The sequence below is a fragment of the Streptomyces sp. MMG1533 genome (assembly GCF_001279775.1).
Taxonomy (GTDB): Bacteria; Actinomycetota; Actinomycetes; order Streptomycetales; family Streptomycetaceae; genus Streptomyces.
On sequence record NZ_LGDG01000200.1, the window covers coordinates 1 to 57,671 of the forward strand.

Annotated in this window: 38 protein-coding genes and 1 pseudogene (1 of these 39 running past the window's edge); 33 read left to right on the plus strand and 6 right to left on the minus strand. The window is 69.6% G+C overall.

Features of this window, described 5'->3' with window-relative positions; genetic code table 11:
* Positions 1-214 precede the first annotated feature (214 nt).
* The 11 genes from ADK57_RS19345 (at position 215) to ADK57_RS19395 (ending at position 15,909) form a co-directional block, all read left to right on the plus strand.
* The gene (locus ADK57_RS19345) at positions 215-2,839 is read left to right on the plus strand and encodes a valine--tRNA ligase (protein WP_053750728.1); all 2,625 of its coding nucleotides are present in this window, start codon (positions 215-217) and stop codon (positions 2,837-2,839) included.
* Positions 2,840-3,292: 453 nt separating this feature from the next.
* On the plus strand, positions 3,293-4,747 hold the full coding sequence (gene folC, locus ADK57_RS19350) for a bifunctional tetrahydrofolate synthase/dihydrofolate synthase (RefSeq protein WP_053750810.1): 1,455 nt from the start codon (positions 3,293-3,295) through the stop codon (positions 4,745-4,747).
* 8 nt (positions 4,748-4,755) lie between these two features.
* Positions 4,756-5,112 (plus strand): DUF4233 domain-containing protein, encoded by a 357-nt coding sequence (locus ADK57_RS19355; protein WP_053750729.1) that lies wholly within the window; start codon positions 4,756-4,758, stop codon positions 5,110-5,112.
* 107 nt (positions 5,113-5,219) lie between these two features.
* Positions 5,220-5,633, plus strand: coding sequence for a nucleoside-diphosphate kinase (gene ndk, locus ADK57_RS19360; protein WP_053750730.1), 414 nt, complete (start codon positions 5,220-5,222; stop codon positions 5,631-5,633).
* A gap of 267 nt (positions 5,634-5,900) precedes the next feature.
* Positions 5,901-6,920 (plus strand): rod shape-determining protein, encoded by a 1,020-nt coding sequence (locus ADK57_RS19365; RefSeq protein ID WP_030601536.1) that lies wholly within the window; start codon positions 5,901-5,903, stop codon positions 6,918-6,920.
* 140 nt (positions 6,921-7,060) lie between these two features.
* Positions 7,061-8,008, plus strand: coding sequence for a rod shape-determining protein MreC (mreC, locus tag ADK57_RS19370; protein WP_053750731.1), 948 nt, complete (start codon positions 7,061-7,063; stop codon positions 8,006-8,008).
* Between the two features lie 12 nt (positions 8,009-8,020).
* Positions 8,021-8,701 (plus strand): rod shape-determining protein MreD, encoded by a 681-nt coding sequence (gene mreD, locus ADK57_RS19375; protein WP_053750732.1) that lies wholly within the window; start codon positions 8,021-8,023, stop codon positions 8,699-8,701.
* Between the two features lie 145 nt (positions 8,702-8,846).
* Positions 8,847-11,093 carry a penicillin-binding protein 2 gene (mrdA, locus tag ADK57_RS19380; RefSeq protein WP_053750733.1) on the plus strand — a complete coding sequence of 749 codons (2,247 nt, stop codon included), beginning with the start codon at positions 8,847-8,849 and terminating at the stop codon, positions 11,091-11,093.
* A complete protein-coding gene (rodA, locus tag ADK57_RS19385; RefSeq protein ID WP_053750734.1) occupies positions 11,090-12,289 on the plus strand; it encodes a rod shape-determining protein RodA in 1,200 nt (399 codons plus the stop codon). Before mrdA ends, rodA begins: the two co-directional genes overlap by 4 nt.
* Positions 12,290-12,341: 52 nt before the next feature.
* The gene (locus ADK57_RS19390; protein WP_053750735.1) at positions 12,342-13,850 is read left to right on the plus strand and encodes a CYTH and CHAD domain-containing protein; all 1,509 of its coding nucleotides are present in this window, start codon (positions 12,342-12,344) and stop codon (positions 13,848-13,850) included.
* 88 nt (positions 13,851-13,938) lie between these two features.
* Positions 13,939-15,909 (plus strand): TIGR03960 family B12-binding radical SAM protein, encoded by a 1,971-nt coding sequence (locus tag ADK57_RS19395; protein ID WP_053750736.1) that lies wholly within the window; start codon positions 13,939-13,941, stop codon positions 15,907-15,909.
* A gap of 192 nt (positions 15,910-16,101) precedes the next feature.
* Here ADK57_RS19395 and ADK57_RS19400 read toward each other — a convergent pair whose 3' ends face one another.
* A complete protein-coding gene (locus ADK57_RS19400) occupies positions 16,102-16,686 on the minus strand; it encodes a TerD family protein (RefSeq protein ID WP_053750737.1) in 585 nt (194 codons plus the stop codon).
* On the minus strand, positions 16,683-17,159 hold the full coding sequence (locus ADK57_RS19405; RefSeq protein WP_199830627.1) for a hypothetical protein: 477 nt from the start codon (positions 17,157-17,159) through the stop codon (positions 16,683-16,685). Before ADK57_RS19405 ends, ADK57_RS19400 begins: the two co-directional genes overlap by 4 nt.
* 38 nt (positions 17,160-17,197) lie before the next feature.
* Between ADK57_RS19405 and ADK57_RS19410 the strand changes: the two are divergent.
* From ADK57_RS19410 to ADK57_RS19505, 20 genes and pseudogenes are all read left to right on the plus strand, one after another.
* Positions 17,198-17,782, plus strand: a pseudogene (locus tag ADK57_RS19410) (M20/M25/M40 family metallo-hydrolase); the annotation flags it as partial.
* Between the two features lie 92 nt (positions 17,783-17,874).
* Positions 17,875-18,408: a GNAT family N-acetyltransferase gene (locus ADK57_RS19415; protein WP_053750811.1), complete on the plus strand. Its 534-nt coding sequence runs from the start codon at positions 17,875-17,877 to the stop codon at positions 18,406-18,408.
* A 15-nt stretch (positions 18,409-18,423) separates the two neighbouring features.
* Complete coding sequence (locus ADK57_RS19420) at positions 18,424-19,536, plus strand: hypothetical protein (RefSeq protein WP_053750739.1); 1,113 nt, start codon at positions 18,424-18,426, stop codon at positions 19,534-19,536.
* 48 nt (positions 19,537-19,584) lie between these two features.
* Positions 19,585-20,364, plus strand: coding sequence for a TIGR03936 family radical SAM-associated protein (locus ADK57_RS19425; RefSeq protein WP_053750740.1), 780 nt, complete (start codon positions 19,585-19,587; stop codon positions 20,362-20,364).
* A 247-nt stretch (positions 20,365-20,611) separates the two neighbouring features.
* Positions 20,612-24,658 carry an Rne/Rng family ribonuclease gene (locus ADK57_RS19430; RefSeq protein ID WP_053750741.1) on the plus strand — a complete coding sequence of 1,349 codons (4,047 nt, stop codon included), beginning with the start codon at positions 20,612-20,614 and terminating at the stop codon, positions 24,656-24,658.
* A gap of 214 nt (positions 24,659-24,872) precedes the next feature.
* Positions 24,873-25,940: a glucose-1-phosphate thymidylyltransferase gene (locus ADK57_RS19435; protein ID WP_053750742.1), complete on the plus strand. Its 1,068-nt coding sequence runs from the start codon at positions 24,873-24,875 to the stop codon at positions 25,938-25,940.
* Entirely contained in the window at positions 25,937-26,950 is a 1,014-nt protein-coding gene (gene rfbB / locus ADK57_RS19440) for a dTDP-glucose 4,6-dehydratase (RefSeq protein ID WP_053750743.1), read from the plus strand. Before ADK57_RS19435 ends, rfbB begins: the two co-directional genes overlap by 4 nt.
* On the plus strand, positions 26,947-27,825 hold the full coding sequence (rfbD, locus tag ADK57_RS19445; protein WP_053750744.1) for a dTDP-4-dehydrorhamnose reductase: 879 nt from the start codon (positions 26,947-26,949) through the stop codon (positions 27,823-27,825). The genes rfbB and rfbD overlap by 4 nt, the downstream gene beginning before the upstream one ends.
* Before the next feature lie 100 nt (positions 27,826-27,925).
* Positions 27,926-29,359 (plus strand): VCBS repeat-containing protein, encoded by a 1,434-nt coding sequence (locus ADK57_RS19450; RefSeq protein ID WP_053750745.1) that lies wholly within the window; start codon positions 27,926-27,928, stop codon positions 29,357-29,359.
* A 434-nt stretch (positions 29,360-29,793) separates the two neighbouring features.
* Positions 29,794-31,803, plus strand: coding sequence for a glycosyltransferase family 2 protein (locus ADK57_RS19455; RefSeq protein WP_053750746.1), 2,010 nt, complete (start codon positions 29,794-29,796; stop codon positions 31,801-31,803).
* 11 nt (positions 31,804-31,814) lie between these two features.
* Positions 31,815-32,408, plus strand: a complete 594-nt coding sequence (gene rfbC, locus ADK57_RS19460) for a dTDP-4-dehydrorhamnose 3,5-epimerase (RefSeq protein ID WP_053750747.1) — start codon at positions 31,815-31,817, stop codon at positions 32,406-32,408.
* A gap of 178 nt (positions 32,409-32,586) precedes the next feature.
* A complete protein-coding gene (gene rplU / locus ADK57_RS19465) occupies positions 32,587-32,907 on the plus strand; it encodes a 50S ribosomal protein L21 (RefSeq protein WP_007381993.1) in 321 nt (106 codons plus the stop codon).
* A 14-nt stretch (positions 32,908-32,921) separates the two neighbouring features.
* Positions 32,922-33,176: a 50S ribosomal protein L27 gene (gene rpmA, locus ADK57_RS19470; protein ID WP_020940020.1), complete on the plus strand. Its 255-nt coding sequence runs from the start codon at positions 32,922-32,924 to the stop codon at positions 33,174-33,176.
* Positions 33,177-33,279: 103 nt separating this feature from the next.
* Positions 33,280-34,716 (plus strand): GTPase ObgE, encoded by a 1,437-nt coding sequence (gene obgE, locus ADK57_RS19475; RefSeq protein WP_053750748.1) that lies wholly within the window; start codon positions 33,280-33,282, stop codon positions 34,714-34,716.
* 644 nt (positions 34,717-35,360) lie between these two features.
* Positions 35,361-36,845 (plus strand): FG-GAP-like repeat-containing protein, encoded by a 1,485-nt coding sequence (locus ADK57_RS19480; protein WP_053750749.1) that lies wholly within the window; start codon positions 35,361-35,363, stop codon positions 36,843-36,845.
* 196 nt (positions 36,846-37,041) lie between these two features.
* Positions 37,042-38,592, plus strand: coding sequence for an alkaline phosphatase D family protein (locus ADK57_RS19485; protein WP_053750750.1), 1,551 nt, complete (start codon positions 37,042-37,044; stop codon positions 38,590-38,592).
* Between the two features lie 112 nt (positions 38,593-38,704).
* Entirely contained in the window at positions 38,705-39,895 is a 1,191-nt protein-coding gene (locus tag ADK57_RS19490; RefSeq protein WP_053750751.1) for a hypothetical protein, read from the plus strand.
* 183 nt (positions 39,896-40,078) lie between these two features.
* Positions 40,079-41,578 (plus strand): bifunctional cytidylyltransferase/SDR family oxidoreductase, encoded by a 1,500-nt coding sequence (locus tag ADK57_RS19495; protein ID WP_053750752.1) that lies wholly within the window; start codon positions 40,079-40,081, stop codon positions 41,576-41,578.
* Positions 41,579-41,769: 191 nt separating this feature from the next.
* Positions 41,770-43,860, plus strand: coding sequence for a hypothetical protein (locus tag ADK57_RS19500; RefSeq protein ID WP_053750753.1), 2,091 nt, complete (start codon positions 41,770-41,772; stop codon positions 43,858-43,860).
* Positions 43,861-44,111: 251 nt separating this feature from the next.
* Positions 44,112-45,335, plus strand: a complete 1,224-nt coding sequence (locus tag ADK57_RS19505; RefSeq protein ID WP_053750754.1) for a glycosyltransferase family 2 protein — start codon at positions 44,112-44,114, stop codon at positions 45,333-45,335.
* Positions 45,336-45,382: 47 nt separating this feature from the next.
* Here the strand turns inward: ADK57_RS19505 and ADK57_RS52010 are convergent, their stop codons facing one another.
* Positions 45,383-45,508 carry a hypothetical protein gene (locus tag ADK57_RS52010; protein WP_267890771.1) on the minus strand — a complete coding sequence of 42 codons (126 nt, stop codon included), beginning with the start codon at positions 45,506-45,508 and terminating at the stop codon, positions 45,383-45,385.
* Between the two features lie 192 nt (positions 45,509-45,700).
* Positions 45,701-46,912 carry a phospholipase D-like domain-containing protein gene (locus ADK57_RS19510; RefSeq protein WP_053750755.1) on the minus strand — a complete coding sequence of 404 codons (1,212 nt, stop codon included), beginning with the start codon at positions 46,910-46,912 and terminating at the stop codon, positions 45,701-45,703.
* A gap of 536 nt (positions 46,913-47,448) precedes the next feature.
* Here ADK57_RS19510 and ADK57_RS19515 point away from each other — a divergent pair.
* The gene (locus tag ADK57_RS19515) at positions 47,449-53,823 is read left to right on the plus strand and encodes an RHS repeat-associated core domain-containing protein (RefSeq protein ID WP_053750756.1); all 6,375 of its coding nucleotides are present in this window, start codon (positions 47,449-47,451) and stop codon (positions 53,821-53,823) included.
* 77 nt (positions 53,824-53,900) lie between these two features.
* Entirely contained in the window at positions 53,901-54,335 is a 435-nt protein-coding gene (locus tag ADK57_RS19520) for a hypothetical protein (RefSeq protein ID WP_159050102.1), read from the plus strand.
* A gap of 6 nt (positions 54,336-54,341) precedes the next feature.
* Here ADK57_RS19520 and ADK57_RS19525 read toward each other — a convergent pair whose 3' ends face one another.
* Together ADK57_RS19525 and ADK57_RS19530 are read right to left on the minus strand one after the other, a co-directional pair.
* The gene (locus ADK57_RS19525; RefSeq protein ID WP_420711869.1) at positions 54,342-56,450 is read right to left on the minus strand and encodes a hypothetical protein; all 2,109 of its coding nucleotides are present in this window, start codon (positions 56,448-56,450) and stop codon (positions 54,342-54,344) included.
* Between the two features lie 112 nt (positions 56,451-56,562).
* Positions 56,563-57,671, minus strand: partial view of a polysaccharide pyruvyl transferase family protein gene (locus ADK57_RS19530; protein ID WP_053750758.1) — the 3' portion only. It continues 298 nt past the right edge of the window; only the last 1,109 of its 1,407 coding nucleotides appear in the window; its start codon lies beyond the right edge, outside the window — the gene reads right to left on this strand; its stop codon occupies positions 56,563-56,565.

Here is a 57,671-nt window from a genome sequence, read left to right on the forward strand (position 1 = left end):
GCCGTAGGGACCCGGCTGACCGTACGGTCCAGGCTGCTGGGGCTGCCCGCCGTACGGGCCCGGCTGGTTGTAGCTCATTTCTGGGTTCCCCTCCAGATACTTATGTGTTCCTGACATCCTGGCGCAGCCACAGGCAACGCAAGGCATCGGGGGCCCCACCGTTACAGAACAAACGCGTTTCGGGACTGCCCGGTGACACCCCTAAACTGAGCCCGTGACCGAGAACGCTCAGCAGCAGCCACCAGCGCCCAACTCCGAACTGCCGACCCAGTACGCGCCGGCCGATGTAGAGGGGCCGCTGTACGAGCGCTGGGTGGAGCGGGGTTACTTCGAGGCGGACGCGAAGAGCGACAAGCCTCCGTACACCATCGTCATTCCGCCACCGAACGTCACGGGCTCGCTCCACCTGGGGCACGCCTTCGAGCACACGCTCATCGACACCCTCACCCGCCGCAAGCGGATGCAGGGTTACGAGACGCTGTGGCAGCCCGGCATGGACCACGCCGGTATCGCCACGCAGAACGTCGTCGAGCGCGAGCTGGGCAAGGAGGGCAAGTCCCGCCACGACCTGGGCCGGGAGGCGTTCGTCGAGCGTGTCTGGCAGTGGAAGGCCGAGTCCGGCGGTCAGATCAGCGGGCAGATGCGTCGCCTCGGTGACGGTGTCGCGTGGTCGCGTGAGCGGTTCACCATGGACGAGGGACTCTCCCAGGCCGTCCAGACCATCTTCAAGCGGCTCTACGACGAAGAGCTGATCTACCGCGCCGAGCGCATCATCAACTGGTGCCCGCGCTGTCTGACCGCCATCTCGGACATCGAGGTCGAGTACCAGGACGACGACGGCGAGCTCGTCTCCATGAAGTACGGCGACGGTGACGAGACGATCGTCGTCGCCACCACCCGTGCCGAGACCATGCTCGGTGACACGGCCGTCGCCGTTCACCCCGAGGACGAACGGTACAAGCACCTGGTCGGCAAGCTCATCAAGCTGCCGCTGACCGACCGCTCCATCCCGGTCGTCGCCGACGAGCACGTCGACCCCGAGTTCGGCACGGGTGCCGTCAAGGTCACCCCGGCCCACGACCCGAACGACTTCGAGATCGGCCAGCGCCACGACCTGCCGGCCATCACGATCATGGACGAGCACGCCGTCATCACCGCCCACGGCCCCTTCCAGGGCCAGGACCGGCTCGAGGCCCGTTCCGCCATCGTCGCCGCGCTGCGCGCCGAGGGCCGGATCGTCGCCGAGAAGCGGCCCTACGTCCACTCGGTCGGTCACTGCTCGCGCTGCAAGACCACCATTGAGCCCCGCCTCTCGATGCAGTGGTGGGTCAAGGTCGGCCCGCTGGCGAAGGCAGCCGGTGACGCGGTCCGCGACGGCAAGGTCAAGATCCACCCGCAGGAGATGGAGAAGCGGTACTTCGACTGGGTCGACAACCTCCACGACTGGTGCATCTCACGGCAGTTGTGGTGGGGCCACCGGATCCCGGTCTGGTACGGCCCGAACGGCGAGGTCGTCTGCGTCGGCCCCGACGACGAGGCCCCCACCGGTGAGGGATGGCGTCAGGACACCGACGTCCTCGACACCTGGTTCTCCTCCGGCCTGTGGCCCTTCTCCACGCTCGGCTGGCCCGAACAGACCGAATCGCTCGCGAAGTTCTACCCGAACTCCGTCCTGGTCACCGGCTACGACATCCTCTTCTTCTGGGTCGCCCGGATGATGATGTTCGGCCTCTACGCGATGGACGGCACCCCGCCGTTCCACACCATCGCCCTGCACGGCATGGTCCGTGACCAGAACGGCAAGAAGATGTCGAAGTCCTTCGGGAACGTCGTCAACCCGCTGGACTGGATGGACAAGTACGGCAGCGACGCGCTCCGGTTCACCCTGGCCCGTGGCGCGAACCCCGGTGTCGACGTGCCGATCGGCGAGGACTGGGTCCAGGGCTCCCGCAACTTCGCCAACAAGATCTGGAACGCGACGCGCTTCGCGCTGATGAACGGCGCGACGGTGGACGGGCCGCTGCCGGAGCCTTCGGCGATGTCGGCGACCGATCGGTGGATCCTGTCCCGGCTCAACTCCGTTGTCTCCGAAGTCGACGCGTTCTACGAGGACTACCAGTTCGCGAAGCTCTCCGACGCCCTGTTCCACTTCGCGTGGGACGAGGTGTTCGACTGGTACGTCGAGCTGTCGAAGACGACGTTCCAGGCGGGCGGCGAGGCGGCCGAGGTCTCGAAGCGCGTCCTCGGTGAGGTCCTGGACGTCACGCTGCGGCTGCTGCACCCGGTCGTCCCCTTCGTCACGGAGACGCTGTGGACCACGCTGACCGGGGGCGAGTCCCTCGTCATCGCCGAGTGGCCCTCGGACAGCGGCTTCCGTGACACGGGTGCCGAGAAGGAGATCGAGACGCTCCAGCAGGTCATCACCGAGGTCCGCCGCTTCCGCGCCGACCAGGGTCTGCAGCCGGGTCAGCGCGTCCCGGCCCGCCTCGCGCTGGACGGCACGGCGCTCGCCCCGCACGAGGCTGCCATCCGTCAACTCCTGCGTCTCCAGCCGGAGGGCGACGCCTTCACCGCCACGGCGACCCTGCCGGTCGGCGGTGCCGAGGTGGCGCTCGACCTGTCCGGCACGATCAATGTCGCGGCCGAGCGGAAGCGGCTGGCCAAGGACCTCGCCGCCGCGGAGAAGGAGAAGGCGCAGGCGAACGCGAAGCTCGGCAACGAGGCGTTCCTGGCGAAGGCTCCGGATCACGTGGTGGAGAAGATCCGGACGCGGCTGGCGAAGGCGGACGAGGACATGGCGCGGATTGCCGCGCAGCTGGACCGGCTGCCGGAGGCGTAGGCGGTTCGCGTACGTCGGTGAAGGCCCCCGCCGCTGTCAGGTTCCGGGGGCCTTCGGTCGCCGCGGGGTGGGTCGCGCAGCCCGGCGCCACGGGGTGCGGCCGCGCCCACCCGTGCCGCCCTGCGGCACGACTGCCCGCGGTTGAGCGGGACGCGTCGCGCAGCCCGGCGCCCGCCGCCGCGCCCACCCGTGCGGCCTTGCGGCACGACTGCCCGCGGTTACGCGGGACGGCTGCGCGCGTGCAAGGGCAGCGGGTTCCGGGGGCGCAGCCCTCAGGGTGAGGGGTGCCTTCTGGCCGACCGAGTCGGGTGGTGGGTGGGCATGGGCCGGGGGTCTGGGGGCGGCGCCCCCAGGGACACTCACCCCCGCCGACCCGCACCCACCCCCCACCCTCCGTAGACTGACCCCGTGAGTGAGCAGCCCCCGCACGACAGCAGTGACTTCGACGAGATCATGGCGGCCGAGACCGAGCGGGACCCGGATCTCGCGGTCATCGAGGCCGGCAGCCGTACCCTGCGCACGCAGGGCGCTGCGCCGGAGGCCGACGTGCCCGCGCGGCCGACGGACCCCGAGGTCGACAAGGCCCTGAGGGAAGTCGAGGCGGAGCTTGCCACCCGCTGGGGCGAGACCAAGCTGGAGCCCTCCGTCAGCCGGATCGCCGCGCTGATGGACGTGCTGGGGGAGCCGCAGCGGTCGTACCCCTCCATCCACATCACCGGCACCAACGGCAAGACCTCCACCGCCCGCATGATCGAGGCCCTGCTCGGCGCCTTCGAGCTGCGCACCGGGCGGTACACCTCGCCGCACGTGCAGTCGATCACCGAGCGGATCAGTCTGGACGGCGCGCCGATCTCCGCCGAGCGGTTCATCGAGACGTACGAGGACATCAAGCCGTACGTCGAGATGGTCGACTCGCAGCAGGAGTACCGGCTGTCCTTCTTCGAGGTGCTCACGGGGATGGCGTACGCCGCCTTCGCCGATGCTCCCGTCGACGTCGCCGTCGTGGAAGTGGGCATGGGCGGGTCCTGGGACGCCACCAACGTCATCGACGGGGACGTCGCCGTCGTGACCCCCATCGACCTCGACCACACCGACCGGCTCGGAGAGACCGCCGGTGCGATCGCCACCGAGAAGGCCGGCATCGTCAAGCAGGACGCGACGGTCATCCTGGCGCAGCAGCCGGTCGATGCCGCCCAGGTGCTGTTGAAGAAGGCCGTCGAGGTCGATGCGACGGTGGCCCGCGAGGGGCTGGAGTTCGGGGTCTTGGCGCGGCAGATCGCCGTCGGCGGGCAGTTGCTCACCCTGCGCGGGCTCGGCGGCGAGTACACCGAGGTGTATCTCCCTCTCCACGGCCCCTACCAGGCCCACAACGCGGCCGTCGCCCTCGCCGCCGTCGAGGCGTTCTTCGGTGTCGGTTCGCAGCGGCCCGAGCCGCTCGACATCGACACCGTCCGCAAGGCCTTCGCGGCGGTGGCCTCGCCGGGCCGGATGGAGGTCGTACGGCGGTCGCCGACCGTCGTCCTGGACGCCGCGCACAACCCGGCCGGTGCCCGTGCCACCGCCGAGGCGGTCGGCGAGGCGTTCGACTTCAGCCGGCTGATCGGGATCGTCGGGGCGAGCGGGGACAAGAACGTACGAGGGCTGCTGGAGGCCTTCGAGCCGATCTTCGCCGAGGTCGTCGTCACGCAGAACTCCAGCCATCGCGCGATGGACGCCGACGAGCTCGCGGGCATCGCCGTCGAGGTGTTCGGCGAGGAGCGGGTGCAGGTCGAACCGCGGTTGCCGGACGCCCTGGAGGCCGCGATCACGCTGGCCGAGGAGGAGGGCGAGTTCGCGGGCGGCGGTGTGCTCGTCACCGGCTCCGTCATCACCGTCGGCGAGGCCCGGCTGCTGCTGGGGAAGGGCTGAGACTCCGCATGCGTACGCTCTGTGCTTCGACCCTGATCGGCGAGGTCTTCATCATCGGCTTCGCCGCGCTGGTCGCGATGAAGGACCCCGACCTGCCCATGACCACGGTGTGGACGGTCAGCGGCATCGCCATGTTCCTGTGCCTGCTGCTGTGCGGCATGGTCACCCGCCCCGGCGGCGTCGCCCTCGGGTGGGCCCTCCAGATCGCCCTGATCGCCTCCGGCGTCATCGTCCCGACGATGTTCTTCCTGGGCGCGATCTTCGCGGCCCTGTGGTGGGCGTCCGTGCACTACGGCCGGAAGATCGACGAGGCGAAGGCGAGATTCGCGGCGCAGGCGGACGCCTCGACGCCGGACCCGGTGTGAGCCCGTCTCCCGCCTGTCCCTCTACACCTGACGCTGCGTAACAGGAGACCGGACACGCCCTGTAATCTCAGCATCCCGCACAATCCTTGATCCGAAGGAGCCCCGTCGTGAGCCAGCGCACCCTCGTCCTCCTCAAGCCCGACGCCGTTCGTCGTGGCCTGACCGGCGAGATCATCAGCCGTATCGAGCGCAAGGCCGGCTGGCAGATCACCGCGCTGGAGCTGCGCACCCTGGACCAGGACACCCTGGAGCAGCACTACGGCGAGCACAAGGGCAAGCCCTTCTACGAGCCGTTGGTGGAGTTCATGGCGTCCGGTCCGGTCGTGGCGCTGATCGTCGAGGGCGAGCGGATCATCGAGGGTGTGCGGGCGCTGGCCGGTCCGACCGACCCGATCGCCGCCGCCCCCGGCTCCATCCGCGGCGACTACGGCGTGATCGTGCGGGAGAACCTGATCCACGCCTCGGACTCCGAGGAGTCCGCCGAACGTGAGGTGAAGATCTTTTTCCCCGGCCGCGCGTAGCGCCCGCGGCGGCGAAGTGAGAGTCTGGGGGCGTTTGTCCCCGGACTTTCTGGCATATGCGTGGCGATCGAGGGAACGAGTGCCCCCGAACGCCCGTCTCCACAAGCGAACCCACACTGCATCTGCTGACAATGGCGGAGACCCTCACGCAGTGTTCGCGAAGGCGCGTCTACGATGGAAGCCTTCACGTCACAGCACCCACCTCGCCTACCTGAAAAGCCCTCAAAAGCCAGTGGGAAGGCCAGAAGAATCCTGATGGGGAACTCAATGTCGTTCATCGGCCGTGACATGGCTGTCGACCTCGGGACCGCCAACACGCTGGTGTACGTCAGGGGTCGCGGGATCGTACTCAACGAGCCCTCCGTCGTCGCGATCAACACCAACACCGGTGGCATCCTCGCGGTCGGCGCCGAAGCGAAGAAGATGATCGGGCGCACGCCCGGCAACATCGTTGCCGTACGTCCGCTGAAGGACGGCGTGATCGCCGACTTCGAGATCACCGAGCGGATGCTCCGCTACTTCATTCTGAAGATTCACAAGCGGCGCTATCTGGCTCGTCCGCGGGTCGTCGTCTGTGTGCCCTCGGGCATCACGGGGGTCGAGCGCCGTGCCGTCATCGAGGCGTCGTCCCAGGCCGGCGCCCGTCAGGTGCACATCATCGAGGAGCCCATGGCGGCCGCCATCGGTTCCGGCCTGCCGGTCCACGAGGCCACGGGCAACATGGTGGTGGACATCGGCGGCGGTACCACGGAGGTCGCGGTCATCTCCCTCGGCGGCATCGTCACCGCCCAGTCCATCCGTGTCGCGGGCGACGAGCTGGACAGCTCGATCATCCAGCACATCAAGAAGGAGTACTCGCTCCTGCTGGGTGAGCGGACCGCCGAGCAGATCAAGATCACGATCGGTTCGGCGTACGACCTCGACGCTGACGAGCACACCGAAATCCGCGGCCGGGATCTCGTCTCCGGGCTGCCCAAGACCGTCGTCATCTCGGCCGCCGAAGTGCGCAAGGCGATCGAGGAGCCCGTCAACGCCATTGTGGACGCCGTCAAGACGACCCTCGACAAGTGCCCGCCGGAGCTGTCCGGCGACATCATGGACCGCGGAATCGTTCTTACCGGTGGCGGTGCGCTGCTGCGCGGGCTCGACGAGCGGCTGCGCCGCGAGACCGGCATGCCGATCCACATCGCCGAGGACCCGCTGGACAGCGTCGCGCTCGGCTCCGGTAAATGCGTCGAGGAGTTCGAGGCGTTGCAGCAGGTGCTGGACGCCCAGCCGCGCAGATGACGCAACTCTTCGATTCCGCCGTACGAGACGATCTCCACTCGTACGGCGGCTCGTTGGTATTGAGGCATAAGCTCGCCCATAAGCGCTGACATGTAAACATTGCACACGAATTCCTATGAGGAAGGGCACGGCCGCCGCACGTGAGGGACACACGAGAGAGCCGGCTGCTCCTGGTGCTGCTGGTCGCCATCGCGTTCGCGCTGATCACGGTGGACATCCGTGGCGGGGAGGACTCACCGGTCGACGGTGCCCGCCAGGGCGCGGCCACGGTCTTCGGCCCGATCGAGGACGGGGTGTCGGCCGCGGTGGATCCGGTCGGCAACGCCGTATCGGCCATCCGTGACTCCGGCGAACGCCACGACCGGCTCGCCGAGCTGGAGAAGGAGAACGCGGCCCTCGAAGCGAAGCTCGGCAGCGACGACCGCAACCGCAGCCGCCTCGCCCAGCTCGACAAGATGCTGAAGCTCTCCGGCGCCGGCCAGTACGGCATCAAGGGCGCCGAGGTCATCGCCATAGGAGCGGCCCAGGGCTTCTCCTGGACCATCACCGTCGACGTCGGAGCCAACGACGGCATCAAGCGCGACATGACCGTCCTCAACGGAGACGGGCTGGTCGGGCGGGTGACCACCGTCGGGCCCGACACCGCCACCGTCCTCCTCGCCAGCGACCCCGACTTCACCGTCGGCACCCGCATGGAGGCCGGCGACGAGCTCGGCTTCGCCTCCGGACAGGGCGACCGCCCGCTGCGCGTCGAACTCCTCAACGGCAAGGCCGAGGTCAAGAAGGGCGACCGCCTGGTCACCTTCGGCTCGCAGGCCGACAAGCCCTTCGTGCCCGGCGTCCCGGTCGGCGTGGTCTCCCGCGTCGACCCCTCCGCCGGCGACCTCACCCGCACCCTCTACGTCACGCCGTACGTCAGCTTCACCAAGCTCGACATCGTCGGCATCGTCGTCGAGGCCCCGAAGAAGGACCCGCGCGACACGGTGCTGCCCGCCAAGCCCAAGGCAACCCCCACGCCGACCGTGACGGTGACGGTCACCCCGTCCGCGAACGCGCCGGTCGACGGCCAGATCCAGCAAGAGCAGTAGGAGCTGTAGCCCATGCGCGTCAACCGGATCCTGCTGTCCGTCTCCCTGGTCGTCGTGGCCCTGGTCCTCCAGGTGAGCGTCCTCTCCCGGCTCCATCTCCCGGGCGCCGTCCCCGACCTGCTGCTCCTGACAGTCCTGGGCCTCGCCATGGTGTACGGCCATGTCGGCGGCGCCCTCGTCGGGTTCGGCGCCGGACTCCTCGCCGACCTGGCCCCGCCCGCCGACCACGCGGCCGGCCGCTACGCCCTCGTGCTGTGCGTCATCGGCTATCTCGCGGGCCTGGCGAAACCCGACAACGGCCGGCTGAAGTCGGCCACTGGCCCCATGGTCGTCGTGGTCGCAGCCGCCGTCGGCACCACCCTGCTCTACGCCGGTGTCGGCGCCCTCGTCGGCGACACCGCCGCCCGCCATGTCGGCCTCGGCAGCCTGCTGTTCACGGCCGCGCTGTACGACCTGCTGCTCGCCCCGTTCGTCGTGCCCGGCATCATGGCGCTGGCCCGCCGCGCGGAGAACGACCCCCTTGCCGAGACCAAGTCCGCCGCCAAGGGCACCGACATCTCCTCCGGCTGGCTCTCCTCGGGCACGGGGCTGCGGATCGGGGGCCAGCGCAACGGCCTCGGCGGGCTGAAGGTGAAGGCCGCCCGGGCCCGCACGGCGCGTGCCGGCCGCATCAAGGGGGTCAAGCGGCTGTGATCGCACGGGGGTTGACGGCCGTACCGGAGGCAAGGCCTCACAGGTCCGTCGTATATGACACATACACACACTGAGAGGGGGAGGCAGCCGCAGTGACCGCCCACCCGTCGCCCGCCACCACCCTTCCAACGAATGGGCTGCGCCCATGACCAACATCCCCGAGACCGGCCGGACCCCACGGGTCCAGATCCGGCTCGTCGTCATCCAGATCCTCGTCCTCTCCCTGCTCGGCACCCTCGGCGGGCGCCTGTGGTACCTCCAGATCCGCGAAGGCGACGAGTACGCCAAGGAGGCGTCCGGCAACCACGTCCAGCAGGTCGTCGAGCCCGCCGTACGCGGCTCCATCCTGGACGCGCGCGGGGTGCCCCTCGCGGACAACGAGACCCGGCTGGTGGTCTCCGCCTCCCGCACCGACCTGCTGAAGATGGAGGACGACGGCAAGGCCGTCCTCACCAAGCTGGCCGGCGTGCTGGGCATGAAGCCCCAGGAGGTCATGGAGAAGGTCCGGCTGTGCGACTCCAAGACGCCGCAGCCCTGCTGGAACGGCTCGCCGTACCAGCCGATCCCCATCACCGACGAGGCCACCGCCAAGCAGGCCCTGCAGATCCGCGAACGCGCCGAGGACTTCCCCGGCATCACCGCCGAGCCCGAGGCCGTACGCCGCTACGCCGCCCCCGGCAAGGCCAACACCGCCCAGGTCCTCGGCTATCTCTCGCCCGTCACCGACGACGAGATCACCAAGGCCCAGGACACCGACTCGCCCTACCTGCGCTCCGACCAGGTCGGCCGCAACGGCCTGGAGCGCGAGTACGACAAGGAGCTGCGCGGCAAGGCCGGCGTCACCCGTTACGAGGTCGACAACCTCGGCCGCGTCATCGGCGAGGCCGAGGCAGAGCCCGCCGAGGCCGGCTCCAGCCTGGTCACCAGCGTCGACGCCCGCGTCCAGCGGGTCGCCGAGTACGAACTGAACGAGGCCATGAAGGAGGCCCGTAAGACGTTCGACAAGAACACCGGCGAGAACTACAAGGCGGACTCCGGCGCGGTCGTGGTGATGGAGGCCAAGACCGGCCGCGTGGTCGCCATGGCCTCCAACCCGACGTACGACCCGAACGCCTGGGTCGGCGGCATCTCCGCCAAGGACTACGCCAAGCTCACCGGCAAGAACTCCAACTACCCGCTGCTCAACCGTGCGATCCAGGGCCAGGCGGCCCCCGGCTCGATCTTCAAGGTCGTCTCCACCTCGGCCGCGGTCAACGCCGGCTACTCCTTCGACGGGAACTACGACTGCTCCAGCTCGTACTCCATCGGCGGCCAGGTCTTCAAGAACTTCGAGTCCCAGGGGTACGGCCCGATCAACCTCGGCCGCGCCCTGGAGGTCTCCTGCGACACCGTCTTCTACCGCCTGGCCCACCAGGAATGGCAGCGGGACGGCGGCAACACCCCGAAGAAGAAGGCCAACGACTGGTTCTACAAGACCGCCCACCTGTTCGGCCTCGGCAAGGAGACCGGCATCGACCTCCCGAACGAGGTCACCGGCCGCGTCCCCGACCGCCAGTGGAAGCAGGACTACTGGAAGGCCAACAAGGACGCCTGGTGCAAGTACGGCAAGAAGGACGGCACCTACGCCGAGAAGATCGCCTACGAGAACTGCCTCGAAGGCAACAAGATGCGCGCCGGTGACTCCGTCAACTACTCCATCGGCCAGGGCGACACGCTCGTCACGCCGATACAGATGGCGACGATCTACGGGGCGATCTCCAACGGCGGCACCCTCTACGACCCGACCGTCGGCAAGGCGATCATCAGCGCCGACGGCAAGACCGTCCAGGAGATCAAGCCCAAGGCGCACGGCAAGCTGCCGGACTCGAAGAAGACGCTCGCCGAGATAAACGATGCCCTCGCGGGAGTCGCGACCCGCGGTACGGCCGCCTGGCGGTTCGGCGGCTGGCCGCAGGACGAGATCCCGATGCACGCCAAGACGGGTACGGCCGAGGTCTACGGCAAGCAGACCACGTCCTGGTTCGCCACGTACACCAAGGACTACACGGTCGTCATGACCATCTCCCAGGGCGGTACGGGCTCCGGCGCCTCGGGCCCCGCCGTACGCAAGATCTACAACGCGCTGTACGGCGTCTCCGAGGACGGCACGATCAACCCCAAGAACGCGCTGCTGCCCACTCCGCAGAAGAGCCTGCCGAAGATCAAGACGGACGGTTCGATCACCTCTCCGAAGATCGCCAAGGACCCGGCCAAGGACCAGCAGGCCAGCCAGAAGGGCGCGGACGAGCCCGACGTGCAGCAGCTGGCGGCCACGGTGGCGACGCCCACCACGGGCAACCGGAACGCGCGTCGGCGACGGCGTGCCAGGGGAAGCCGAAGGATGCTCACATGACCGGCGTGAACAGCTTCCAGGTCTCCGGCTACGGACCCGAGCGCGGGGGCTGGACCCGCCTGCTCGCCCGTGACTCGCTCGCCCGCCGGCTGGACTGGCCGATACTGCTGGCGGCACTGGCCCTTTCGGGCATCGGCTCGCTCCTCGTCTTCTCGGCGACCCGCAACCGCACCGAGATCAACCAGGGCGACCCGTACTACTTCCTGATCCGCCACATCATGAACACCGGCATCGGGTTCGCCCTGATGCTCGGCACGGTGTGGCTCGGCCACCGCACGCTGCGTACGGCCGTGCCGATCCTGTACGGCGCCTCGGTGTTCCTGATCCTGATGGTGCTCACCCCGCTCGGCTCGACGGTCAACGGCGCGCACTCCTGGATCGTGCTGGGCGGCGGCTTCTCGCTCCAGCCCTCCGAGTTCGTGAAGATCACGATCATCCTCGGCATGGCGATGCTGCTGGCGGCCCGCGTGGACGCGGGCGACAAGCCCCACCCCGACCACCGGACCGTGCTCCAGGCCCTCGGGCTGGCCGCCGTACCGATGCTCATCGTGATGCTGATGCCCGACCTCGGGTCGGTCATGGTCATGGTCATCATCGTGCTGGGCGTGCTGCTCGCCTCCGGCGCCTCGAACCGATGGGTGTTCGGGCTGCTCAGCGCGGGCGCGACCGGCGCGATCGCCGTCTGGCAGCTGCACATCCTGGACGACTACCAGATCGCCCGCTTCGCCGCCTTCGCCAACCCGAGCCTCGACCCCGCGGGCGTCGGCTACAACACCAACCAGGCCCGCATCGCGATCGGTTCGGGTGGTCTGACGGGCTCGGGCCTCTTCCACGGCTCGCAGACCACGGGCCAGTTCGTGCCGGAGCAGCAGACCGACTTCGTGTTCACGGTCGCGGGGGAGGAGCTGGGCTTCCTCGGCGGCGGCCTGATCATCATCCTGCTCGGTGTCGTGCTGTGGCGGGCCTGCCGCATCGCCCGCGAGACGACCGAGCTGTACGGCACGATCGTCGCCGCCGGCATCGTGGCCTGGTTCGCCTTCCAGGCCTTCGAGAACATCGGCATGACCCTCGGCATCATGCCGGTCACGGGCCTGCCGCTGCCGTTCGTGTCGTACGGAGGCTCGTCGATGTTCTCCGTGTGGGTGGCCGTGGGGCTGCTGCAGTCGATCCGGGTGCAGCGGCCGATGTCTGCCTAGCCCCACGGGCTGCCCCCTGCCGTACCGGCCCGACTGCGACTAGATTCGGGTCATGGCGGACATCAAGCGGGAGATCGAGCGCAAGTACGAGTCCGACGACAGTGGGTTGCCCGACCTCATCGGCGTCGCCGGGGTCGAGACCGTCCTCGACAAGGGCGTCATGGAACTGGACGCCACCTACTACGACACCGCCGACGAACGCCTGGCCGCGTCCTCGATCACCCTGCGCCGCCGCACCGGCGGCTCCGACGCGGGCTGGCACCTGAAGGTGCCCGTCGCCCAGGGCGTGCGCGACGAGATCCAGGCCCCGCTCTCCGACACCCTCCCCGACGATCTCGCCGGGCTGGTCCGCTCCCGGGTCCGGGACGCCGAACTGCTGCCCGTGGTCCGGCTGCGCTCGGCCCGGGACGTGCGCGACCTCCTCGACTCGGAGGGGCGGCTGCTCGCCGAGGTCAGCGTGGACGCCGTCCACGCCGAGCGGCTGGCCGGGGGCAACGGCGTCGCCCAGTGGACCGAGATCGAGGTGGAACTCGCCGACGGCGGCGACCCGGGCTTCCTCGACAAGGTGGAGAAGCGGCTGCGCAAGGCGGGCGTACGACCGTCCGCCTCCTCCTCGAAGCTGGCGCGGGCCCTCGCGGAGACCGCCCCGAAGAAGAGGTGCGCGGCCGGGTCTCCCGAGGACGCGGTGACCGCCGGCGACCACGTGCTCGCGTACGTCCGGGTCCAGCGGGACGCGATCGTCGAGCTCGACCCGGCCGTGCGCCAGGACGTCGAGGACTCCGTGCACAGCATGCGCGTCGCCACCCGCCGGATGCGCAGCACCTTCAAGTCGTACGACAAGGTCCTCGACCAGGCCGTCACCGATCCGATCAGCGAGGAGCTGAAGTGGCTGGCCGCTGAGCTGGGCGTGGACCGGGACCGCGAGGTGCTGACCGAACGCCTGACGGCCGCCCTCGACGAGGTGCCCCGCACCCTGGTCTCCGGCCCGGTCGCCGAGCGGCTGGGCATCTGGGCGGGCGACAGGCCCGGCGGAGCGAGCGGCCGGCTGATCGGCATCCTGGACTCCCGCCGCTACCTCGCCCTGCTCGATGCCCTGGACACGCTGATCGCCGACCCGCCGCTGCTGAAGGCGGCCGGAAAGAAGAAAGTCGGCAAGGTGATCGCCAAGGCCGTGAAGAAGGACTTCCGCAAGGTCACCGGGCTCGTCGAGCAGGCGCTGGAGCTGGAGCCCGGCACCGACCGGGACGTCGCCGTGCACGAGGCCCGCAAGAAGACCAAGCGCACCCGCTACGCGGCGGAGGCGGCCCGGCCGGCCCTCGGCGAGCCGGCCAAGGACCTGGTCAAGTCCATGAAGGCCCTGCAGAACCTGCTCGGGGAACACCAGGACAGCGTGATGGCCCGGCAGACCCTGCGCGAGCTGTCCGCGGTCGCCCACGCGGCGGGGGAGAGCGCCTTCACGTACGGCCTGCTCTACGGGCGTGAGGAACAGCGGGCGGCGGCGGTGGAGGCCGAGCTGCCCGGGTTCTGGGACGGGGTCAAGGACGGGGCGGCCGACCTCTGAGATTCCGGGCGTGCGGGGGGTGGTCTCGCTCGCGTTACGCTAGATGGTCACTCCTGTCAGTTCAGCCCAGCTCACGAAGGTTCGCGACATGCCTGCCGAAGTCGCTGCGTCGGTCTTCCCGCAGCTCGAAGCTCTGCTCCCGCATGTGCAGAAGCCGATCCAGTACGTCGGCGGGGAGCTCAACTCCACCGTCAAGCCGTGGGAGTCGACTGACGTCCGCTGGGCGCTGATGTACCCGGACGCGTACGAGGTCGGTCTGCCCAACCAGGGCGTCATGATCCTCTACGAGGTGCTGAACGAGCAGGAGGGCGTCCTCGCCGAGCGCACCTACAGCGTGTGGCCGGACCTCGAGGCGCTGATGCGGGAGCACGAGGTCCCGCAGTTCACGGTGGACAGCCACCGTCCCGTCAAGGCCTTCGACGTGTTCGGCCTGTCCTTCTCCACGGAGCTGGGCTACACGAACATGCTGACGGCGCTGGACCTGGCCGGGATCCCCCTGGAGTCCAGGGACCGCACGATCGACGACCCGATCGTGCTGGCCGGCGGCCACGCCGCCTTCAACCCCGAGCCGATCGCCGACTTCATCGACGCGGCGATCATCGGCGACGGCGAGCAGGCCGTGCTCGACATGACCCGGATCATCCGCGAGTGGAAGGCGGAGGGCCGCCCCGGCGGCCGCGAGGAGGTCCTCTTCCGCCTGGCGAAGACGGGCTCGGTGTACATCCCGGCCTTCTACGACGTCGAGTACCTCGCGGACGGCCGTATCGCCCGTGTCGTACCGAACAAGTCGGGTGTCCCGTGGCGCGTCTCCAAGCACACGGTGATGGACCTCGACGAGTGGCCGTACCCCAAGCAGCCCCTGGTCCCGCTCGCCGAGACGGTCCACGAGCGCATGTCGGTCGAGATCTTCCGCGGCTGCACGCGCGGCTGCCGCTTCTGCCAGGCGGGCATGATCACCCGCCCGGTGCGCGAGCGGTCGATCACCGGCATCGGCGACATGGTCGACAAGGGCCTGAAGGCGACGGGCTTCGAGGAGGTGGGCCTCCTGTCCCTGTCGTCCGCGGACCACAGCGAGATCGGCGACATCGCCAAGGGCCTCGCGGACCGCTACGAAGAAGACAAGATCGGCCTGTCCCTCCCGTCCACCCGCGTGGACGCGTTCAACGTGGACCTGGCGAACGAGCTGACCCGTAACGGGCGTCGGTCCGGCCTGACCTTCGCCCCCGAGGGCGGCTCCGAGCGCATGCGCAAGGTCATCAACAAGATGGTCTCGGAAGAGGACCTGATCCGCACGGTCGCCACCGCCTACGGCAACGGCTGGCGCCAGGTGAAGCTGTACTTCATGTGCGGCCTGCCGACGGAGACCGACGAGGACGTCCTCCAGATCGCCGACATGGCGATGAACGTCATCCAGAAGGGCCGCGAGGTCTCCGGCTCCAACGACATCCGCTGCACGGTGTCGATCGGCGGTTTCGTCCCGAAGCCGCACACCCCCTTCCAGTGGGCCCCGCAGCTCTCGGCCGAGGAGACGGACGCCCGCCTGGGGAAGCTCCGCGACAGGATCCGCGGCGACAAGAAGTACGGCCGCTCGATCGGCTTCCGCTACCACGACGGCAAGCCCGGCATCGTCGAGGGCCTCCTCTCCCGCGGCGACCGCCGCATCGGCGCCGTCATCCGCGCGGTCTACGAGGACGGCGGCCGCTTCGACGGCTGGCGCGAGCACTTCTCCTACGACCGCTGGATGCGGTGCGCGGACAAGGCCCTGGTCCCCTTCGGCGTGGACGTCGACTGGTACACCACGCGCGAGCGCACGTACGAGGAGGTCCTCCCCTGGGACCACCTCGACTCGGGCCTCGACAAGGACTGGCTGTGGGAGGACTGGCAGGACTCCCTCGACGAGACGGAGGTCGAGGACTGCCGGTGGACGCCTTGCTTCGACTGCGGGGTGTGCCCGCAGATGGACACGTCCATCCAGATCGGCCCGACGGGGAAGAAGCTGCTGCCCCTGACGGTCAAGAACGCCGCGCCGGCTCCCGCTGCGAGCGGTCACACGCACTGAGCTGAGTGAGGCACTCGACCGGGTTGTTGAGACCGTGTCGCGCGGGAGCAGCACGCGGACATGGAGGAGTACGGGACCTGCGCCGGTTGTAGGTCCTGGGGCGAGTCGTGTCCGGGGCGCGCGTGGTGCGCGGTGCCGCCGGTGTTTCGCACCGGCGGCAATCGTGACCGCGTAACTTCCTGCGAATTACGTCTACTTGCTCGCGGCGAAGCGCATCAGGGCGAGTTCGTCGCCCTGTTTGATCTTCCCGGTCGCGTTGATCACTTCGAGCTTCCAGGTGGCGCCGGACCGTACGGCCTTGGCGACGGCGCAGCCGTTGTCCGTGGTGAGCATGCTGGGCCAGATGTCGGCGACCTGCTGGGTGCTGCCGCCGGTCGCGTCGTACACCTTGAAGCTGATGTTGCGTGCCTTCTGGAAAGAACTGCCCTTCTTGTAGGCGGCGGCGACGAACACGATCGAGGTGATGTGGGGCGGGATGCGTGCGAACTCGACCGTGACCGTCTCGTCGTCGCCGTCCCCGTGGCCGGTCTGGTTGTCGCCGCTGTGCAGCAGGGAGCCGTTGCCGATGGGGTCGAGCGAGTCGAGGCCCGCCAGGCGCACCGGGTCCCCGTCGTGCATGGCGATGGCGATCAGGTCGAGGTCGGTGCCGGTCTTCCGGCGGAGTTTGCCCATCACCCCGCCGCTGGCGCCGGCGGTGGGGTCCCAGGACACCCCGATGGACAGATGGGTCACCCCGTCCAGATCCGCGGGGCCGTCTTCCTTCGTGAGCGTAATCATGGGCACATACTGCCTGGGCTTTCGCCGAGGTCCCAGAACAGGCCCGCCATGATGGCCAGGGCTTCTCGGGCCACCGTGCCCAACAGGTGTTCGTCGGGAGCGTGTTGGGCGCAGGACGGGTGGGAGTGGGGGACCCAGACCGTGGGGAGGCCCAGGATGTCGGCGAAGGCGTCGTTGGGGAGGGTGCCGCCGAGGTTGGGGAGGATGGCCGGGGGCTTGCCGGTGGTGCGGTGGAGGGAGGCCGTTGCCCAGTGGACCCAGGGGGAGTCGGGGCTGAGGCGGGTCGCCGGGACGGCCTGGAGGAGTTCCACCTCGACCATGGGGAAGGCGTGGGCGTCCAGGTGGGCGCGGATGGTCTGTTCGAGCTTCTGCCGGTCCGTGCCCACGACGAAGCGGAGCTGGACGTCCGCGTGAGCCGTGCCCGGGATGGCGCTGTGGTCGGGGATGTCCCGGCCGGTCCGCACGGTGCCCACGACCCGCCCGTACACCGCGCCGACAGGCCCGCAAGGGCGGCGGCATCTTCGAGTTGACGGTGGACGGGGTGGAGTCGCATGCCGGCCTCGACCCGGAGCGGGGTGCGAGCGCCGTGCACGCCCTCGCCGAACTCGTCACCCGGATCGTCGCGTTGGGCTCGCCGGAGCTGGGGACCACGGTCAACGTCGGTGTGATCAGCGGCGGTACGGGGCGCAACGTCGTGGCCGGGCAGGCCCGCTGCGGCATCGACGTACGGATCGCGGTGCCCGCCGAGGCGGCCCGGATCGACGCCGCGCTGGCCGCGCTGCAGCCGTCCGACCCCCGGGTGAAGGTCGCCGTCACCGGCGGCTGGGCCCGCCCTCCGATGGTGCCCGACCCGGCCTCCGGGCTCCTCTTCACACAGGCGCAGGCGATCGCCGCCGACCTGGGGTGGACGGCTCGGGACACCTCCGTCGGCGGAGCGAGCGACGGCAACTTCGTCGCGGCCCTCGGTCGTCCCGTCCTCGACGGCCTCGGCGCGGTGGGGGACGGGGCACATGCCCGGCACGAGCACGTCCTGCTGGACCACGTCCCCTCCCGCACCGCACTGATCGCGGGCCTGCTGGCAGCGTGCGCGACCTAGGAAACCCGTGGCTCGCGACACAGGACATCCCGTGGGCCGGCGACACAGGAAATCCCGTGGCCGGGGCCTCGTGCGGCGCGGGAGACTCGGGCATGCCTCGACTCGTCCCGCCCGACACCCGTTTCCGGACCTCCTTCCTGGCCGCCGTGCGGGAGAACGTCGCCGAGGGCGAGTACTTCGGCGACACCCTCCTCCGGGAGCTGAGCGTGCACGGCGGCAGCTGGCACACACCGGAGGGGTTCGCGCGGTACGTGGCGGCCGTCCGGGAGGAGGAGCTGGAGGAGGGGAGGCGGCCCGACGGGTTCGTTCCCGCGACCTGGTTCTGGTACGTGGACGGGGACGACTACATCGGGCGTATCCAGGTACGGCACCGGTTGACGCCGCGCCTGCGGGACTACGGCGGACACATCGGGTACGGCGTGCGCCCGAGTGCCCGTCGGCGGGGGCACGCGACGGAGATGCTCCGGGGTGTGCTGCCGTATGCCCGGGCGCTGGGGCTGGGGAGTGTGCTCGTCACCTGCGACACCACCAACATCGGCTCCCGTAAGGTCATCGAGGCCAACGGTGGAGAATTCGAGGACGAGCGGGGCGGGAAGTTGCGGTACTGGATCCGGACGGGGAACTGAGGCGTCTACGTCGGTATGGATCTGGAGAAGCCGCAGCCGCAGCCGCAGCACCCCGAGGGGTGTCTTGCCGTCGCGATTCGCATTCCTGTGCGGATCGTCGTGCTCGTGCTGGTCGTGCCCGTGCGGATGGTGTGGGACGCGCTTGTCGTCACGGGGCGGTTCCTGAACGACGTGGTGCTGCGGCCCCTCGGGCGGGCGTTGCTCTGGGTCGGGCGGGCTGTTTTCGTCTGGCCGTTCGTGGGGCTCTGGCGGTATGTGCTCGTGCCGCTCGGCAAAGCGCTCGCGTGGCTGGGGAACGTGCTCGTCGTCCTGCCGCTCGGGTGGCTGTACCGCTGTGTGCTGACGCCTCTCGGGCATGCCCTCGCGTGGGTCGCGCGCGGGATCGGGGCCGGGCTGGCGTGGGTGTACGCGCGCATGCTGACGCCGATCGGGCACGGCGTGATGTGGGTGCTCAGGGGAGTGGGGGCTGTGCTCGCCGCCCTGGGGGCCGGCATCTACGCCGTCGTCGCCTGGCTGGTGCGGTATCTCCTCGTCGTGCCGGCCGTGTGGGTGTACGAGTGGGTTCTCGCCCCCGTCGGGCGGGCGATCGCCTGGTGTGCCAGGGGGCTCGTGTGGTGCCTGAGCATGATCGTCACCGGGGTCGGGATGGCCCTCTACTGGATCACCCGCGTGCTCCTCGTCCTGCCCGTGCTCGCCCTGTGGCGCTGGATCCTCGTGCCCGTCGGGCGCGTGCTCGCCGTCATCGGGCGGGAGATCGGGACGGCGCTCGGGCACGCCTGGCGGATCGCGGGGTACGTCTCGCTCGCCGTCGGGCGGTTCCTCGGGACCCTCTTCCGGTGGATCTTCGTGGAGCCCGTGCGGTGGGTGTACCGGACCGTCCTGACGCCGGTCGGGCATGTCGTCCGGGACGTGGTGCTGCGGCCCGTGGCCGAGGCCGCGCGCAGTGTGGGGCGGGCCACCCGGCAGGCCCTCGCCGCCGCCCGTGAGTCCGTGCGGCAGGCGCGCGCCGACTTCCGGCGGATGGTCTTCGGGGAGCCTAGGCAGCCGAAGATGGTCGACCGGCGGGAACCTCCGGGCCACGAGACACGTACTCTTGGTAGTAGTACGACCGCTCTCACGAAGGACTGAACGACACTGGGCAAGCGACAGCCCGAAGGCCCGCCGCCCGCACCCGCGGTGCAGCGCATCCGACTGCGCTACACCAAGCGCGGCCGCCTCCGGTTCACCAGCCACCGTGACTTCCAGCGCGCCTTCGAGCGTGCGTTGCGCCGTGCCGAGGTGCCGATGGCGTACTCGGCGGGGTTCACACCGCATCCGAAGGTGTCGTACGCCAATGCCGCACCCACCGGCACGGGCAGTGAGGCGGAATACCTGGAGATCGCCCTCACACAGACGCGTGACCCGGAGAAGCTCAGGCTGCTGCTCGACGAGTCGCTGCCCGCCGGGCTCGACGTCATCGACGCGGTCGAGGCCCGGACCTCCGGGCTCGCCGACCGGCTCACCGCTTCCGTCTGGGAGCTGCGGCTGGACGGCGTGGACCCGGCCGACGCCGAACGCGCGGTCGCGGTCTTCAAAACCGCCGAGTCCGTCGAGGTCCAGCGCAAGACCAAAAACGGCGTACGGACCTTCGACGCTCGCCCGGCGGTCGCGCACCTTGAAACGCACGGTCCACAGGCTGATAGGCCGACCGACCAGCCCTGTGCGATACTGCGGCTGGTTGTTCGGCACGTGACGCCTGCCGTTCGACCCGACGACGTCCTGTCCGGTCTCCGCGCCGTGGCCGACCTGGCGCCGCCGGTCCCCGCAGCGGTGACCAGGCTGGCGCAGGGGCTGTTCGATGAGGAGACCGGCACGGTGACCGACCCGCTCGCGCCCGACCGCGAGGCAGCGGCGGCCCTCTCGACGGCCGCTTTGGCTGCCGCCGCGACGGCGCCGGTGCCGGAAGGTTCCGCGTAGGGACGTACGTCGTAAGCGCCGCCCTTGTACTCGGGAGCCACCTGGGTCGGGCAGCGCACCGACCAGAAGACTTTCGCCAGGCCGTACGCATTCGGTGTACGGAACCGGCGAGACAGGACACAGAGAGCTCCCGTGCGGCGCCCGCGCCCCGGACGGCGGCACCGCGCAACGCGCGAGCCGCGGACGTCACCGGCATCATCGCCGGACCAGGCGCGGCGCCCGGGAGCCTGACGGGAGAAATGCCCGCATGCTCGAACCGACCGAACCCACCGAGGGTTCCGAACCCAACACTCCCAGCGACACCCTGCCGCCGCGTCGTCGGCGCCGTGCCGCGTCACGCCCGGCGGGTCCGCCGGTCGCCTCGTCCGAGGCTCCGGAGGAGACCGTCGCGGCCGTCGTACCGGCCGCGGAGGCCGAGGACCTCGTCACCGACGAGGAAGAACTCGCCGAGAGCACCGAGAGCACCGAGACGGTGGAGGCCGAGGCTGTCGAGAGCCCGGTTGCCGAGGAGGCCGCGCCCGCGCCTCGTGCGCGTCGGCGTGCCACGCGTCGGGTGTCCGCGCCCGCCGGGGCTTCTGCCGCCGTCGAGGCCGCCGAGACCGTCGTACCGGTGAGCGCTGCCGGTGCGCAGGAGGCCGAGGCTGTCGAGAGCCCGGTTGCCGAGGAGGCCGCGCCCGCGCCTCGTGCGCGTCGGCGTGCCACGCGTCGGGTGTCCGCGCCCGCCGGGGCGCCGGAATCCGGTGAGGCTGCCGAGGCGGCCGAGGTCGTCGTGCCCGCGGCTGCCGAGAGCGCCGCCGTCGAGGACGTCGAGGCTCCGGCCGAGGCACCCGCCGGGCGCACCACGCGTCGCCGCGCCACTCGCCGCGCCTCCGCGCCCGCCGGGGCGCCGAAGGCGGACGATGCCGCCGAGACGCTGGAGGCCGCGCAGGCCGTCGAGACGGCCGAGGCCGTCGCCGAGGCGGTGGACCTCCCCACCGACATCGACACCGACACCGCGGCCGAGGACGCCGCTCCGCGTCGTACACGTCGGCGTGCCACACGCCGGGTGACCGCGCCCGCCGGTACCGACTCAGAGTCGGCCGAGGAGGCCGTGGTGACGAGCACTCCCCAGCCCGAGGCTCCCGCCGCCGTCGAGAGCGAGCGAGCCGAAGCACCCCAGGAGCCCGAGGACGCCTCCCCGCGTCGGCGTCGCCGGGTCGCCCGCAAGGCCGCCACCGGCTTTGCCGCGCCCGCGCAGCCGGCCGGCGGAGAGGACGACGAGGCTCCGCGTCGGCCGGCCCGGCCCGCCGTCGCCGTGTTCCAGGCGCCCGTCTTCACCGAGCCCCAGTTCCAGACGCCGCAGCGGGCCGCTGCCGCCGCGGCCGCCGAAGCCGAGGTCGAGGTCGAGCCGGAGCCCGCGCCCGAGGTGGTCGAGGAGACCGAGGAGACCTCCGAGGAGCAGGGCGGCCGGCGTCGGCGCCGCCGCCGGGGCTCCGCCCCCGCGCAGGAGGCCGAGGGTCAGGCCCCGCAGGCCGCCGCCGAGACCGCCGTGGAGGAGGAGTCGGAGGAGGCAGAGGAGGCCGAGGACTCCGCCGAGGGTGACGAGAGCGAGGACACCGGTTCGCGTCGGCGCCGCCGTCGCGGCGGCCGTCGCCGTCGCCGGGGCGAGTCCGCCGACTCCGAGTCGGGCGAGGGCCAGGACTCCGACGGTGACGAGCTCGCCGACGAGCGGGCCGCGCAGGACGCCGAGGACACCGAGCAGACCGAGGAAGACGCGGAAGACGCGGAAGACGCGGACGACCGCGAGGGCGGCTCCGGTTCCAGCAGCAGCCGTCGCCGTCGGCGTCGTCGCCGGCGTGCCGGTGACACGTCCACCGAGGCCGAGCCCGGTGACGGCGACCCCGAGCGCACCGTCGTCAAGGTCCGCGAGCCGCGCAAGCCCGCCGAGCCGTCCGACGAGGTGCAGTCCATCAAGGGCTCGACCCGCCTGGAGGCCAAGAAGCAGCGCCGCCGGGAAGGCCGTGAGCAGGGCCGCCGACGCGTTCCGATCATCACCGAGGCCGAGTTCCTGGCCCGGCGCGAGGCCGTCGAGCGCGTGATGATCGTCCGCCAGTACGGCGACCGTACGCAGATCGGCGTCCTGGAGGACGGCGTGCTCGTCGAGCACTACGTCAACAAGGAGCAGTCGACCTCGTACGTCGGCAACGTCTACCTCGGCAAGGTGCAGAACGTGCTGCCGTCGATGGAGGCCGCCTTCATCGACATCGGCAAGGGCCGCAACGCGGTGCTGTACGCCGGTGAGGTCAACTTCGAGGCGCTGGGCATGGGCAACGGCCCGCGGCGCATCGAGAGCGCGCTGAAGTCCGGTCAGTCCGTGCTCGTCCAGGTGACGAAGGACCCGATCGGGCACAAGGGCGCACGGCTGACCAGCCAGGTGTCGCTGCCCGGCCGTTACCTCGTGTACGTGCCCGAGGGCTCGATGACCGGCATCAGCCGCAAGCTGCCCGACACCGAGCGGGCCCGGCTGAAGACCATCCTCAAGAAGATCGTCCCCGAGGACGCGGGCGTGATCGTGCGCACTGCCGCCGAGGGCGCGAGCGAGGACGAGCTGCGCCGGGACGTCGAGCGGCTGCAGGGGCAGTGGGAGGACATCCAGAAGAAGTCGAAGAACGGCGGCAGCTCGAACGCGCCGACGCTGCTCTACGGCGAGCCGGACATGACCGTCCGTGTCGTCCGCGACATCTTCAACGAGGACTTCACCAAGGTCGTCGTGAGCGGTGACGACGCGTGGGACACCATCCACGGGTACGTCTCGCACGTCGCACCCGACCTGGCGGAGCGGCTGCAGAGGTGGACCTCCGAGGTCGACGTCTTCGCCACGTACCGGATCGACGAGCAGCTCGCCAAGGCGCTGGACCGCAAGGTCTGGCTGCCGAGCGGCGGTTCGCTGGTGATCGACCGGACCGAGGCGATGGTCGTCGTCGACGTCAACACCGGCAAGTTCACCGGCCAGGGCGGCAACCTCGAGGAGACGGTCACCAGGAACAACCTGGAGGCGGCCGAGGAGATCGTGCGTCAGCTCAGGCTGCGCGACCTCGGCGGCATCATCGTCATCGACTTCATCGACATGGTGCTGGAGTCCAACCGGGACCTGGTGCTGCGGCGCCTGCTGGAGTGCCTGGGCCGTGACCGTACGAAGCACCAGGTCGCCGAGGTGACCTCGCTGGGGCTCGTGCAGATGACCCGCAAGCGGGTCGGCCAGGGGCTGCTGGAGTCGTTCTCCGAGACCTGCGTCCACTGCAACGGCCGTGGCGTCATCGTCCACATGGAGCAGCCGACCTCCGCCGGAGGCGGCGGCAAGCGCCGCAAGCGCGGGCGCGGCGGTGACGGGCACACGCACGAGCACGAGGCGGCCGTGGAGATCGCCGAGGCCCCGGAGGAGACCGAGGCCGAAGTGGCCGCCGAGGTCGCCGAGCCCGTGGCGCCGGCCGAGCCGGAGTTCGAGCCGGACGAGGAGCTGTACAGCAGCGTCGCCGAGGCGGAGGCCGCGGCCGGTCGTGGCCGTTCGCGGCGTCGGTCGGGCCGGCGGGCGTCGGCTCCGGCGGGCGCGCCGAAGCGGGACGACAGGCGTGCTGAGCAGAGGGCCGAGGCCGAGGCCCCCACGGCTCAGGACGTCACGGCCGAGGAAGAGGTCGAGCGTCCGGTGCAGCCGGAGGAGGCCGCCGTCGCGCAGGCCGAGCCCGTCGCCGCCGAGGACCCGGTCGTCGAGGTTCCGGTCGCGGAGCCGGTCGCCGAGGAGGCCGCGCCCAAGGGCCGTGGCCGTCGCCGGGCGACCCGCAAGGTGTCCGCGCCGGCCGGTTCGCCCGAGGGTGCCGAGGCGGCGGTGGTGACGGTCGCCGAGACCGCGCCCACGGCCGAGCCGCAGGCCGAGGAGGCTCCGGCGCCGGTCGCCGAGGCATCCGCCGAGAGCGCCGCCCCGGCCCGTCCGAGGCGCCGTGCCGTGCGCAAGGCCACCGCGCCCACCGCGTCGGAGGAGGCGGCCGTCGTGGTCGTCCCGGCGGCCGCGGAGGAGGCGGTGGAGGCGCCGGCCGAGGCCGAGGCCGAGGAAGCGGCTCCGGCCAAGAAGACGGCCCGTAAGACGGCCAAGAAGGCCACGGCGAAGAAGGCCGCCACCAAGAAGACGGTGGCCAAGAAGACGGCTGCGAAGAAGACCGCCGCGAAGAAGACGACGGCCAAGAAGGCGGCGTCGAAGAAGACGGCGGCGGCCGAGCAGCAGTCGCTCCGGTCCGTTTCGGCCCCTGCCGACGAGGCCTGACCTTCCCGTACGAAGAACGTGATCCGCCCTCAGGTCCGCCCGACCGGGGGCGGATTGCGTTTTCCGGGCCCCGAGCCGGGACACGGTCGAGCGTGTGAACGAAAGGTGAATCAATGGTCCACCGGCAAGGTTATGATGTGAGCCGAGATTGACGCTAAAGTCAGACAAATTGGGATTCTAATTCCCGCGTGTGCACAGTATTGGGGCGCAATACGTGAAGGCTCTCGTGCTCTCCGGGGGAGCGGGCACCCGCCTCCGCCCGATCACCCACACCTCGGCCAAACAGCTGGTGCCGGTCGCCAACAAGCCTGTGCTCTTCTACGGCCTGGAAGCGATCGCCGAAGCCGGAATCACCGAGGTCGGCATCGTTGTCGGCGACACCGCGGACGAGATCCGCGAGGCGGTGGGCGACGGCTCCCGGTTCGGAACCAAGGTCACCTACATCCCGCAGGAAGCGCCGCTGGGGCTCGCCCATGCGGTGCTCATCGCCCAGGACTTCCTCGGGGACGACGACTTCGTCATGTACCTCGGTGACAACTTCATCGTCGGTGGCATCACCGGTCTGGTGGAGGAGTTCCGGACCGAGCGGCCCGACGCGCAGATCCTGCTGACCAAGGTGCCCAACCCCACCTCCTTCGGTGTCGCCGAACTCGACGGCGACGGCCGGGTGGTGGGCCTGGAGGAGAAGCCGAAGGAGCCGAAGAGCGACCTGGCACTCGTCGGCGTCTACCTGTTCACCCCGGCCGTACACGAGGCCGTCCGCTCCATCGAGCCCTCCTGGCGCGGCGAGTTGGAGATCACGCACGCCATCCAGTGGCTGATCGACGAGAAGCGTGACGTCCGCTCCACCACGATCTCCGGCTACTGGAAGGACACCGGCAACGTCACCGACATGCTGGAGGTCAACCGGTCCGTCCTGGAGACCGTGGAGCCGGTGAACGCGGGCACGGTGGACGAGAGCAGCGAGATCATCGGCCGGGTGCGCATCGAGGCGGGTGCCACGGTCAGTGGCAGCCGGATCGTCGGACCTGCCATCATCGGTGCCGGCACGGTGGTCAACGACGCGTACGTCGGCCCGTTCACCTCGGTCTCCGAGGACTGCCGGATCGAGGACAGCGAGATCGAGTACTCCATCGTGCTGCGCGGCTCCTCCGTGACCGGCGTGCGCCGGGTGGAGGCCTCGCTGATCGGGCGTGACGTCGAGGTCACGCCGGCTCCCCGCAACCCTTCGGCCCACCGGCTCGTGCTCGGTGATCACAGCAAGGTGCAGATCTCTTCATGACGGCCCCTTCGTCCTCTCCCACCCACCCGACCCGGATCCTGGTGACCGGCGGCGCGGGGTTCATCGGCTCGCACTACGTCCGTACGCTGCTCGGCCCGCAGGGGCCCGGTGATGTCGCGATCACCGTGCTGGACAAGCTGACGTACGCGGGCAATCCGGCCAACCTCGACGAGGTGCGCGCGCACCCCGGATTCGCCTTCGTGCAGGGCGACATCTGCGACCCCGAGCTGGTCGGCAAGCTGATGGCCGAGCACGACGAGGTCGTGCACTTCGCCGCAGAGTCGCACGTCGACCGTTCCATCGACGGCGGCGCGGAGTTCGTCCGTACGAACGTGGTCGGCACGCACACGCTCATCGACGCGGCGCACCGGGCCGGCATCAAGACCTTCGTGCACATCTCCACCGACGAGGTCTACGGCTCGATCGACGAGGGCTCCTGGCCGGAGACCCACCCGCTGGAGCCCAACTCGCCCTACTCCTCGGCGAAGGCGTCCAGCGACCTGATCGCGCTGTCCTACCACCGCACCCATGGTCTGGACGTCCGCGTCACCCGCTGCTCCAACAACTACGGGCACCACCACTTCCCCGAGAAGGTCATCCCGCTCTTCGTCACCAACCTCCTCGACGGCAAGAAGGTCCCGCTGTACGGCGACGGCGGCAACGTCCGCGACTGGCTGCACATCGACGACCACGTCCAGGGCATCGACCTGGTCCGCACCAAGGGCCGCGCGGGCGAGGTCTACAACATCGGCGGCGGCACCGAGCTCTCGAACAAGGAGCTCACCGGGCTGCTGCTCGAGGCGTGCGGCGCCGACTGGGAGACCAGCGTCGAGTACGTCGAGGACCGCAAGGGCCACGACCGCCGCTACTCCGTCGACTGCACGAAGATCCGCGAGGAGCTCGGTTACGAGCCCCGCAAGAGCTTCGAGCAGGGCCTGGCGGAGACGGTCCGGTGGTACCGCGAGAACCGGGCCTGGTGGGAGCCGCTGAAGGAGCGGGCGGCGCTGTGACCGACAACCGGACCTGGTTGGTCACCGGCGCGGGCGGGATGCTCGCGCAGGACGTCCTCGCGCGGCTCGACGCCGCCGGGATCCCGGCCGTCGCGGCCACCCGCACCGACCTGGACATCACCGACCCGGCCTCGGTACGGGCGGCGCTGACCGCACACCGTCCGGCCGTGGTCGTCAACTGCGCCGCCTGGACGGCCGTGGACGACGCCGAGGCCCGTGAGGACGAGGCGCTGCGGATCAACGGGGACGGCCCGCGCCACCTCGCCGAGGCGTGTGCGGAGACCGGGACCGTGCTCCTGCAGGTGTCCACGGACTACGTGTTCGCCGGCGACGCGGAGAAGCCGTACGCCGAGGACGCGCCCACCGCGCCGCGCAGCGCGTACGGCCGGACCAAGCTGGCGGGCGAGAAGGCGGTCCTCGCCGTGCTCCCGGAGACCGGCTACGTGGTGCGCACGGCCTGGCTGTACGGCGCGGGCGGCGGCAACTTCCTCCGTACGATGATCAAGCTCGAGGGCGTCAAGGACACCCTCGACGTGGTCGACGACCAGCGGGGCCAGCCCACCTGGACCGCCGACCTCGCCGACCGGCTGGTCAGCCTCGGACAGGGCGCCCTCGCGGGCACCGCACCTGCCGGTGTCTACCACGGCACCAGCGGCGGCGAGACGACGTGGTACGGCTTCACGCGGGCCATCTTCGAGCAGCTGGGCGCCGACCCCGAGCGGGTCCGCCCCACGACCAGTGAGGCCTTCGTACGGCCGGCGCCCCGTCCCGCGTACAGCGTGCTGGGGCACGACCGGTGGGCGGCGGCGGGCATCGAGCCGATCGGTGACTGGCGGGAGGCGCTCGGCCGGGCGTTCCCGTCGGTGCGGGGCTGACCGCCGGGGCAGAGGGGGTGCATAAGCCGTACAACCAATTTCCTTTCGGAGCAGTCTGGTTGGGCGACAGGCAATCTCCAGTCCACCGGAAGGCCATTGGATGTCTCCCTCTGCGGCCCGTGCGAGGTCCCGCTCCACCGCGCTGCTTGCGGCCGGGTTGGTGACGGCCGGGCTCCTGGTGGCCTGCACGGACGCCGCGCAGGGTGCCGCGAGCCCGGTGAAGCGGGTCAGGGCGTCCGTGCACGACGACTTCGACGGAGACGGTTACGCGGACCTCGCGGTGAGCGGCACCCGGGGGACGGTGGGCGGACTCAAGGACGCCGGGTACGCGGCCGTGATGTACGGCGGGCCGCACGGTCTGTCCACCGCCCGCCGGGCCGTGATCAGCCGCAGCACCCCGGGCGTCCCCGGCGCACCCGACGAGGGACAGGGCTTCGGGTCCGCGCTGTCGCACGGTGACCTGGACGGAGACGGTTACGCCGACCTGGTGATCGGCGGAGTCGGCGGAAAGGACGCCGTCATCGTCTGGGGCTCGGCGAGCGGCCTCACCGGCGGCACCTCGGTCCCCACGTACAGCACGCTCTCCCAGGTCGGCGACTTCGACGGGGACGGCCACGCCGACGTCGCGTTGTTCCGGACCGCGCACACCGGGATGGACGACCCTCAGGGGACGGATTCGGTGATCTGGTACGGCCCCGTCTCGCGCGCCGGGATTCCCGCCAGGACTTCCCACTTCGGCGACGAGTCCACCAAGTTCACCGAGGTGTGGTCGGCGTCGAGCGGCGATGTCAACGGCGACGGATTCGCCGATCTGGCGATCGCCGAGTACCACGGCGAGGGCAGCGACTCCACCGAGCTCTACTTCGGCAGCGCCGAGGGCCTCTCTCCGCGCAACAACGGAGGCGGAACGCCCGGATACACCCGGTCCGCCGTGCTGGGAGATGTCAACGGGGACGGATACGACGACTTCATCGCGGGCGACGGCAACGAGCGGGTCGATGTCGTCTACGGCGCCGGAAGCGGTTTGTCGGACCGGAAGGTGACGGTCAGCCAGAACACCCCGGGAGTGCCCGGAGCCGCCGAATTCGACGATCGATTCGGTTACTCGCTGGCCGTCGGTGACGTCACCGGAGACGGTATCGACGATCTCGCCGTCGGAGTGCCCGGTGAGGACCTCGGGGTGCAGTCGGAACCCGGCTGGCTCTCGGCGGTCGGTGCGGTGGCGGTGCTGCAGGGCAGCAGGTCCGGGCTCACCGGCGCCGGGGCGCAGCTCTTCACCCAGAACACCGCCGGCGTTCCCGGCAGCGCCGAGGCGAGTGACCAACTCGGCGGGGCGGTCCGCCTCGTGGACATCAACGGCAACGGCTACGCGGACCTCGCCGCTGCCGCGATCGGCGAGGACGGCCGGAACGGCGCCGTCGCACTGTTGCGTGGTCGTCCGGAGGGCATCACCACCGACGCCGCTCTCCTCTTCGGACCGAAGGCGATCGGCGCTCCCGCCTCCAAGGCCTGGTTCGGGTACGCCCTGGACTGAGCCGCTGTGCGCCGACCGGTCTCGCGGCCGTCTCCGACGACAGCTCGTACTGGCCGCGGTGGCAGGGCAATGCGGAACTGGACGATCCGAATACGAGCACGGGCTGCTGAAGCGTTCTTACTGATCCCTTAATTACGAGGAGTTCGTCGGCGAGGACCACCGGCCGCCGTATACAGACCTGAATGTCGTGGGCATGCGCGTCCATCACAATCTCGTGATCACCGAGAAGGGTAAGAATGCCAAGGGGGGGGTGAATAAGAAGCGGGCCGTGAAGGCGCGGCACAGCAAGGCCTGGGCGCTTCCCCTGTGTTGAACAGCGTCGCGGACGCGATCTCTTGGGAAGAGTCGAGTGCCTGACCAGGTAGGCTTATCTCTCACAATTTTTCTCTCGGCACGGTGGGGTGCCGAGGGCCTTCATATAGGCGGGGCGTTCGATGGCAGTCAAGGTCAGCGTAGTTGTAGCGGTCTACAATCCGGGGAAGTACGTCGAGGACTGCATCTCTGGTTTGCTGCGCCAAAGCCTCCCGGACACCGAGTTCGAAGCGATCTTTGTGAACGACGGCTCCACCGACGAAACGCCCGAGCGCCTGGACCGGCTTGCCGCCGAGCACCCGCACATACACGTCATCCACCAGGAGGCCTCCGGCTGGTCCGGGAAACCGCGAAACACCGGTATCGCGGCGGCTCGCGGCGAGTTCGTGATGTTCGTGGACCACGACGACTGGCTCGGTGACGAGGCTCTGGAGCGGATGTACGACTACGGCACGGCGAACGACGCCGATGTCGTCGTAGGCAAGATGGCGGGCATCGGCCGCCCGGTCCCGCAGGAACTGTTCCGGGTCAACCGGCCGCGCGCCACCGTGGAGAACGCGCCGCTGATCGACAGCCTCACCCCGCACAAGATGTTCCGCCGGGAGTTCCTGGACGAGCACGGCATCCGCTTCAAGGAGGGCCGCCGCCGACTGGAGGACCACGTCTTTGTCGCCGAGGCCTACCTTCGGGCGAAGAGCGTCGCCGTCCTCAGCGACTACCTCTGCTACTACCACATCACCCGGGACGACGGCTCCAACGCCGGCTTCCAGCGCTTCGACCCGGCCGGCTACTTCCGGAACCTCCGCGAGGCCCTCGACGTGGTCGAGGAACTCACCGAGCCGGGTCCGCTGCGCGAGAAGCTGTTCAGCCGCTGGCTGCGCAACGAGATGGTCGAGCGGCTGCGCGGCAACCGACTCCTCAAGCTCCCCGAGGACTATGCAGAGGACCTCTACCGCGAGATCCGCGGCGTGGTCACCGAACGCTTCGGACCGGGCGTCTTCGCCTGTGTCGCCCCCACCCAGCGGGTGGTGGCCGGGCTGATCGCCGCCGACCTCTACCAGGACATCCGGGAACTCGCCCGCTGGGAGGCCGGGATCAAGCCCACCGGCAGCCTGTCCTCCCTGGCCTGGGAGGGAGGCGTCCTGAACATCGGCCTCAGCGCCGAGTACCAGGTCGAGGGTGCCCCGATGACCTTCCGCCGGGACGGCGAGCGCAGTCTGCTCGGCCTGCCGCTCTCCGGCAAGGCGCTGGAGGCACTGGCCGGCCAGGGCATCGACCTGGACGCCCCGGTGGACCGCAGCGACGTGGACCTGGTGGTCCGGCACCGCGAGGACGCCACCCAGTACTACCTCCCGCTGGACAGCGAGCCGCACCGGCTGGACGCCGGGGACGGCTCCTTCCGCCAGCAGATCACCGCACGCGCCGTGTTCGACCCGCAGACCGCGGCCGTGGGCAAGCCCCTGACCAAGGGGATCTGGGACCTGCACCTGCGCATCAAGTCCTGCGGCTGGAGCAAGGAGACCCGGCTCGGCGCCGTGCGCGGCGAAGCCGTCGAGGCCGGGCGCCTGGCCGCGCTCATCGGTGAGCCGAGGCGGCTGGTCCTGCCGTACTGGACCGACGGGCCGGGCAATCTCTCCTTCGACGTCGACCAGCACACCGGCAAGCTGGAGCGCGAGGCAGTGGCGCTGATGGACCCGGCCGCGGCCGTGGTCGACGGCTCCACCGTCCGCCTCCCGCTGCCGCTGCACCTCGCGGCGGATGCCGGAGATCCGGTACAGCTCCGCTTCGAGCGCAAGAACGTGGGCAAAATCGCCGCCGACGCCGTGGTGGACGGCTGCACCGTGAGCGCCCCGCTGCCGCTGGAGCAGCTCACCGGGCGCCGCTGGGCGGTCCGGATCGGTGTGCCGTCCGCCGCCCGTGGCCAGGCACACTGGACCCGGCTCCCGGTCGACGTGGTGGTGGGCGCCGACGGCACCGCCCGGGTGATCGACCGGCACACCCCGCCGGCCAAGCCCGCCGCGAAGAAGTCGGCGAAGCCGGCCCCGAAGAAGCCCGCACCGCCGCGTCCGCTGTGGCGCCGGGCGGCCGGGCGCCTCAAGCGCGCCCTGACGAACCAGCAGAAGAAGAGCTGAGGATCCCCGCGATGCGACCACTTTCCATTTCCGGCGCCTGGGTGCACGAGCCGAAGGTCTTCCCCGACGGCCGGGGCAGCTTCCACGAGTGGTTCAAGGCACCTCTCTTCACCGAGGCGGCCGGCCACCCGCTCACCCTGGCCCAGGCCAACATGTCCGTCTCCAGCCGGGGCACCCTGCGCGGCATCCACTTCGCGGACGTGCCGCCCGGCCAGGCCAAGTACGTCAAGTGCGTGCGCGGCGCGGTCCTCGACGTGATCGTGGACATCCGGACCGGCTCGCCCACCTTCGGCCGGTGGGAGGCGGTCCGCCTCGACGACCGCGACCACCATGCGGTCTACCTCTCCGAGGGCCTGGGCCACGGCTTCATGGCGCTCACCGAGGACGCCACCGTGGTCTATCTCTGCTCCGAGGGATACGCCCCCGAGCGCGAGCACGGCATCCACCCGCTCGACCCGGCCCTCGGTATCGACTGGCCCGCGGACATCGCCCCGCTGCTCTCCGCCAAGGACGAGCAGGCACCCACCCTGGACCAGGCGCGCGAGCAGGGCCTGCTGCCCTCCTACGAGGACTGCGTGGCCTACCGGGAGAGCCTCGGTGGCTGACCGGTCCCAGTTTGACCACGCCTGAAGCGGCCCGTAACCTGGACCGTCGGCGTGTCCACTGACGTGCCACATCCCCGTAAACCTTTTCCTTCGGAGCACACGGTGTTCCGAAGAGGCCGTTCGCCTGCCGGGCGGCTGGACTGCGGGGGTGCCGTTCCCGAGTGAGAGAGAGATCCGCGTGTACGCCATCGTGCGCAGCGGTGGTCGCCAGCACAAGGTTGCTGTCGGCGACATCGTTGAGGTTGACAAGATTTCCACTGCCAAGGTTGGCGACACCGTAGAGCTCTCTACGCTGCTCGTTGTCGACGGCGACGCTGTGACCAGCGACCCGTGGGTGCTGGCCGGCATCAAGGTCCAGGCCGAGGTCGTGGACCACCACAAGGGTGTGAAGATCGACATCCTTCGTTACAAGAACAAGACCGGCTACCGCCGTCGTCAGGGCCACCGCCAGCAGTACACGGCGATCAAGGTCACTGAGATCCCCGCGGCTGCGAAGTAAGGGACTGAGGAGACATGGCACACAAGAAGGGCGCATCGTCCACCCGGAACGGTCGCGACTCCAATGCCCAGCGGCTCGGCGTGAAGCGCTTCGGCGGTCAGGTCGTCAACGCTGGTGAGATCCTGGTCCGCCAGCGCGGCACCCACTTCCACCCCGGCGCGGGCGTCGGCCGTGGCGGCGACGACACGCTGTTCGCGCTGCAGCCCGGTGCGGTGGAGTTCGGTACCCACCGTGGCCGCAAGGTCGTGAACATCGTTCCGGTCGCCTGATCGGAAATCTTCGCGAGGCGGACCTCACTTCCCTCACGGGAAGCGGGTCCGCCTTTCGCGTGTTGCACAGAAGACATCCCGTACGTAACTGGAGGCACATCCCATGACCACCTTCGTGGACCGCGTCGAGCTGCATGTCGCCGCGGGTAACGGAGGCCACGGCTGTGCCTCCGTCCACCGGGAGAAGTTCAAGCCGCTGGGCGGCCCGGACGGCGGCAACGGGGGGCGCGGCGGTGACGTCATCCTGACCGTCGACCAGTCCGTGACCACGCTGCTCGACTACCACCACTCCCCGCACCGCAAGGCCACCAGCGGCAAGCCCGGCGAGGGCGGCAACCGTTCCGGCAAGGACGGACAGGACCTGGTCCTGGCGGTGCCGGACGGCACCGTCGTCCTCGACAAGGCCGGCAATGTGCTCGCCGACCTGGTCGGGCACGGCACCTCCTACATCGCCGCGCAGGGCGGCCGCGGCGGCCTCGGCAACGCGGCGCTGGCCTCCGCGCGGCGCAAGGCGCCCGGCTTCGCGCTGCTCGGCGAGCCGGGGGGCCTGCAGGACATCGTCCTGGAGCTGAAGACCGTCGCGGACGTGGCCCTGGTCGGCTACCCGAGCGCCGGCAAGTCCTCGCTGATCTCCGTGATGTCGGCCGCCAAGCCGAAGATCGCGGACTACCCGTTCACCACGCTGGTGCCGAACCTGGGCGTGGTCACCGCCGGCTCGACGGTCTACACCGTCGCCGACGTGCCCGGTCTCATCCCGGGCGCCAGCCAGGGCAAGGGCCTTGGCCTGGAGTTCCTGCGCCACGTGGAGCGGTGCAGTGTGCTCGTGCACGTGCTGGACACGGCGACGCTGGAGTCCGACCGCGACCCGGTGTCCGACCTCGACATCATCGAGGCGGAGCTGCGGGAGTACGGCGGGCTCGACAACAGGCCGCGGATCGTCGTCCTGAACAAGATCGACGTACCGGACGGCAAGGACCTCGCCGAGATGGTGCGGCCGGACCTGGAGGCTCGGGGTTACCGGGTCTTCGCGGTGTCGGCGGTGGCGCACATGGGGCTGAAGGAACTGTCCTTCGCACTGGCGGAGATGGTCGGCGCGGCCCGGGCGGCGAAGCCGAAGGAAGAGGCCACGCGGATCGTCATCCGGCCGAAGGCCGTCGACGACGCGGGCTTCACCGTGACGCTCGAGGAGGACGGCCTGTTCCGGGTGCGGGGCGAGAAGCCCGAGCGCTGGGTGCGGCAGACCGACTTCAGCAACGACGAGGCCGTGGGCTATCTCGCGGACCGGCTCAACCGCCTCGGTGTGGAGGACGAGTTGATGAAGGCCGGGGCCCGTTCGGGCGACGGCGTCGCCATCGGCCCCGAGGACAACGCGGTCGTCTTCGACTGGGAGCCGACGGCGATGGCCGGTGCGGAGATGCTCGGCCGACGTGGTGAGGACCACCGGTTCGAGGCACCGCGGCCCGCGGCACAGCGGCGTCGGGACCGGCAGGCGGAGCGGGACGAGGCGACGCAGGAGTTCGAGGACTTCGAGCCGTTCTAGTCGTCCGAGCCGTCTGAGCCGTCTGAGCCGTTCTAGTCGTCCGAGCCGTCTGAGCCGTTCTAGTCGTCTGACCCGTCTGAGCCGTCTGAGCCGTCTGAGCCGTCCGAGCCGTCCGAGCCGTTCCAGCCGGACGGCGCGGCATGGCGCCGGACGGCACGGCGGGTGTTAACTCCAGCAAAAATTCCGGTATACGGCAGGCAACCAACCTTCGCTCCGGTGAGTCGTACTGGGCAGTGCGGATGAGGATCTTGACGCTCTCCGCGGTCAACTGTCCATTCGGCAGCCGGAGTCGACGTGCCCGAGCCTGTTTCCCGTCGTAGCGCGCGGCGTCCTGTCACGATCGCCCTCGCGCTGCCGGCGGCGACCGCCACCGCGTTTCCGGTTGCCACCGCGGGTGTCGCGACCCCGTCGCCGGCCACCCCCCGACGGCGACGGCATCGCCGACCTCGGCGTCCGTGTCACCAGCGTCCACGAGCCCGACTCGCACGCAGTCGTCCTGCTCTCGGGCGGCGCGACGGCCGCACTGGCAAGAACAGGCTCCTCGTCGGCGGCGAGGGGGTGGCGACCGGCGCCCGCTTCGCGGCGGTACCGGCGGACTGACGGCGACGACGCCCTCGTACGAACGCACCACAGGGGAGAGTGACATGAACAAGCAGCGCAGGACCTGGCGCGTCGGGCTCGCCGTCGTCATGGCGGTGACCGGTGCGGCGGTCCTCCCGGCGGCGCACGCCGACACCCAGCGGGCCACCGCGCAGCTGCGGGACGACTTCAACGGCGACGGCTACTCGGACCTCGCCGTGGCGGCACCCGAGGCGACCGTCGGCGGGAAGACGAAGGCCGGTTACGTGGCCGTGCTGTACGGGTCGGCGGACGGACTGAAGACCTCGACCAGGCAGGTGTTCAGCCAGAACACCGCCGGCATCCCGGGCGCCGCCGAGACCGACGACCAGTTCGGCAGCGCGCTGACCACCGCCGACCTCGACCGGGACGGGTACGCGGACCTGGTCGTCGGCGTCGGCGGTGAGGACACCGAGTCCGGGGGCACCAACTCCGGCTATGTACAGGCCGTCTGGGGCGGCGCCCAGGGGCTCTCGGCGGGCTCCTCGCTGGCCACCGGCCTCAGCACCGTGGGCACGTGGGGCGCGCTCGGCGCCCACGGGACGCTCACGGTCGGCGATGTCGACGGCGACGGGGCGCCGGACGTGGCGGCCGTCGAGAACAACTACAAACTCCGGGTCGTCAAGGGCCCCTTCGGGCGGGACGGCGTCACCAACGGCGGCGAGCGGGTCGTCGAGGACGACTCCGATCCCCGCTACCTGGACCTGGCCGCCGGTGACGTCAACGGCGACGGCATCGACGACGTCGTGGGCACCGCAAACGACGGCGACGAGTACGACGCCCGCCGGATCACCTACTGGCAGGGCACCCCGGACGGACTCGCCGAGCGCGAGCTGGTCACCGACGCCGACGGCCGCCGGATACAGGGCGGCGAATCCGTCGACCTCGGCGACGTGAACAAGGACGGGTACGCGGACATCGTCGTGGGCCGCCTCGACGGCTACGACAGCGACCTCGACACCCCGCTCGCCAAGGGCGGCCGGGTCACCGTCGTCCCCGGCACCCAGAGCGGCCCCGACGGCACCAGGGTGACGTACCTCAACCAGGACAGCGCCGGTGTCCCGGGAGCGGCCGAGAGCGGCGACTTCTTCGGCTCCGACGTCTCGGTCGCCGATGTCGACGGCGACGGCTACGCCGACGTCGCGGCGGGCGTACCCGGCGAGGACTTCGACGGGCTCACCGCCGCCGGGAGCGTGGTCGTGCTGCGGGGCGGCGCCCAGGGCCTGACCGGCACCGGTGCCCAGTCGTTCAGCCAGGACACCGCGGGCGTTCCGGGCACGGCCGAGAACTCCGACCTGTTCGGCCGCACGACCCGACTCGTGGACGCGAACCACGACGGCCGCGCCGAACTCGCCGTCGGCGCCACGGGCGAGAACGCGAACGCCGGCTCGGTGTGGGTGTTCCGGTCGGCCTCGTCCGGCATCACCGCGACCGGTTCGTTCACCTTCGGCGCCGGGACGCTCGGCACCGTGGCGACGAACGCGCGCCTCGGCTCGGGGTTCGCGTACTGAGCAACCGTCACCGGCAGGGCCATTAGAGACCCGTTGCGACACGCCCACGTTCAGGGTTGGTTCCCGATGTCGCAGCGGGTTTCCTGTTGTCTTTACACCTGTCATGTACGTGCAGGCCTCTGTTCAACGGGCGGACCAACCGGAAGCGTGAGCTTCCTAGTGTCCAAGAGGCAAGCGAGGCAGGGGAGTTCGCCCGATGACCGGAGCAGTATCGCCCGACCGACGCCGCTTTCTGACCGCCGGTGCCGCCGTGCTCGGCGCCGCGGCCTCCGCCCAGCTGTGGCTGCCGGGCACCGCCCGAGCAGCCGAAACCCCGCTGCCCGACGGCGTGTTCAGCCTCGGAGTGGCATCCGGCGACCCACTGCCGGACGGCATCGTGCTGTGGACCCGGCTCGCCCCGGACCCGCTGAACGGCGGCGGTATGCCCGACGCGGTGGTGCCGGTGCAGTGGGAGCTCGCCGAGGACGAGCGGTTCAGAAAGGTCGTCCGCCGGGGCACGGCCCACGCCCAGCCCGCGTACGGGCACAGCGTTCACGTCGATGTACGGGGACTGCGCGCCGACCGCGCGTACTGGTACCGCTTCCGCACCGGCGGCCAGCTCTCCGGCACCGGCCGCACCCGCACCGCGCCCGCCCGGCACAGCTCCGGCGGCCACCTGAGGGTCGCACTCGCCTCCTGCCAGAACTGGCAGCACGGCTACTTCACGCCGTACGCCGACATGCTGGCCCAGGATCCCGACGTGGTCCTCTTCGTCGGCGACTACATCTACGAGTCGACGCCGTCGGCGACGGCCGTACGGCGGCACGAGGGCACCGGTGAGCCGTACAGCCTCATCCAGTACCGCAACCGGTACGCCCAGTACCGCACCGACCCCGACCTCGCCGCGATGCACGCGAGCGCGCCCTTCGTGGTCACCTTCGACGACCACGAGGTCGACAACGACTTCGCCGGCGAGATCCCGCAGGACCCGGACAAGCAGCCGCACGACGCGTTCGTGGCCCGGCTCACCGCTGCCTACCAGGCGTACTACGAGCACATGCCGGTGCGCGCGAGCGCCGTACCGGACGGACCGCACATCCGGATGTACCGTCGTCTGGAGTTCGGGCGGCTGGCCCGGCTCAACGTGCTGGACACCCGGCAGTTCCGCAGCGACCAGGCGACCAGCCAGGCCGGCGCCCAGGACCCCTCGCTGACCATGCTCGGCGCCGACCAGAAGCAGTGGCTGCTGGACGGGCTGCGCGAGTCGCCCGCCCGCTGGAACCTGATCGCCTCGCAGATCATGATGGCCGAGACCGACCTCCAGATCGGCGAGGGCAAGCTCTGGTTCTACGACGCCTGGGACGGCTACCAGGTCGAACGCAACGCGTTCCTCGAGGAGTTCAAGAGCGTCCGCAACCCGGTCGTGCTCACCGGCGACCGGCACCTGACGATGATCAGCGACCTCAAGGAGGACTACGCGAACCCGGACTCCGCGGTCGTCGGCGCCGAGTTCGTCGGCACCTCCATCTCCAGCAACGGCGACCAGGACCAGGCCGCCTTCCGCAAGGAGTGGGACCCGCGCATGCCGGACAACCCGCACTGGAAGCTGCTCGACGCCCACCGCGGCTACCACCTGCTCGACATCGACCGCGACGGCATCGACGCGCAGGTAAGAATCGTCGACACGGTGGTGAAGCCGCAGGCCACCCCCAGCACGCTGGCCAGGCTGCGGGTCGAGGCGGGCAGGCCCGGCGTCCGGCTGCTCTGATCGCCGATGTGACCTGGCCGTATGAAGCCTGTGTGACGGGATCCTGGGACTCATCTGTGTCCCAGGTCTCTCTCAGCGCAGTCTCAGGAAACTCTCTTACCGTCCTCTGACTATGGAGACGGACTGTACGAGACACGACAATCCGGTGAACACCGGGACCGCCCCGCTGCCCACCGGCACCCGGCTGCTGCACATAGGCCCCCACAAGACCGGCACGACCTCCATCCAGGGCGCGCTGTTCGCGGCGAAGGACGCGATGCCCGAGCACGGCGTCGTCTTCCCGGCCTCCAGCAGGCACCCCATGGAAGCGGTCCTGGCGGCCTGTGCCCGCCCCGGGATGATGGGCAACACCAAGCCCACCGACCGGCACTGGCACGCCCTGCTTGACCAGGTGAACGCCACCGGCAGGCGCACGTCGGTCATCAGCAGCGAGTTCTTCGCCGACGCCCCCGACGACGAGACCATCGCCCGGGTCGTCGAAGAGCTGGGCGGCGACCGGGTGCACGTCCTGATCACCCTGCGCCCGCTGGCGAGGATCATGCCCTCGCAATGGCAGCAGTACGTGCAGAACGGCCTGCGCATGGGGTACGAGGACTGGCTCGAGCACATGCTCCGGAAGGCCCCGTACGAGCAGCCCAACCCCAGTTTCTGGCGCCGTCACCGGCACGACCGGCTGGTGGAGCGCTGGGCCCGGGTGGTCGGCCCCGAGCGCATCACCGTCGTCGTGGTCGACGATCGCGACCGGGACGGCCTGATGCGCACCTTCGAGCACCTTCTCGGGCTGCCCGCGAATCTTCTGCAGCCCGTTCCGGACGCGGCGAACCGTTCTCTTACCCTTGCCGAGACCGAAATGCTGCGAAAACTTAACATGGAATTCCGCGGCAATGGACTCCCGGACGAGCTCTATTCGCAGCTCGTCCGATACGGCGCCGTGATGCATATGAAGAACGCGTGCGCTCCCCGTCCCGATGACGTGAAGATCGGCACCCCGCAGTGGGCCGTCGAGGCCGCCGCCGAGATCGGCGCCGAGATGGCGCAACGGATCGACGGAATGGGTGTACGCGTCCTCGGTGATCAGGCGCTGCTGTCCGCCGTCCCGAAGCCCGCCCCGGGGACGTCCGGGAAGCCGCTGATCGCACCCGAGGTGGCGGCCCAGGCCCTGTACGGTGCACTTGCGGCGGCCGCCGCGGCGCCGGTCCAGCACACCGCGCCGGCCAAGGCGCGCACGGTCCACCAGACGTCTTCGAAGGAACTCGTGCGGGTACTCGGACACCGTTGTCTGAAGCGGCTGCGGCGCCGCTGAGTCCCTGTGGAGTTACTCACAGCAATTTCCGGCGTCCGCGGAAGGGGTGTCACTCAAACACCAGGAGTGCAAGGTGAATGACAGGTTGCGCGCACATATGCGGTGGACAGCGCTCACCTTGCACTGCGGTAACCACAAGTGGGACCATTTCGAAGTTCCCTGTCGCCCCAAGGTAGGTCACCTGTGTCACAGCGCATAGCCAAGCCCCGTACCACCGCAGTGATCCTGGCCGGTGGCACCGGCCAGCGTGTGGGTCTTTCGATCCCCAAGCAGCTGCTGAAGATCGCCGGCAAGGCAGTCATCGAGCACACCCTGACCACCTTCGAGAAGGCGGACTCGATCGACGACATCATCGTGCTGATGGCGCCGGGCTACGTGCCCGACATCGAGAAGATCGTCGCCAAGGCCGGATTCCAGAAGGTCAAGAAGATCATCGAGGGTGGCTCCACGCGGAACGAGACGACCGAGCGTGCCATCGCAGCCCTGGGCGAGGGGCTGGCCGACGGCGAGGACGTGAACGTCCTGTTCCACGACGCCGTACGCCCCCTGCTGTCGCAGCGCGTCATCGACGACTGCGTCACGGCGCTCGAGCGCTTCCAGGCGGTCGACGTCGCCATCCCGTCCGCGGACACCATCATCGTGACCCGCACCCACGGCGAGGACGGCGAGTTCATCACGGAGATCCCGGACCGCTCCCGGCTGCGCCGCGGCCAGACGCCCCAGGCGTTCAAGCTGTCCACGATCAAGCGGGCCTACGAGGTCGCCGCCGGCGACCCCAACTTCCAGGCCACGGACGACTGCTCGGTCGTACTCAAGTACCTGCCCGACGTGCCGATCCACGTCGTCGCGGGCGACGAGTACAACATGAAGGTCACTCAGCCCGTCGACGTCTTCATCGCCGACAAGCTGTTCCAGCTGGCCTCCACCGCCACGCCCGAGCAGAAGGGTGAGGAGCTCTACCGCGAACTCCTCACCGGCAAGACCGTCGTGGTCTTCGGCGGTTCGTACGGCATCGGCAAGGACATCGCCGAACTCGCCGAGTCCTACGGCGCCAAGGTGTACGCGCTCGGCCGCTCCACCACCGGCACCCACGTCGAGAACCCGGAGGAGGTCGACGACGCGCTGTCCAAGGCGTACGCCGAGACCGGGCGCATCGACTACGTCGTCAACACCGCGGGCGTGCTGCGCATCGGCAAGCTGGCCGAGACCGACAACGCGACCATCGAGGAAGCGCTGAAGGTCAACTACCTGGCCCCGGTGCAGATCGCCCGGTCGTCGTACAAGTACCTGGCCGAGACCAAGGGACAGCTGCTGCTGTACACCTCCAGCAGCTACACCCGCGGCCGCGCCGAGTACAGCCTCTACTCCTCGACCAAGGCCGCCATGGTGAACCTCACCCAGGCCCTGTCCGACGAGTGGGCCGGCGACGGCATCCGGGTCAACTGCGTCAACCCGGAGCGCACCGCCACGCCGATGCGCACCAAGGCCTTCGGCCAGGAGCCGTCCGGCAGCCTGCTCTCGTCCGAGGCCGTCGCCCGCACCTCGCTCGACGTGCTGCTGTCCGAGCTGACCGGGCACGTCATCGACGTCCGCCAGCAGGACCCGACGGCGTCCGCCGGGCAGGCGTCCGGCTTCGAACAGGCCCTGGCCAGTGTCCTGGACCGCCAGGACGGCGTGGCATAATCACCAACAATTATTCGTCTGTCATTCAGGCCTCTGTGGCTGCTCGTTCGCGGAGCATTCGCAGGGGCCTGAATCCGTAAAATTACCGGACCGTGCACAAGCTTTTTTCCGGATTTTTTCGACTTTCACAAACCGGCACCCCTCCAAGAGCAGGTTTCTCCGTGATAAGCACCGCTATTCGCGTCGCCCGGGTGGGCAGCGCGGCAGAGCTGGCCGCGGCGGCCCTCATGATCCTGGGCTACCCCGCCCTCATGCTGGCCGCGCTCGTCCCGAGCGTTCCCGCCTTCGCGGCCGCGACCGCCGTCACGTACCTGGCGGACCACTATCTGCACCGCAAGGGCAGCTATCTGATCAACCGCCTCAGCAAGGTGCGGGCCGGCCTGTCGATCCGCTTCCTGATCAGACAGCTCCTGCTGATCCTGCTGCTGGCCCGCCTGTCCCTCTCGGACGGCCTGGTCTTCTACGGTGCGACCGCCTGCTTCATCGCGTTCTACGGCCTCCAGGCCCCGCACGGCGCGCTGGTCACCCTGATCCGCAACCGGCGCCGGATGCCGGTCGCCACCCGCAACGTCGACCTGGCCTCGCGCATCCGCATCCCGGACGCCCCGCCGCAGGGTCTGCTGAACCGCTCGGCCGAGAAGATGCTCCACCTCGACCTCGCGGCCGTGGTCGGCATACTCGTCGCCGCCGCCACGGACTCCGCCCTCGCCGGTTTCGTCGGCATCGGAGTCACCCTGGTCCTGGGCTGCGGGTACGTGGCGGCGCTGCTGCCGTACGTCCGCGGCCGAAAGACCCCGCCCACCCCCGAGAAGGTGCTGGACGCGGTCGACGACTGGCTGCGCCGGTACCGGCCGGAGACGGTGCTGTACTTCTCCGGCTCCAAGGACTCGGCGTACCAGGTCAACATGTGGCTGGAGACCATGGAGCAGCTGGACTCCAAGCCGCTGATCATCCTGCGCGAGCGGGTCATCCTGGCCAACCTGGCGCCCAGCACGGTCCCCGTCATCTGCGTGCCCGGAGGGGTGCACCTGATGAACATGGACCTGTCCACCGTGCGGGTCGCGCTCTACGCGGCGAACGTGGGCAAGAACATCCACATGCTGCGCGTCCCGACCATGAAGCACGTCTTCATCGGCCACGGCGACAGCGACAAGCTGGCCAGCGTCAACCCGTTCAGCAAGGTGTACGACGAGGTGTGGACCGCAGGGCGTGCGGGCCGCGACCGGTACGCCATCGCCGACGTCGGCGTCCGCGACGAGGACATCGTCGAGGTGGGCCGCCCGCAGCTGGCGCCCATCGAGACCTGGCAGGGGGTGCCTCAGGGGCGTATCCCGACCGTGCTCTACGCGCCCACCTGGGAGGGCTGGGACGACAACCCGGGCAACACCTCCATCCTGCTGGCCGGCGAGAACATCGTGAAGAAGCTGGTCAAGGCCGACCCGCCGGTCCGTGTCCTGTACAAGCCGCATCCCTTCACCGGCACCCGCAGCGCCCAGGCCAAGGCCGCCCACGAGCGCATCACCGCGCTGGTGGCGAAGGCCGCCGCCGAGCGCGCCGCCGACCCGGGCTTCACGACCGACGCCGGCGCCCAGGCGCAGGCCAAGGCGGAGCTGGTCCGCATCGACGCCCGGATCGCCGAGCTGGTCGGCAACGGCGGCGAGAAGGGCGACGAGGCCGAGGCCACCCGCGACGGCCTGGTCGACGTCAAGAAGCACGAGGAGATCGCCCGGCTGCGCGCCGAGTGGAACGCCGCGTACTGGCGCTCCTTCCCCACCTGGGAGCACCGGGTCGTCACGGGCGCCGAGCCGCGCCTGTACGACTGCTTCAACGTCTCCGACGCGATGGTCTCCGACATCTCCAGCGTGGTCTCCGACTTCATCGCGAGCGGCAAGCCGTACGCGGTCACGGACTCCGCCGAGCTCGGCGTGGAGGAGTTCAAGCGGCAGAACACGGCGGTGCGCGCCGCGGTGATCCTGTCCAACAGCGCGGCCGAGCTGGGCGGGCTCCTCGACGCGGTGCGCGCCCCGGCCGCCGACCCGCTGGCCGAGGACCGGAGCGAGCTCAAGCAGTACCTGCTGGGTCCGGACGAGCCGACGTCCATCGAGCAGTTCAACACCGCGGTGGCCGACCTCGCGATCAAGGCCGAGACCCGCAACGTCGGCCAGGACTCACGGGCGGCGACCGGAGCCGCGGAGGCCGCGGAGGCCGAGGCGGAGCTGGCGAACGCGGTGCCCGCCCCGGGGACGGCGCCGGCGGGCGAGGCGGACGGTCTGACCGCCTGACCGCGGGCTGACCGGCGCTCTGGTCGAAGGGGCCCGGTTTTCGAGGGAGTGATCCTCGAAAACCGGGCCCCTTTTGCGTATCCCCTGGTGTGCATCTCTGTCGCTTCGCTGTCCCGCCCCTCGATCCACCCTGTGACGCGGCTCACGAAAGCGTGGTCCCCGAGCAACCGCTTGCGGGGGCCATCCGTCTATCAGGTCGCCGATGACCAATGAGGCGATACGGGGGAAATATTCAGTGACCAGGGGGAAGAATGACAGTGACGCAGCCTGATGTGAGCGTGATCATCGGGGCTTACGAAGCGATGCCGTATCTGGTCGACTGCCTCGCATCCGTCGAGGCGCAGACCATCGCTCCGGCGCGCATCGAGGTCATCGCGGTCGACGACGGTTCGACGGACGGCACAGGGGAGTACCTGGAGGAGTTCGCGGCCCGCGCGGCCATGCCGGTCACGGTGATCCGGCAGGACAACTCCGGCGGCCCCAGCGGCCCGCGCAACGTCGGCCTCGGCAAGGCCGCCGGACGCTACGTCTTCTTCCTCGACGCCGACGACCGGCTCGGCCCCGAGGCGCTGGAGCGCATGGTGGCCATGGCCGACGAGAACGGCACGGACGTCGTCCTCGGCAAGGTCGTGGGCGTCAACCGGTCCGCGCCCAAGTCGATGTGGAGCGCGTCCGTGGGGCGCACCGACGTCTTCTCCTCCAACATCAAGTTCACCCTGAGCGCGCAGAAGCTCTTCCGCCGCGCACTGCTGGAACGTCACGGCATGCAGTTCGACGAGTCCCTGTTCACCGGCGAGGACGCGCTGTTCACGATGGAGGCCTACCTGCGGGCCGACGGCGTCTCCGTGGTCGCCGACCACACCTGCTACTACCTGGTGGGCCGCGAGGACGGCAAGCACGTGACGAAGAGCGGGAGTTACACCCTGCGCTTCGACTCCGCGCGCGCCCTGATGAACCTGATCGCCGAACTGCTCCCGCCGGGCCCGAAGCGCGACCTGCTCATGGTCCGGCCCTTCGTCGTCACGCTGCTGCCGCAGTTCGGACCCAGGTACCTCAAGGACACCGAAGAGGTCCGGCGGCACAAGTTCGAACTGGCGAAGCCGCTGATGCAGGCGTACTGGAGCGAGGGGGTCGCCCGCCGCCTCAGGGTCCACGAGCGGCTGCGGCTGCACCTGGTCGCCGCCGGGCGGCCCGACCTCCTGGAGGGCGTCGTGGAGTTCGTCCGGGCGAAGAAGGAGGCGTCGGCCGTCCTGGAGAAGAAGGGCCGCCGCCTCTACCTCGCCTACCCCCACTTCCGCGACCACCCGGCCGGCATCCCCGACTCGGTCTACCTCGCCGACGCCCGCGAGGCCCGCGCCTTCCCGGGCTACCGCGAGGGCACCGTCGGCACGTTCGTACAGCGCGCTGCCCGCAAGGTGCGGCGGGCACTGCCGGCGCGGGACGCCACGCCGGGCGGGCGGGCCGCGGCGGCGTGACGAGAGTGGACCGCCGTGACCGGCCGGGCTCCAGGGCGTACGCCCGCTCAGCCGGCCACGACGGTCCACTCACCGCAGCCGTAGTCCTCGCCGGCCTCGTCAGGCACTCCCTGGACCTCGACCTGGTACGTGCTGCCGGACGGCACCCACGTGGCGGCATTCGTGGTGTTCACGCCGGACGCACTGACCTGTTCCGTGCGCCCCGCTGCGGAAGATGGGCGGACGCCTGAGCGCTGCCCACCCCGACCGTCAGCAGGGCGAGGGGCGTTGCCGTGAGGGCGGCGACGCGCAGAGTGTTCTTGAAACGCACGGTGACAGGTCCTCCGGGGCTCGTGGATCTCGTGGTCGCGGGGCAGGCCCGGCGATCAGGCCTCGGGAGTGTTCGTGACGCCCTTGCAGGCGGGCGTGTTGTCGCTGGTGCCGGGCTGGGCGGCGGTGCGGGCGGCGGTGTAGCGGGCGAGATAGGCGGCGTAGACCGAGGCGTCGTCGATTTTCAGCAGCGTCTCGTCGTTCTTGGTCAGCGCCGGCCCGGTGTAGTTGTGGCTGCCGGTCCACATGACCTTGCGGCCGGTCTTGTCCGAGTAGTTGCCCTCGATCAGCAGGAACTTGGAGTGGAGGATCTGACGGGGCGTCGGGCTCTGAGCGGTGCCCTCGTCCCCGTCGTCGTCCCAGCTGAAGCAGCGCAGCGTGGGGCCGCCGGTGTAGTGCAGCTTCTCCCAGGTCCCGGCGCTGCCCGTGGAGTCGGCGCTGTCCATCTCGGTGTAGACGACGTCGACCACGCAGCCGGCCGTCCTCATCGCCTTGAGTTTGTCGGCCACCGCCTGCCGCGTGAACTTGTACATGCCCACGCGCACCGTGGAGTGCTTCGTCACGCCGCTTTCGGTGTACGTGCAGGTGACGTTGTCGAGGATGCCGGTCACGGTGTCGCCGGGACGCGGGTCGTCGGCCGGGCGCGGGAAGAAGTAGTACGCGTACGGACTGTACGGAGTGGGCGTCAGATAGGCCCAGTTCGCCGGGTCCTTGGCCTTCAGTTTGTCGAAGTAGGCGCTGTAGGCGAGGTACACCCCGTGGTCGTTGTCGATCACCATCGCGTCGTTCCAGAACTTCGAGTAGCTGGACGGCGAGAGGTTCGACGAGGACTGGACGACGGTCGAGTAGGCGCCGTTGCCGTAGTCGTAGATCAGGAACTTGTTGTGGTTGATCGACGGGTTCACGGTGGAGTTGCAGGAGCGATCGACCGGGCACGTCGTGACGAAGGACGGCGCCGAGGTGTTCGTACCGAGCGCGTCACGGAGCATCGGGTAGGTGACCTCGTCGTCGTGGGACGACGTCGTCTCGCTGCTGTCCAGCACGATCTGTACGTTGACGCCACGCGCGTGAGCATCGACGAAAGCCTGGGCGATGGTGCTGTCCCAGAAGTGGTACATCGCCAGTTTGAGGGTGCCGCCGGGCTCCGCGGTCCGGATGACGTCGAGGAACGTGGTGCGTATCGCCTGCTGCTCGGCGGTCGTGCCGCCGGGCTTGTTGAAGACGGGGCCGTTCTCGACCGCGAATGCGGGTGTGCCGCCGGTGGTCATGCTCAACCCGCAGGTGGCCAGTGTGGCTGCAAACACCGTGCCAAGGCGGCGAAGTGCGCTGTTTCGGGCACGCCTCATGTACATCCCTCCCGTGTGGCCGATCGTGACTGTGCGGTACTTCGCACTTGCATGTGACGGCCCTGTGTACGAACAGAGGGCGATCTTGGCAGATACGCGTCACGATTTTCCAGAGGGAAAGTTGGACAACCATTTGCCCTCTGTGGTGTCTGTTGTTGGTGAGGGGGTGTCACCCAGGGCGCCGATGGGGGCTGGACCGGACGAGTAAGTTCCGCATAAAGTCCCGGTCCACGCACAGCCATCGCACAGATTTTCGCGGGAACGGCTGTGCGGTGTCATGCGTCGGCGAGCCGTCGGCGCGTACTGGGTGGGACCGGACATGGGTGGGGGACGTGAGACTCAACAGGTCTCGCGGCACAGCCCTGTTGGCAACCAAGGGGTTGCTGACGGGGCTGCTGACCGCTGTCGTGATGGCGCCAACAGCGGCCGCGGCATTGCCGGACGGAAGCAAACCGGCCGTGCCGTCACAGAAGTTGGACAAGGGGGTGGACGCGCCGGCCGAGCCGACGCGGACGGAGGCACCCAAGATCGTGTGGCCGAAGGGCGGCACGGCGACGGTCGAGATACCGGCGCACACCGCGAAGGCACGCGGAGTCGAACCGACGGACTCGGCACCCGCGGTGGTGTCGGTCAGGGCGGCCGCTGCTGAGTCCGCCGCCGAGCCTGGCGTCGAGTCCAGCCTCAAGTCGGGCGTCAGGAGCGGTGCTTGGAGCACAGCGGAGCGTCCGGCCAAGGCCAGGGTCGAGATCCTGGACCGCAAGAAGATAGCTCCGGTCGGCGGCGTGGGCGTCGGCCTGACGGTGGCCCGCGCGGACGGCGGGGCGACGTCCGGTCCGCTCGAGGTGTCGATCGACTACTCGGGGTTCGCCCACGCCTACGGCGGCGACTTCGCGTCCCGCCTGCGGCTGGTGAAGCTGCCCGCGTGCGCGCTGACCACCCCGACGAAGACCGGCTGCGCGGACGGCGAGGTCGTGGCCGGCCAGCGCAACGACACCAAGGGCGAGACGCTGACCGCTACGGTCTCGGCGGCGCCCGAGGTGCAGACGTACTCCGGGATGGCGGCGCTGAGTGCGGCGACCGTGTATGCGGTGACGTCGGGCTCGTCGTCGGACACGGGAGACTACCGGGCGACGCCGGTGAACCCCTCCGGCAAGTGGGACGTGGGCCTGGGGTCGGGTGCGTTCACCTATCAGGTGCCCATCGAGGTCCCCGAGCCTCCGGTGGGAGTCGCCCCGGAGCTGGCCCTCACGTACAACTCCCAGAGCGTGGACGGACGCACGTCGGCCTCCAACAACCAGGCCTCCTGGGTCGGCATGGGCTGGGACCTGAACGTCGGTTCCATCGAACGCCGTTACAAGAACTGCAGCGAGGACGGTCACGGCTCGGACCAGGGCCAGCAGTGGGGCGACCTGTGCTGGGACTCCCCGAACTCCACCGACGACCCGTCGGGCGCGGTCTACCAGATCACCCTGAACGGCGTGACCTCGCAACTGGTCAAGGACAACGGCGGGTCCTGGCATCTGCAGGAGGACCCGGGCTGGAAGGTCCAGCACCTCAAGGGCAGCCCGGCCAACCCCGACAACTCGGACGAGTTCTGGGTGATCACCACCCAGGACGGCACCCGCTACTACTTCGGCTGGGGCCGCACCGAGCGCCTGAACAACGACAACGTCAGGGAACCCACGCACTCCGTGCTGACCGTGCCGGTCATCGGCGACGACCCGGGCGAGCCCTGCTACGACGGCGGTCAGCCGACGTACTGCAACCAGGCCTGGCGCTGGAGCCTCGACCGTGTGGTCACCCCGAACGAGGTGGAGAACTCCTACTTCTACACCAAGGAGACGAACTGGTACCGGTCGGTCGCCGGCGCCGACAAGGCCCGTAAGTACGACGCCGGTTCCTACCTGGAGCGCATCGACTACGGCTGGGCCTCCCAGATCTCCGGCGCCCAGCTCCCCGCGATGATCGACTTTCAGCACGTCAACCGCTGTGTCGAGCGCATGGAGGAGAAGGACCCGCTGGGCAACCCGGTGACCACCGCGTGCCCGTCCTTCGACGCGAAGCCCGAGTCGTACCCGGACGTGCCGGTCGACCTGATCTGCGACGGCAGTTCCAGTGACAGCGCCTGTGCGGGCAAGACGTACTACCCGACGTTCTTCCAGCGCGACCTGCTGTGGGACATCAAGGTCAACGTCCGGGACACCAACACCTCCGGCTGGGACCTCGTCAAGCAGTACCAGATGAAGTACGCGCTGATGAACCCGTCCGGCGCGGTCGGCGACCAGTTGTGGCTGGACTACATCCAGCGACGCGGCTACTCCGGCGGCGACATCACCCTGCCCACCATCAACTTCAACGGCGAGTGGCAGGACAACAAGGTCGGTGACGGAGGGCTCAACTTCCGCCGGGTGAACAAGGTGTTCACCGACACCGGATCCACGGTCGCGGTGACCTACGGGCACGCCACCGACGTGAACGGAACCCTCGACCGGCAGTGCGACCCGAACAACCTTCCCTCGCAGTCCGAGAACGCCTACGAGTGCTTCTGGCAGAAGTGGACGCCCGAGGGCGAGACCGCGGAACGTACCGGCTGGTTCAAGAAGTTCGTGGTCAAGCAGGTCGACGTCGACCCCGGTGACGCCGGTGACGGCGACCCGGTGATGACCACCAGGTACGAGTACGACGGGGCCCCGGGCTGGCGCTTCACCGCCGACCCGCTGGTCAAGGACGAGGACGAGACCTGGTCCGACTGGCGCGGCTACGGCAAGGTCAAGGTCAGTGCGGGGGCCAACGAGAACGCGCACGCCACGTACTACTGGCTCTACCGCGGCCTGGACGGCGACCGCACCTCGAAGACCGACCCGTCCGCCACGCGCGGCGTGAGCGTCAAGGACTCCGACGAAAAGGCGTACACCGACTCACCCTGGCTCGCGGGCCAGGTTCTGGAGACGTCCGAGCAGGACGACGCCGGCACCTCGCAGGAGCGCGTCTGGCACGAGTACTGGGTCCACAACACCGCCCAGTACACCGGCCTGCCCGACGCCCGCTTCGTCCGTGAGTCCGCGACCGACACGTACACCAAGATCTCGACGTCGACGAGCGACAAGGCGACCTGGCGGCTGCACCGCGTCGAGAACGAGTACGACGACAACGAGGCGGCCTCGACCACCTTCGGTCTGCCGCTGCGCATCGACGACCAGGGTGAGGCAGGTGTCTCCGACAACCAGTGCACCGAGTACGGCCGCGGGTACAACACGTCCGACCTGACCGACGACTCCACCGGCACCAAGCGCTGGATGGTCTACCAGGACGACGAACGGCACTACAACGTGTCCTGCACCACGCAGGCGACCGACCAGGCGAACGGTCAGGACACGCTGCACCTCGACCGCCGGATCACCACGCTCTACGACAACGCGACCTCACTGGCCGGCAACGACGCCGCGCTGACCGACGGCAACGCCACCGAGGTACGCACCTACACGGACGCCACGACCTACCGCACCAACAAGGCGCAGTTCGACGGGGCGGGCCGGCACCTCAAGACCTGGGACGGCAAGAACCAGGTCACCACCACCAGCTACACCCCGGCGACCTCGTGGCCGGTCGACGGAGTGAAGGTCACCGCTCCAGACCCGGACGGTGCCGGCCCCGGCACCCCGATGACCACGACCACTTACTACTCCCGGTTCTGGGGCCAGCCGTGGAAGGTCGTCGACCCCAACGGCAACGAGACCCAGCAGGTCTTCGACGCGGTGGGCCGCCTGACCAAGGTGTTCAAGCCGACCGAGGCCGCAGCCGCGCCGGACGGACACGCGTCCCTGTCGTACAGCTACTACATCCGCACGGCGGACAGCAGCACCGGCGTCCCCGACGTCGCCCAGGGCGACATACTCCGGGTGACGTCCAAGGCGGCGCAGAGCGCTACGGTCGATCTGACCACCGTCACCTACCTGGACGGACTGGGCCGGACCCGGGAGGTGCAGGTACCGGCCCCCAACGGCACCGGCCGGACGGTCACCGCCACCCGGTACGACTCCTCCGGCAACGTGGCCGGCTCGTCCGCGCCCTTCTACAGCACCGGCGCGGTGACCGACGGCCCGGTCAACCCGACGGTCTCCAGCCTGCGTTCCTACAACGACGTCGTCGTGGACTGGGCCGGGCGCACCACCCTGAGCCAGATCCAGGTCAACGGTGCCGAGCAGGCCGCCGGCAAGGTCGTCACGACCTACACCGGCGCGGACGTCACCACGGTCAAGCCGGCGTTCGGGCAGTCCACCGACACCTACACCGACGTGTACGGCCAGAAGGTCAAGACGGTCGAGCGCAACGGCTCGGCCGGTCACACCACGACGTACGAGTACACCCGCAAGGGCGAGCTCAAGTACGTCCATGACTCGAAGGGCAACACCGCTCACTACACCTACAACTTCCCCGGCCAGGGCCTGGTCAGTGAGGACCCCGACGCGGGGAAGATCACCACGTCCTACGACCTCAACGGCAATGCCGAGACCGAGCTCGACGGCAACGGCCAGACGGTCGTCAAGCAGTACGACGCCCTCAACCGGCTGACGACGGTCTCGCAGGGTTCCACGCTGCTCACCCAGGTCGCCTACGACACCGCCCCCGGAGGCAAGGGCCAGGTTGCGAGCACCGTCAGCCACAGCGGTGGCAAGGCGTACACGTCGGCCATCGGCGGCTATGACGCCCGGGGCCGGGTGACGGCCAAGACCCTGACCGTCCCCGCGGACGGTTCGGGCCTGGACAAGGCCTACACCACGGGTTACCACTACGACCTCGCCGACCATCTGACCGCGGTCGACCACCCCGACCTCGGGGCGCTGCCCAAGGAGACGGTCACCTCCACCTACGACGCCTACGGACTGCTGCGCAAGGTCGCCAGCCCGCTCGCCACCTACCTGAACGACGCCAGTTACGACGACTACGGTCGGCTGACCTCACGTCAGCTGGGCACGTCGGCCACCGGCACGACCGTGACCCGCGCCGTCACGTACGACGACACACGCGGCACCGACTGGCTCAAGACCCTGACCAGCCGCACCACCACCGGCAGCACCACCAGCACGGTCCAGGACGACGCGTACACCAGGAACAGCGGCGGACTGATCACCGCTGTCCGGGAGAACAGCGCGGGTCAGCAGCAGTGCTACGCCTACGACGACCTGCGCCGGCTCACCGGTGCGTGGACGACCGCGGCCACCACCTGCACGACCACCCCGCAGTCCGACTTCGCCGGGGCGGACCCGTACCAGAACTCCTACGGTTACGACTCGCTCGGCAACCTGCAGTCCGTCACGACCAAGGTCTCGGCGGCCGGCAGCGCGGTGTCCCGCGACTACCACTACCCGGGCTACAGCGCGGACGAGTCCACGTACACCGCGGACACGGCCCGCCCGCATGCCGTCACCAGCGTGGTCAAGTCCTCTGGCGGCACGGACGTCTACGGCTACGACAGTGTCGGCCAGCTGACCTCCCGCACCGTCGGCGGAGTGGACACCACGCTGGTGTGGGACGCGCTGCACCGGGTCAGCAGCGTCACACAGGAGAAGCAGACCGGGGACGAGACGAGCACGTACGTCCACGACGCCGAGGGCAGTGTCCTGCTGCGTACCAGCCCGGCCGAGAACGTGCTCTACCTCGACGACCAGGAGGTGCACAAGACCAGCGCGGGGCTCACCGCCACCCGCTACTACAACGCGGGCGGCGCCTCGCTGGCGATGCGCACGTCGAACACCACCACCAACGGCAAGCTCACCTGGCTGCTGTCCGACACCCAGGCCTCCAGCCAGCTGACCGTCCAGGCGACGGACGGCACGGTGCAGCGCCGCCGCTACAAGCCCTTCGGCGAGCAGCGTGGCGGCACCGCCTTGGCGACCGGCACGGACCGTGGCTTCCTGGGCAAGGCGGAGGACGACAGTACGGGCCTGTCGCTGCTCGGCGCCCGCATGTACGACGCGGCCCTCGGGCGGTTCCTCAGTCCCGACCCGCTGAGCGTGCCGGACGATCCGCAGAGCCTGTCGTCGTACAGCTACAGCAACAACGACCCGGTCAACTTCGCCGACCCCACCGGTCTGCGGCTGGCGGACTGCCAGGGAGGCTGGGAGGAGTGCGGCGCCGGACCCAACGTGTGCCGCTGCAGCGGCAACAGCTCACCGCCCACGACCGCCAACGGCAAGGGCGTCAACCTGACCAAGGCGGCCAAGGCGCCCACGGTCCAGCACGAGGAGCTTCGGAGGATCCTCGCGGAGATCTACATCAAGCCGGGTTCGGTTCCCGAGGTCGGGAACGGCAAGGTCGCCACGGCGCTCATCAGCGAGCTGGACACGGGGGAGCAGACAGCCGGGAAATGGCACGTCGCGGATGCCGCCGACCAGCTGCGGCGACTCCAGAAGCTCCTTGAGGCGGACCGCAAGGGCGAGACGACCCTGACGCCGGACGACCGCAAGATCGCGCTGGGCGAGGCCAAGGAGATCTTCGGCGCACTGGATCACGACGACACGGGCGGAAAGATCACCCAGCTCCTCAAGAGCAACTCGGACGTCGCAAGCTCGGTTCGGGTCGCGGTGAACGAGACGATCGCGTCACCCTCGATGGCCTCCATCACCGGTGCGACCTGGGAAGCCAAGACGTACAACGGCAAGGTGGTGGGCAAACCGCGCCTGACGAACGAGCCGAGACTGCCCAGGATCATGGGCGCCTTGGGAATCGTCGGTGATCTGCTCTTCATCTACGAGGGGATCAAATCGGCGGTGCGTGGCGATACGGCCTGCTCGATGTTCGGCGACTGTCCCGATCCAAGGGACATCGCGTAGCGTTGACGCTCGAATGACCGTCCGGTCCGGTGGAGCCTTCCAGCTCCACCGGACCGCCCTTTCGGCAGGAGAATTCCTTGACTGGCTCGCCCCCGGAGCTGAGCGGCCACCGCTTTGTGCGCGAAGTGCTTTGGGAGGAACTTCCGGAAGGCCGTTCCCTCATCGCCGCACTGGAGGAGGAGGAGAGGCGGCTCAGCGCGGATCTGGGCACCGCCGGCAGCCCGGACGGTGTGGGCATGTACCAGCTGGCCAGCGATGTCCTCGTCGGCCGTGCCTTCGAGCAGCTCTTCGCACAGGACGAACTCGACGAGGATCTGGCCCGCCGGTGCGCCACCGTGATCGAACGCCTCCTCGGCAGCGGAAGGCCCGCCGTGACAGAAATGGTGAGCATCCGCATCACAGATCATCTGCTCGGTTACATCGAACCGTGGCTCCGCTTCAAGAAGTTCGCCGGGCCTCTTCTGAAGGCCGAGGTCGAATCCAGGAAGCGTTATTACACCGGGCCTTTCTGACGAGAGCTAAAGGGACCGTTCCGAAAGCGCGTCGGTCGCGTCGGTCGCGTCGGACCGCTGTCCCGGAATCTCCGCCGCCAGCCGGCCCGCCATCCGCACCTGGTGCGTCCGCGCCGCCGAACACAGCTCCCGTGCGGCCTTGTTGAAGCGCACCTGTGAGGCCGGCTCGTCCGGTCCCAGCAGACGCCGCTTCAACTCGGCGCGGCCCTCGACGAGTTCGTCCTTCTCCGGATGCCGTACCGCCTCCAGCAGCCCGGCGACCCCACCCGCGTCCGGTGCCAGCACGGTGGCCGCCCGTACCGTCGGGAAGCCCTCGCGGAACACCTCCTCCGGCAGCCCGCTGGTATTGGCGACCGCGTACGGCTTCCCGCTCGCCAGGAAGTCGCTGACCACGCTCGACACGTCGCTGATCAGCAGATCGGCCCGGTTGAAGCAGGCATACAGCGTGGGCCGGACATCCGTCACGATCTGGTGCTCCCACTCCGGCAGCGAGGCCCAGTACGCCTCCTCCCAGGCCTTCGTCACCCGTGCCACCGCCTCGGCACGCCCCGGCTCGGGCGTGGACTGCAGCAGCATCCGCTCGACCTGGTCGGCGCCGGACCGGCAGTCGATCGAGGTGAGGGCGTCCAACTCCTTCGTAAGGCGGGCCAGTTCGCCATCGGCGGCGGGCCGGTCCCCGGTCCGCTTCCGGTTCGCCGCCCGGATCAGCTCCCGGATGAGCAGGTCCGCCTCCCCGGCGCGCGGGTCCACGGATCCCGTCAGCGGGTGCGGCTTGTAGAGCAGCCGTACGCCCGGATCCGCCAGCAGTTCCCGTACGAGGTTCTCGCCGGCCTCGATCACCGACGTGTTGCCGGGGTTGCCGTCCCAGCCCTCCCAGGTGGGCGCGTACAGGACCGTCGTGTACGTCCCCGTCGGCGGGCCCGCGTACGGCAGTACGGCGTCCAGCTGCGGGCGGCCGATCTCCACCACGTCCTTGTCCTCGACGCCGACCTCGGCCAGCGCGTACCGCTCGCGCGCCGCCGGACCGGCCACCCACACCTCGTCGTACGCCTTCGCGTACGGGTTGCAGGAGGACAGCTTGTCGCTCTCGCCGTGGTTGACGAAGGTGTGCTTGAGGGTGGGGATCCGCAGGACCTGGGAGGTCTTGCCGGAGTTCGAGGGGTGGATGAGGACCTGGAGCGTGGACTGCTCCAGGCGCATCAGCGTGGACACCTTCGGCAGACAGACGATCGGCACGTCGGTCGCGGCGATCTTCTGCACCATGAAGCGTTCGCGCAGCACGATCAGCGGACGGCCCTCCAGCCCGGCGAGCGGCTCCAGCCACATGTTCGCCTGGTACGCCGAGGACGCGCCGCCGGAGAAGTAGAGGCCGACGGTCGGCTTGTACTCGGCCAGCCACGCGTCGAACCAGTCGAGCACCTCCTGCTCGCCCGCCGGACGGCGGCTCGGCAGCAGCAGTACGAGAAGGTCGCACAGGCCCATCAGCGCGAGCCCGAGGGACAGGGCGATCCCCAAGGCCGCGCAGCGGAGGTCGTCGGTGGCCGCCGTGGCCAGCAGGCCGGCCGTGGACGGCAGGCCGAAGACCAGCAGACGGTGACCGGGCCGGCGCAGCAGGATGGGCGGGGCCGGGGACAGACGCAGCGCCGAGGCGTCGATGTTCCGGGTGACCACCGGCAGGGTGCGGGTGCGGCGGACCAGGACGGAGAGCGCCTGGATCGCACAGTGCAGCGCGTAGAAGGCGAGCAGGCCGGCGACGAGCGGGGCGTAGACCGTCTCCCGGTCCTGCTCGCCCAGCCGCAGCAGGCCGAAGACCAGCAGCAGGTCGCGCAGTACGTGCCGCACGGTGAGGTCGGCGTGCGACTTGGCCAGCACCGTCACCATGCCCTGCTGCCATCGGTGCAGCACGCCCTCCGCGGCCACCGAGGCGATGGTCGCGGCGAGCAGCAGCGGCATGTGGGGGAGGAGCGCCCCGACGGCCTGGACGGTGAAGGCGGCCGCGAACAGTGCCGTGAGCAGCGCGCGGGGCGCGTGCCGGCGCAGGAGGAGCCCTGTCGGGTCGTTCCACCGGGCGAGGAACAGTCCGGCGAGCCGCCGGCGGGGGAGGGGTTCAGGCACTGCGGTCACTCCAAGGTCGGCGCAGGACGGTCGTCCGCCCGGGTTAACGCCCGTCGACCACCGGACGACACGCACGTGTCCGGCAGTGCCTTGGAGTGACCGAGGGCTGTCGCTACCCCCGCCCCGACTGGATCACCTTCCGGATCGGCCGCCCCACCGCCCGCCGCGCCCGCCGGTACACCGAGGGCTGAAGCACGGTCGCCGTCGCCTTGGCACCGGCTCGTGCCAGCTCCCGCTTCAACTGCTCGTTGTCCCTCGACAGTTCGTCGATGCGGCCGTTCAGCCAGCCGAACCGCGAGGTGAGAGAGGCGAGGTCGGTGTCGTTCCAGGGGCGGATGCCGGCCGGGAAGGACAGGGCGCGCATGCGGTCGTCGAAGGCGGTGCCGCCGTCGCCGTGCGTGAACGTGTTCTCCAGGCCGTTCCTGTCCAGGAACTCCGTGAACCGCTCGAAGCGCTCGTGGTGGCCGCCGACCAGCCCGGTGAAGTCGGCCTCCTCGTACAGCCGCGCCGGGTCGAGGTCGCTCGGCAGCCCCTTGATGAGGCGGTGCGGGATCTCGAAGTAGCGGCACAGCTCCAGCGTCCGCGAGTCGCCGCACAGCACGGTCGCGGGGGTGCCCGCCAGCAGCGCGGCGATGTTGCCGTGGATGCGGGAGCCGAAGGAGAAGTCGAAGCCGCGCAGGTCGTCGATCCAGGTGACGGGGTCGACGTAGACGCGGACCTTGTCCTCCCGGTACATCGGGTGCTCGGGGTGTGTCGGCATCGCCGTCACCCGGCCGTTGGCGTCCGACAGGTCCCGCCAGTACAACTGCCGTGCGTCGCTGATGTTCTGGCCTATGAAGCGCAGGTGCGGGTAGCGCTCGTGGGTACGGCGGATGATCCGGTCCAGGCCCTGCTTCTGCACCGCGTTGTGCGAGCCGTTGACCGCGATGCGGGAGTCGGCGGTCAGCGCCGACGCCCGCTTCTGTACGGCGAGTTCCTTGCCGTACAGGAACAGGGACGGACAGCCGATCACCTCGACGTCCCGGAATCCCATGTCCTTCAGGTACTTCTCGGTGAACTCGCCCCGCACCCCGATCGACGCGCTGCGGTCGAGTACCGCCGAGACGAACTCCCGTACCGACGCCTCCATCGGCTTCAGCCGCGACGGGTTGTAGTCGAGCCCGGACTGCGCGCCGACGCCGACCACCACGACCGGGATGCGCAGCTTGCTGATCAGCCGGG

What these genes read in the sequence shown, in the direction of transcription:
- folC (WP_053750810.1), top strand. Translation starts at nt 3,293, where the DNA reads ATGGCGGCCGAGACCGAGCGGGACCCGGATCTCGCGGTCATCGAGGCC.
- ADK57_RS19355 (WP_053750729.1), top strand. Translation starts at nt 4,756, where the DNA reads ATGCGTACGCTCTGTGCTTCGACCCTGATCGGCGAGGTCTTCATCATC.
- ADK57_RS19365 (WP_030601536.1), top strand. Translation starts at nt 5,901, where the DNA reads ATGTCGTTCATCGGCCGTGACATGGCTGTCGACCTCGGGACCGCCAAC.
- mreD (WP_053750732.1), top strand. Translation starts at nt 8,021, where the DNA reads ATGCGCGTCAACCGGATCCTGCTGTCCGTCTCCCTGGTCGTCGTGGCC.
- mrdA (WP_053750733.1), top strand. Translation starts at nt 8,847, where the DNA reads ATGACCAACATCCCCGAGACCGGCCGGACCCCACGGGTCCAGATCCGG.
- rodA (WP_053750734.1), top strand. Translation starts at nt 11,090, where the DNA reads ATGACCGGCGTGAACAGCTTCCAGGTCTCCGGCTACGGACCCGAGCGC.
- ADK57_RS19390 (WP_053750735.1), top strand. Translation starts at nt 12,342, where the DNA reads ATGGCGGACATCAAGCGGGAGATCGAGCGCAAGTACGAGTCCGACGAC.
- ADK57_RS19395 (WP_053750736.1), top strand. Translation starts at nt 13,939, where the DNA reads ATGCCTGCCGAAGTCGCTGCGTCGGTCTTCCCGCAGCTCGAAGCTCTG.
- ADK57_RS19400 (WP_053750737.1), bottom strand. Translation starts at nt 16,686, where the DNA reads ATGATTACGCTCACGAAGGAAGACGGCCCCGCGGATCTGGACGGGGTG.
- ADK57_RS19415 (WP_053750811.1), top strand. Translation starts at nt 17,875, where the DNA reads ATGCCTCGACTCGTCCCGCCCGACACCCGTTTCCGGACCTCCTTCCTG.
- ADK57_RS19420 (WP_053750739.1), top strand. Translation starts at nt 18,424, where the DNA reads ATGGATCTGGAGAAGCCGCAGCCGCAGCCGCAGCACCCCGAGGGGTGT.
- ADK57_RS19430 (WP_053750741.1), top strand. Translation starts at nt 20,612, where the DNA reads ATGCTCGAACCGACCGAACCCACCGAGGGTTCCGAACCCAACACTCCC.
- rfbB (WP_053750743.1), top strand. Translation starts at nt 25,937, where the DNA reads ATGACGGCCCCTTCGTCCTCTCCCACCCACCCGACCCGGATCCTGGTG.
- ADK57_RS19450 (WP_053750745.1), top strand. Translation starts at nt 27,926, where the DNA reads ATGTCTCCCTCTGCGGCCCGTGCGAGGTCCCGCTCCACCGCGCTGCTT.
- ADK57_RS19455 (WP_053750746.1), top strand. Translation starts at nt 29,794, where the DNA reads ATGGCAGTCAAGGTCAGCGTAGTTGTAGCGGTCTACAATCCGGGGAAG.
- rfbC (WP_053750747.1), top strand. Translation starts at nt 31,815, where the DNA reads ATGCGACCACTTTCCATTTCCGGCGCCTGGGTGCACGAGCCGAAGGTC.
- rpmA (WP_020940020.1), top strand. Translation starts at nt 32,922, where the DNA reads ATGGCACACAAGAAGGGCGCATCGTCCACCCGGAACGGTCGCGACTCC.
- obgE (WP_053750748.1), top strand. Translation starts at nt 33,280, where the DNA reads ATGACCACCTTCGTGGACCGCGTCGAGCTGCATGTCGCCGCGGGTAAC.
- ADK57_RS19480 (WP_053750749.1), top strand. Translation starts at nt 35,361, where the DNA reads ATGAACAAGCAGCGCAGGACCTGGCGCGTCGGGCTCGCCGTCGTCATG.
- ADK57_RS19485 (WP_053750750.1), top strand. Translation starts at nt 37,042, where the DNA reads ATGACCGGAGCAGTATCGCCCGACCGACGCCGCTTTCTGACCGCCGGT.
- ADK57_RS19490 (WP_053750751.1), top strand. Translation starts at nt 38,705, where the DNA reads ATGGAGACGGACTGTACGAGACACGACAATCCGGTGAACACCGGGACC.
- ADK57_RS19505 (WP_053750754.1), top strand. Translation starts at nt 44,112, where the DNA reads ATGACAGTGACGCAGCCTGATGTGAGCGTGATCATCGGGGCTTACGAA.
- ADK57_RS19510 (WP_053750755.1), bottom strand. Translation starts at nt 46,912, where the DNA reads ATGACCACCGGCGGCACACCCGCATTCGCGGTCGAGAACGGCCCCGTC.